The sequence below is a fragment of the Phaeobacter sp. genome (assembly GCF_022825805.1).
In the GTDB taxonomy this organism is placed as follows: Bacteria; Pseudomonadota; Alphaproteobacteria; order Rhodobacterales; family Rhodobacteraceae; genus Phaeobacter.
This window is the reverse complement of sequence record NZ_JAJDWC010000042.1, coordinates 1-56,245: the sequence shown is the minus strand read 5'-3', so window position 1 is coordinate 56,245 and position 56,245 is coordinate 1. Positions and strand designations below refer to the sequence as shown.

General features: G+C 60.7%; 53 protein-coding genes (1 of these 53 cut by a window edge). 27 read left to right on the top strand and 26 right to left on the bottom strand.

Annotated elements, in window-relative coordinates; translation table 11 throughout:
• A protein-coding gene (locus Q0C28_RS04675) for an ATP-binding protein (protein ID WP_293573488.1) crosses the window boundary here: on the bottom strand, nucleotides 1-1,652 show its 5' portion. Its footprint begins 208 nt before the window's first position; 1,652 of the gene's 1,860 nt are visible here — the first part of the coding sequence; it begins with the start codon at nucleotides 1,650-1,652; its stop codon lies off the left edge, out of view.
• 60 nt (nucleotides 1,653-1,712) lie between these two features.
• On the opposite strand from Q0C28_RS04675, the gene Q0C28_RS04670 reads away from it, so the two are divergent.
• Entirely contained in the window at nucleotides 1,713-2,897 is a 1,185-nt protein-coding gene (locus Q0C28_RS04670; RefSeq protein ID WP_293573487.1) for a cytochrome P450, read from the top strand.
• 231 nt (nucleotides 2,898-3,128) lie between these two features.
• Here the strand turns inward: Q0C28_RS04670 and Q0C28_RS04665 are convergent, their stop codons facing one another.
• Nucleotides 3,129-3,608, bottom strand: a complete 480-nt coding sequence (locus Q0C28_RS04665) for an Lrp/AsnC family transcriptional regulator (RefSeq protein ID WP_293573486.1) — start codon at nucleotides 3,606-3,608, stop codon at nucleotides 3,129-3,131.
• Between the two features lie 147 nt (nucleotides 3,609-3,755).
• Here Q0C28_RS04665 and cobA point away from each other — a divergent pair, with 147 nt between their 5' ends.
• The 6 genes from cobA to Q0C28_RS04635 all read left to right on the top strand — a co-directional run bounded on the left by cobA (nucleotide 3,756) and on the right by Q0C28_RS04635 (nucleotide 8,798).
• A complete protein-coding gene (cobA, locus tag Q0C28_RS04660) occupies nucleotides 3,756-4,580 on the top strand; it encodes a uroporphyrinogen-III C-methyltransferase (protein ID WP_293573485.1) in 825 nt (274 codons plus the stop codon).
• Nucleotides 4,580-4,888 carry a DUF2849 domain-containing protein gene (locus tag Q0C28_RS04655; RefSeq protein ID WP_293573484.1) on the top strand — a complete coding sequence of 103 codons (309 nt, stop codon included), beginning with the start codon at nucleotides 4,580-4,582 and terminating at the stop codon, nucleotides 4,886-4,888. Before cobA ends, Q0C28_RS04655 begins: the two co-directional genes overlap by 1 nt.
• Nucleotides 4,881-6,548: a nitrite/sulfite reductase gene (locus Q0C28_RS04650; RefSeq protein WP_293573483.1), complete on the top strand. Its 1,668-nt coding sequence runs from the start codon at nucleotides 4,881-4,883 to the stop codon at nucleotides 6,546-6,548. Before Q0C28_RS04655 ends, Q0C28_RS04650 begins: the two co-directional genes overlap by 8 nt.
• 3 nt (nucleotides 6,549-6,551) lie before the next feature.
• The gene (locus tag Q0C28_RS04645) at nucleotides 6,552-7,358 is read left to right on the top strand and encodes a phosphoadenylyl-sulfate reductase (RefSeq protein WP_293573482.1); all 807 of its coding nucleotides are present in this window, start codon (nucleotides 6,552-6,554) and stop codon (nucleotides 7,356-7,358) included.
• 3 nt (nucleotides 7,359-7,361) lie between these two features.
• Nucleotides 7,362-7,763 (top strand): DUF934 domain-containing protein, encoded by a 402-nt coding sequence (locus Q0C28_RS04640; RefSeq protein ID WP_293573481.1) that lies wholly within the window; start codon nucleotides 7,362-7,364, stop codon nucleotides 7,761-7,763.
• Nucleotides 7,764-7,931: 168 nt separating this feature from the next.
• Complete coding sequence (locus Q0C28_RS04635) at nucleotides 7,932-8,798, top strand: ferredoxin--NADP reductase (protein ID WP_293573480.1); 867 nt, start codon at nucleotides 7,932-7,934, stop codon at nucleotides 8,796-8,798.
• Between the two features lie 145 nt (nucleotides 8,799-8,943).
• Here the strand turns inward: Q0C28_RS04635 and Q0C28_RS04630 are convergent, their stop codons facing one another.
• The 4 genes from Q0C28_RS04630 to Q0C28_RS04615 form a co-directional block, all read right to left on the bottom strand.
• Nucleotides 8,944-9,483, bottom strand: a complete 540-nt coding sequence (locus Q0C28_RS04630; RefSeq protein ID WP_293573479.1) for an AAA family ATPase — start codon at nucleotides 9,481-9,483, stop codon at nucleotides 8,944-8,946.
• A 455-nt stretch (nucleotides 9,484-9,938) separates the two neighbouring features.
• On the bottom strand, nucleotides 9,939-10,604 hold the full coding sequence (locus Q0C28_RS04625) for a hypothetical protein (protein ID WP_293573478.1): 666 nt from the start codon (nucleotides 10,602-10,604) through the stop codon (nucleotides 9,939-9,941).
• 735 nt (nucleotides 10,605-11,339) lie between these two features.
• On the bottom strand, nucleotides 11,340-11,738 hold the full coding sequence (locus Q0C28_RS04620) for a hypothetical protein (protein ID WP_293573477.1): 399 nt from the start codon (nucleotides 11,736-11,738) through the stop codon (nucleotides 11,340-11,342).
• Between the two features lie 311 nt (nucleotides 11,739-12,049).
• On the bottom strand, nucleotides 12,050-12,826 hold the full coding sequence (locus Q0C28_RS04615; protein WP_293573476.1) for a hypothetical protein: 777 nt from the start codon (nucleotides 12,824-12,826) through the stop codon (nucleotides 12,050-12,052).
• 444 nt (nucleotides 12,827-13,270) lie between these two features.
• On the opposite strand from Q0C28_RS04615, the gene infC reads away from it, so the two are divergent.
• Together infC and Q0C28_RS04605 are read left to right on the top strand one after the other, a co-directional pair.
• Nucleotides 13,271-13,819 carry a translation initiation factor IF-3 gene (gene infC, locus Q0C28_RS04610; protein ID WP_293573497.1) on the top strand — a complete coding sequence of 183 codons (549 nt, stop codon included), beginning with the start codon at nucleotides 13,271-13,273 and terminating at the stop codon, nucleotides 13,817-13,819.
• A gap of 422 nt (nucleotides 13,820-14,241) precedes the next feature.
• The gene (locus Q0C28_RS04605) at nucleotides 14,242-14,847 is read left to right on the top strand and encodes a methyl-accepting chemotaxis protein (RefSeq protein ID WP_293573475.1); all 606 of its coding nucleotides are present in this window, start codon (nucleotides 14,242-14,244) and stop codon (nucleotides 14,845-14,847) included.
• A 173-nt stretch (nucleotides 14,848-15,020) separates the two neighbouring features.
• Here the strand turns inward: Q0C28_RS04605 and Q0C28_RS04600 are convergent, their stop codons facing one another.
• From Q0C28_RS04600 to phaC, 8 genes are all read right to left on the bottom strand, one after another.
• Nucleotides 15,021-15,812: a xanthine dehydrogenase family protein subunit M gene (locus Q0C28_RS04600; RefSeq protein ID WP_293573474.1), complete on the bottom strand. Its 792-nt coding sequence runs from the start codon at nucleotides 15,810-15,812 to the stop codon at nucleotides 15,021-15,023.
• A gap of 155 nt (nucleotides 15,813-15,967) precedes the next feature.
• Entirely contained in the window at nucleotides 15,968-18,346 is a 2,379-nt protein-coding gene (locus Q0C28_RS04595) for a xanthine dehydrogenase family protein molybdopterin-binding subunit (protein WP_293573473.1), read from the bottom strand.
• A gap of 428 nt (nucleotides 18,347-18,774) precedes the next feature.
• Nucleotides 18,775-19,263, bottom strand: coding sequence for a (2Fe-2S)-binding protein (locus Q0C28_RS04590; RefSeq protein WP_293573472.1), 489 nt, complete (start codon nucleotides 19,261-19,263; stop codon nucleotides 18,775-18,777).
• A gap of 137 nt (nucleotides 19,264-19,400) precedes the next feature.
• The gene (locus Q0C28_RS04585; protein ID WP_293573471.1) at nucleotides 19,401-20,441 is read right to left on the bottom strand and encodes a molybdopterin-binding protein; all 1,041 of its coding nucleotides are present in this window, start codon (nucleotides 20,439-20,441) and stop codon (nucleotides 19,401-19,403) included.
• Complete coding sequence (locus Q0C28_RS04580) at nucleotides 20,438-21,427, bottom strand: XdhC family protein (protein ID WP_293573470.1); 990 nt, start codon at nucleotides 21,425-21,427, stop codon at nucleotides 20,438-20,440. Before Q0C28_RS04580 ends, Q0C28_RS04585 begins: the two co-directional genes overlap by 4 nt.
• A gap of 352 nt (nucleotides 21,428-21,779) precedes the next feature.
• Nucleotides 21,780-22,337, bottom strand: a complete 558-nt coding sequence (phaR, locus tag Q0C28_RS04575; protein ID WP_293573469.1) for a polyhydroxyalkanoate synthesis repressor PhaR — start codon at nucleotides 22,335-22,337, stop codon at nucleotides 21,780-21,782.
• 448 nt (nucleotides 22,338-22,785) lie between these two features.
• On the bottom strand, nucleotides 22,786-23,229 hold the full coding sequence (locus tag Q0C28_RS04570) for a phasin family protein (RefSeq protein ID WP_293573468.1): 444 nt from the start codon (nucleotides 23,227-23,229) through the stop codon (nucleotides 22,786-22,788).
• A gap of 165 nt (nucleotides 23,230-23,394) precedes the next feature.
• Complete coding sequence (gene phaC, locus Q0C28_RS04565) at nucleotides 23,395-25,338, bottom strand: class I poly(R)-hydroxyalkanoic acid synthase (protein WP_293573467.1); 1,944 nt, start codon at nucleotides 25,336-25,338, stop codon at nucleotides 23,395-23,397.
• Between the two features lie 302 nt (nucleotides 25,339-25,640).
• On the opposite strand from phaC, the gene phaZ reads away from it, so the two are divergent.
• Together phaZ and Q0C28_RS04555 are read left to right on the top strand one after the other, a co-directional pair.
• On the top strand, nucleotides 25,641-26,921 hold the full coding sequence (gene phaZ / locus Q0C28_RS04560; RefSeq protein ID WP_293573466.1) for a polyhydroxyalkanoate depolymerase: 1,281 nt from the start codon (nucleotides 25,641-25,643) through the stop codon (nucleotides 26,919-26,921).
• A gap of 175 nt (nucleotides 26,922-27,096) precedes the next feature.
• A complete protein-coding gene (locus tag Q0C28_RS04555) occupies nucleotides 27,097-27,669 on the top strand; it encodes a DUF6151 family protein (RefSeq protein WP_293573465.1) in 573 nt (190 codons plus the stop codon).
• Between the two features lie 116 nt (nucleotides 27,670-27,785).
• On the opposite strand, the gene Q0C28_RS04550 is transcribed toward Q0C28_RS04555, so the two are convergent.
• The 3 genes from Q0C28_RS04550 to Q0C28_RS04540 all read right to left on the bottom strand — a co-directional run bounded on the left by Q0C28_RS04550 (nucleotide 27,786) and on the right by Q0C28_RS04540 (nucleotide 30,269).
• Nucleotides 27,786-28,691, bottom strand: coding sequence for an alpha/beta hydrolase (locus Q0C28_RS04550; protein WP_293573464.1), 906 nt, complete (start codon nucleotides 28,689-28,691; stop codon nucleotides 27,786-27,788).
• Nucleotides 28,681-29,112: a VOC family protein gene (locus tag Q0C28_RS04545; protein ID WP_293573496.1), complete on the bottom strand. Its 432-nt coding sequence runs from the start codon at nucleotides 29,110-29,112 to the stop codon at nucleotides 28,681-28,683. The genes Q0C28_RS04550 and Q0C28_RS04545 overlap by 11 nt, the downstream gene beginning before the upstream one ends.
• A 395-nt stretch (nucleotides 29,113-29,507) precedes the next feature.
• Nucleotides 29,508-30,269, bottom strand: a complete 762-nt coding sequence (locus tag Q0C28_RS04540; RefSeq protein ID WP_293573463.1) for an alpha/beta hydrolase — start codon at nucleotides 30,267-30,269, stop codon at nucleotides 29,508-29,510.
• A 106-nt stretch (nucleotides 30,270-30,375) separates the two neighbouring features.
• Here Q0C28_RS04540 and Q0C28_RS04535 point away from each other — a divergent pair, with 106 nt between their 5' ends.
• The 7 genes from Q0C28_RS04535 (at nucleotide 30,376) to Q0C28_RS04505 (ending at nucleotide 37,461) form a co-directional block, all read left to right on the top strand.
• Entirely contained in the window at nucleotides 30,376-31,170 is a 795-nt protein-coding gene (locus Q0C28_RS04535; protein WP_293573462.1) for a metalloregulator ArsR/SmtB family transcription factor, read from the top strand.
• Between the two features lie 321 nt (nucleotides 31,171-31,491).
• Complete coding sequence (locus Q0C28_RS04530) at nucleotides 31,492-31,899, top strand: MAPEG family protein (protein ID WP_293573461.1); 408 nt, start codon at nucleotides 31,492-31,494, stop codon at nucleotides 31,897-31,899.
• Between the two features lie 320 nt (nucleotides 31,900-32,219).
• On the top strand, nucleotides 32,220-34,166 hold the full coding sequence (gene thrS, locus Q0C28_RS04525; protein WP_293573460.1) for a threonine--tRNA ligase: 1,947 nt from the start codon (nucleotides 32,220-32,222) through the stop codon (nucleotides 34,164-34,166).
• Nucleotides 34,167-34,398: 232 nt separating this feature from the next.
• A complete protein-coding gene (locus Q0C28_RS04520; RefSeq protein WP_293573459.1) occupies nucleotides 34,399-34,704 on the top strand; it encodes a DUF2282 domain-containing protein in 306 nt (101 codons plus the stop codon).
• Between the two features lie 586 nt (nucleotides 34,705-35,290).
• Nucleotides 35,291-36,139 carry a DUF692 domain-containing protein gene (locus Q0C28_RS04515; protein ID WP_293573458.1) on the top strand — a complete coding sequence of 283 codons (849 nt, stop codon included), beginning with the start codon at nucleotides 35,291-35,293 and terminating at the stop codon, nucleotides 36,137-36,139.
• Nucleotides 36,136-36,891 (top strand): DNA-binding domain-containing protein, encoded by a 756-nt coding sequence (locus tag Q0C28_RS04510; RefSeq protein WP_293573457.1) that lies wholly within the window; start codon nucleotides 36,136-36,138, stop codon nucleotides 36,889-36,891. The genes Q0C28_RS04515 and Q0C28_RS04510 overlap by 4 nt, the downstream gene beginning before the upstream one ends.
• Before the next feature lie 3 nt (nucleotides 36,892-36,894).
• On the top strand, nucleotides 36,895-37,461 hold the full coding sequence (locus Q0C28_RS04505; RefSeq protein WP_293573456.1) for a DoxX family protein: 567 nt from the start codon (nucleotides 36,895-36,897) through the stop codon (nucleotides 37,459-37,461).
• Nucleotides 37,462-37,603: 142 nt separating this feature from the next.
• Here Q0C28_RS04505 and Q0C28_RS04500 read toward each other — a convergent pair whose 3' ends face one another.
• The gene (locus tag Q0C28_RS04500; protein WP_293573455.1) at nucleotides 37,604-37,924 is read right to left on the bottom strand and encodes an ArsC/Spx/MgsR family protein; all 321 of its coding nucleotides are present in this window, start codon (nucleotides 37,922-37,924) and stop codon (nucleotides 37,604-37,606) included.
• 216 nt (nucleotides 37,925-38,140) lie between these two features.
• Between Q0C28_RS04500 and Q0C28_RS04495 the strand changes: the two genes are divergently transcribed.
• Nucleotides 38,141-38,347, top strand: a complete 207-nt coding sequence (locus Q0C28_RS04495; RefSeq protein WP_293573454.1) for a cold-shock protein — start codon at nucleotides 38,141-38,143, stop codon at nucleotides 38,345-38,347.
• A 410-nt stretch (nucleotides 38,348-38,757) separates the two neighbouring features.
• On the opposite strand, the gene Q0C28_RS04490 is transcribed toward Q0C28_RS04495, so the two are convergent.
• Together Q0C28_RS04490 and Q0C28_RS04485 are read right to left on the bottom strand one after the other, a co-directional pair.
• A complete protein-coding gene (locus Q0C28_RS04490; RefSeq protein WP_293573453.1) occupies nucleotides 38,758-39,234 on the bottom strand; it encodes a dihydrofolate reductase in 477 nt (158 codons plus the stop codon).
• A gap of 32 nt (nucleotides 39,235-39,266) precedes the next feature.
• Nucleotides 39,267-40,100, bottom strand: coding sequence for a thymidylate synthase (locus Q0C28_RS04485; protein WP_293573452.1), 834 nt, complete (start codon nucleotides 40,098-40,100; stop codon nucleotides 39,267-39,269).
• A gap of 462 nt (nucleotides 40,101-40,562) precedes the next feature.
• On the opposite strand from Q0C28_RS04485, the gene Q0C28_RS04480 reads away from it, so the two are divergent.
• The 3 genes from Q0C28_RS04480 to Q0C28_RS04470 all read left to right on the top strand — a co-directional run bounded on the left by Q0C28_RS04480 (nucleotide 40,563) and on the right by Q0C28_RS04470 (nucleotide 43,857).
• Entirely contained in the window at nucleotides 40,563-41,504 is a 942-nt protein-coding gene (locus tag Q0C28_RS04480; RefSeq protein WP_293573451.1) for a thymidylate synthase, read from the top strand.
• Between the two features lie 333 nt (nucleotides 41,505-41,837).
• Nucleotides 41,838-43,235, top strand: coding sequence for a hypothetical protein (locus Q0C28_RS04475; RefSeq protein ID WP_293573450.1), 1,398 nt, complete (start codon nucleotides 41,838-41,840; stop codon nucleotides 43,233-43,235).
• Between the two features lie 193 nt (nucleotides 43,236-43,428).
• Complete coding sequence (locus tag Q0C28_RS04470) at nucleotides 43,429-43,857, top strand: VOC family protein (RefSeq protein ID WP_293573449.1); 429 nt, start codon at nucleotides 43,429-43,431, stop codon at nucleotides 43,855-43,857.
• Nucleotides 43,858-44,749: 892 nt separating this feature from the next.
• Here the strand turns inward: Q0C28_RS04470 and Q0C28_RS04465 are convergent.
• From Q0C28_RS04465 to Q0C28_RS04455, 3 genes are all read right to left on the bottom strand, one after another.
• Nucleotides 44,750-45,247: a winged helix DNA-binding protein gene (locus tag Q0C28_RS04465; RefSeq protein ID WP_293573448.1), complete on the bottom strand. Its 498-nt coding sequence runs from the start codon at nucleotides 45,245-45,247 to the stop codon at nucleotides 44,750-44,752.
• A gap of 79 nt (nucleotides 45,248-45,326) precedes the next feature.
• Entirely contained in the window at nucleotides 45,327-45,596 is a 270-nt protein-coding gene (locus Q0C28_RS04460) for a succinate dehydrogenase assembly factor 2 (protein ID WP_293573447.1), read from the bottom strand.
• 85 nt (nucleotides 45,597-45,681) lie between these two features.
• The gene (locus Q0C28_RS04455; RefSeq protein WP_293573446.1) at nucleotides 45,682-46,083 is read right to left on the bottom strand and encodes a helix-turn-helix transcriptional regulator; all 402 of its coding nucleotides are present in this window, start codon (nucleotides 46,081-46,083) and stop codon (nucleotides 45,682-45,684) included.
• Nucleotides 46,084-46,179: 96 nt separating this feature from the next.
• Here Q0C28_RS04455 and Q0C28_RS04450 point away from each other — a divergent pair, with 96 nt between their 5' ends.
• Nucleotides 46,180-47,382, top strand: a complete 1,203-nt coding sequence (locus Q0C28_RS04450) for a pyridoxal phosphate-dependent aminotransferase (protein ID WP_293573445.1) — start codon at nucleotides 46,180-46,182, stop codon at nucleotides 47,380-47,382.
• Between the two features lie 10 nt (nucleotides 47,383-47,392).
• A complete protein-coding gene (locus Q0C28_RS04445; RefSeq protein ID WP_293573444.1) occupies nucleotides 47,393-47,863 on the top strand; it encodes a hypothetical protein in 471 nt (156 codons plus the stop codon).
• 175 nt (nucleotides 47,864-48,038) lie between these two features.
• On the opposite strand, the gene Q0C28_RS04440 is transcribed toward Q0C28_RS04445, so the two are convergent.
• On the bottom strand, nucleotides 48,039-49,418 hold the full coding sequence (locus Q0C28_RS04440; protein ID WP_293573495.1) for an MATE family efflux transporter: 1,380 nt from the start codon (nucleotides 49,416-49,418) through the stop codon (nucleotides 48,039-48,041).
• Nucleotides 49,419-49,714: 296 nt separating this feature from the next.
• Between Q0C28_RS04440 and Q0C28_RS04435 the strand changes: the two genes are divergently transcribed.
• Nucleotides 49,715-50,491: an HAD-IA family hydrolase gene (locus Q0C28_RS04435; RefSeq protein WP_293573443.1), complete on the top strand. Its 777-nt coding sequence runs from the start codon at nucleotides 49,715-49,717 to the stop codon at nucleotides 50,489-50,491.
• Nucleotides 50,492-50,535: 44 nt separating this feature from the next.
• Here the strand turns inward: Q0C28_RS04435 and Q0C28_RS04430 are convergent, their stop codons facing one another.
• Both Q0C28_RS04430 and Q0C28_RS04425 read right to left on the bottom strand, forming a co-directional pair.
• Nucleotides 50,536-51,954, bottom strand: a complete 1,419-nt coding sequence (locus Q0C28_RS04430) for a pyridoxal-dependent decarboxylase (RefSeq protein WP_293573442.1) — start codon at nucleotides 51,952-51,954, stop codon at nucleotides 50,536-50,538.
• A 152-nt stretch (nucleotides 51,955-52,106) separates the two neighbouring features.
• The gene (locus tag Q0C28_RS04425) at nucleotides 52,107-52,556 is read right to left on the bottom strand and encodes a hypothetical protein (protein ID WP_293573441.1); all 450 of its coding nucleotides are present in this window, start codon (nucleotides 52,554-52,556) and stop codon (nucleotides 52,107-52,109) included.
• Nucleotides 52,557-52,878: 322 nt separating this feature from the next.
• On the opposite strand from Q0C28_RS04425, the gene parE reads away from it, so the two are divergent.
• Nucleotides 52,879-54,837 (top strand): DNA topoisomerase IV subunit B, encoded by a 1,959-nt coding sequence (gene parE, locus Q0C28_RS04420; protein ID WP_293573440.1) that lies wholly within the window; start codon nucleotides 52,879-52,881, stop codon nucleotides 54,835-54,837.
• Entirely contained in the window at nucleotides 54,834-55,616 is a 783-nt protein-coding gene (locus Q0C28_RS04415; RefSeq protein ID WP_293573439.1) for a hypothetical protein, read from the top strand. Before parE ends, Q0C28_RS04415 begins: the two co-directional genes overlap by 4 nt.
• Nucleotides 55,617-56,245: the final 629 nt, after the last annotated feature.

Below are 56,245 nucleotides of genomic sequence, written 5' to 3'. Positions count from 1 at the left end.
ATGCCCTCAGAGCTGCCCACCGCTTTGGTGGAATAAAACGGATCAAAAATCTTCTCCGGCTCCTGCAGCCCCGGCCCGATATCACGCAGGCTGACACAATGGCGCGGCACCGCCCCCTCGGCGGCCGGCAAAGTCTGCAGGGTGATGCGGATCTCACGCGCGCTCTGCTGCAACATCGCATCAGCGGCATTGTTGATGAGGTTTACAAACACCTGCGACAGGCGCACCTCGCCCCCCCAGGCATAAACCGGCCCCGGCGGCGGCGACCACACCAGCCGCACATCGTCCTTTTTCAATCGCAGCTCGGTCAATTCCGCCGCGCTGTTGATCACCTGCACCAGATCAACCCGGCCCATAGGCTCGCTTTCGTTGCGCACAAAGGCCCGCAGGTTCTTGATGATCCGCGCCATCCGCGCCGCCATATGGGCAATCCGGCCCAGGTTTTCACCGGCCAGATCCGGCTTGCCCCGCGCAACAAAGGCCTCGCCGTTTTCGGCAAACTGCTGGATCGCCATCAACGGCTGGTTCAGCTCATGGCTGATCCCTGCCGACATCTGCCCCAACGCCGACAGTTTGCCCGCCTGCACCAGATCCTGCTGCGCCCGTTTCAACGCCGCCTCCGCCTCCTGGCGTTCCTGCACCTCGCGGGTCAGCCGCAGATTGGTCGCAGACAGCGCCTTGGTGCGCGCCGCCACCCGGCTTTCCAGCACCATATTGGCCTCTGCCAGTGTGCGGCGACGTTCAATGGCAAGCACCAGCATCGCCCCAAAGGCCAGACAGATCCCCGCCATCGCCGCCGCCTGCAGCGCGGCCAAGCGGCGCGCGGGTGCGATATCCACCAGGATTTCACCCACCATACCGATCTGCGGCAGGTTCACCGCCTGATGCAGCGCGCGCTCCGGCAGATAGGGTGACCAGCGCAGATCCCAGATCTCGTGACGCCCGATATCCCAGGCCCGCAGGGTCACGGGGCGCCCATCGGGCGGCCGCAGGCCAGGGCCTGCATCGCTGCGCTGCCAGAACAACAGCTCGCGCCGATTGGCAATGAACACCTCGCCACCGCGATTGGTGAAAAACACCGCAGGCAGGGACCCCCGCCAGGTCTGTTCCATATCCTCGACGTCTGCGACCACCACCAACGCGCCGCGCACCTTGCCATCGACCCCGAAATCCGGCGCAGCATAGACATAGGCCCGCCGGCCCCCGGGCTCCAGCACGTCATAGCCGGTGCCAAGCGCGCCCTGCATCGCGCGCTGGAAATAATCGCTCTCGCTGACACTGCGGCCCATCACATCCGCGGCGGCGACAACGACCCGCCCGCTCTGGTCGACAAAAAACACATCCAGCGCCGCGGTTTTATCCGCCACCTCACGCAACAGCTGCTGCGCCGCCGCCTGCGCCTCGTCCCGTGCATCAGCCCGGTCCAACCGCTTCAGGGTCGGATGGCCCGCCATCAGCACCGCCAATTCCTGATAGACCTGCAGCTGTGTGGCCACCCGGTCCGAGGCCAGCGCCAGATCCGCAGCACTGCGTTCGCCCAGCGAGTCGAGCGCCTGACGATAGGCAAGCTCATAGACCGCGCTGGCAATCGCCATCACCACGGTGAGCACAAGCGCCGGGATCATCCATCGATGTTGCTGAAACTGCGTCATCGCGCCAACCTAGCAAAGCGCCCCTTGCATTGACCAGCCACCATTGCGACACCTGCTGTCATGATTACTTTGACTCAATCTCCCACCGATCCCGATTTTGTCCAGTCTCCTTATGGGTTTTATGCCAAAGCCCGCAGCGACGGGCATCTGCATTTCTGGAAAGACTACGACATGGTGGCGGCCTTTTCTCATGCCGCCGTCCATATGCTGCTGCGCGACCGCCGGTTTGGCCGCGAAATCCCGGCCGAACTGGCGGAGCCCGGCCCGGCGCATCTGGCGCCATTCCTGCAGGTCGAGGCCCATTCGCTGCTGGATGCGGAACCCCCGCGCCACACCCGACTGCGCCGCCTTGTGCTGCGGGCGTTCACCAGCCGCGAGGTGCAGGCCCTCGGCCCCGGGCTGACCCAGCTGTGCCACGACTTGATCGATGCCTTTCCCCAGGATGCACCGTTTGATCTGCTGTCTGCTTATTGCACCCAGGTGCCGGTGGTGGCGATCTGTCGTCTGTTGGGCGTGCCCACCGAAATGGCCCCGCAGCTGTTGGACTGGTCGCATAAGATGGTCGCCATGTATCAGGCCTCGCGCACCGAGGAGACAGAACATGCCGCCGCCCGCGCCAGCCAGGACTTCATCGATTTTCTCACAACTTACGTGGACAAACGCCGCCAGGAACCGGGCGAGGATCTGATCACCCGGCTCATTCAGGCCGAAGAGGACGGCGAGAGCCTGTCGACGGATGAGCTGATCGGCACCTGCATCCTGTTGCTGAACGCAGGCCATGAGGCGACGGTGCATTCGCTGGGCAATGGCGTCAAAACCATGCTGCAGCAGGGCTGGGATCCGGCCTGGCTCACCCCGGATGGGATCGAAGCACTGGTGGAGGAAATCCTGCGCTACGACCCGCCGCTGCATATGTTCACCCGCTATGCCTACGAAGAGGTGGAGATGTTTGGCCACAGCTTCCAGCGCGGCGATCAGGTGGCGCTGTTGCTGGCCGCGGCCAATCACGACCCGGAGGTGCTGTCTGATCCCGAGCGTTTTGACCCCACACGCCCACCCAAAGTGAACAAGAGCTTTGGCGGGGGTCTGCATTTCTGTGTCGGCGCGCCGCTCGCGCGGTTGGAGATGCAGATCGCCCTGCCGATCCTGTTTGAACGCTGCCCGCAGCTGCGTCTGGCGCAACCGCCAGAATACAACAACACCTACCATTTCCATGGGCTGACGCGCCTGATGGTCACGGTCTGATATCGCAGCTTGCAGGGCACAGAACGATTCCGCATGGCGCAGCCGCATTATGGGGCTGTTGCTGGGCCCTGCACAGCGCCTGAAAAAGGACGCAGGATCAGGTCCAAACTAGAGCCTGTCATCTTTCCAAAAATACTCAATAAAAAAGGGGGATATCCCCCTTTTTCACCCTTTATAGCACCCCCCGTCTGGTGGCTCTGATCCCAAAGGCCAGCCACATGGATCAGATGCTTAATCCGTGGGCACGCTTTCCAACGGCAGCAGCGTGGTGGATTTGATCTCCTCCATCGACAAGAGCGCGGTCACATTATGGACCCGCACCTCTGCAATCAGCGCCTGATAAAACTCATCATAGGCGCGCGCATTTTTGACCCGCACCTTCAGGATGTAATCGATGTCGCCCGCCAAACGGTGCGCCTCTTGCACTTCGGGGCGATCCCGCAGCGCCTTGAGGAACTTTGCCTGCCAGGTCGCCTCATGTTCCGAGGTGCGGATCAGCACGAAAAAACAGGCCTCAAACCCCAGCGCATCCGCATCCAGAACCATGGTCTGACGCCCGATCACCCCAGCCTCGCGCAGCTTGCGGATGCGATTCCAGACCGGGGTCTTGGAACTGCTCACCCGACGGGCGATTTCATCCAGCGATTGGCCCGCATCCCGCTGCAGTTCAGCCAGGATTTTCCGGTCCGTGGCATCAATCCGCACTGTCATTCCTGTTTTCTCCTTGTTTCGGGATCAACCACTCTCGATGCGCGGCAGATTGGAACGATTTTCCTTATTTCCGCGAACACGTAGCGCATAACAGGAAATATTTCCTATATCTAGGCACAAGTCAAACACACCAGCCGAGGCCCAGATATGACCGGTCCCACAGACACCATCGCCCCCACCACACCGCAGCAGCAGCAGCGGTCGGGCTGTTGTGCCCTGGTCGCGGGCGAGGTTGCTTTTGCAGGCTCCGGCCCCGGTGACCCTGATCTGCTGACCCTGAAGGTGGCGCGCGCGTTGAACGACGCGGATGTGATCCTCTTTGACCGTCTGGTCAGCGCCGAGATCCTCGCGCTGGCAGGGGCACAGGCCGTGCTCGAAGATGTCGGCAAAGAAGGCTTTGGCCCACAGATCAGCCAGGACGAAATTTGCCGCCGTCTGGTCGCCCATGCCCAGGCCGGGAAAAAAGTCCTGCGGCTGAAATCTGGCGATCCCACCCTGTTTGGCCGCCTCGACGAAGAGCTGAGCGCCTGCGAAGCGGCTGGTCTGGGTTATCAGATCATGCCGGGCATCACCGCGGCCTCTGCCGCTGTGGCGGGCATCGGCCAGAGCCTGACCCAACGGGGGCGCAATGCCTCTGTGCGGTTTTTGACCGGCCACGACATGAAAGGGTTTGCCGATCACGACTGGGCCGCTCTGGCGCGTCCCGGCGAAGTTGCGGCCATCTACATGGGCAAGAAATCCTCTCGTTTCGTGCAGGGCCGCCTGATCATGCATGGCGCCGACCGCGCCACCCCGATGACCATTATTGAAAACGCCTCGCGGGCGGATCAGCGGGTGATCGAAACCACCCTGGATCGCCTGCCCACCGACCTTGCCGCCGCCCAGCTGACGGGCCCGGCGCTGACCTTTCTTGGCCTTGCCCCGCGCGCCAGCGCCCAGGCCCTGAGCGATTTGACCATGGAGCTTGCATAATGCCCCGTCCCTTTACGCCGAAAATCATCACCGCCAACGATCTGCTCGAAGGTGACGTGATCTATTACACCGCCGCAGACACCTGGACACGCAACATGTCCGAGGCCGAGCTGATCGAAGACGAAGCGGTCTCGCAGTTGCGCCTGCTGGAGGCGCAGAAAGACGCGCTGACCGTGGTTGGCATCTACCTGACCGACGCCAAAGCGGGCGAGGCTGGCCCAGAGCCGACCCATTTCCGCGAAGACTTCCGCCGCACCGGCCCATCGAACTACCGCCACGGCAAACAGGAGGCCGCAGCAAATGTATAAGTACAACGATTTCGACACTGCCTTCCTGGAAGAGCGCAACCGTCAGTTCCGCGCGCAGGTCGAGCGCCGCATCGACGGCTCGCTGACCGAAGATGAATTCAAGCCCCTGCGCCTGATGAACGGTCTGTATCTGCAGCTGCACGCCTATATGCTGCGGGTTGCCATCCCTTATGGCACCCTGTCGGCCAACCAGATGCGCCAGCTGGCGTTGCTGGCGGAGAAGTGGGACAAGGGCTACGGCCATTTCACCACCCGTCAGAACATCCAGTACAACTGGCCCAAGCTGAAGGATGTGCCAGATATGCTGGACGCGCTGGCAGAGGTAAATCTGCACGCGATCCAGACCTCGGGCAACACCATCCGCAACGTGACAGCGGACCATTTCGCCGGTGCCGCAGCCGATGAAATCGAAGATCCCCGCCCGATCGCGGAACTGATCCGCCAGTGGTCCACCGATCACCCGGAATTCCAGTTCATGGGCCGCAAGTTCAAGATCGCTGTCTCCGCCGGTGAAAAGGACCGCGCGGTGCTGAAAGCCCATGACCTCGCGGTGCGCATCCTGCGCAATGACGCGGGCGAAATCGGCTATCAGGTGCTGGTGGGCGGCGGTCTGGGCCGCACCCCGATGATCGGCAAGGTGCTGAACGAGTTTGTCCGTCAGGACGATCTGCTGCCCTACATCGAATCCGTGGTCTCGGTCTGGAACCAGCACGGTCGCCGCGACAACAAATACAAGGCCCGTATCAAGATCACGGTCCATGAAATGGGTCTCGACAAGATCCGTGAGCTGACAGAAGAGCGGTTCGCGCTGGTGCGCCCCACCTTTGGCGGCGCCGATCTGGCCCTGTTCGAAGAGATCAAGGCACATTTCGCCAACCCCGCCTTCCGCGCAGGTGACATCGATGCTTATCAGGCGGCCTATGACAGCGATCCTGTCTTCCGCTCCTGGGCCGACACCAACCTGACCGCGCATAAGGCGGACAACCACAGCATCGTCACCATCTCGATCAAGGCCCACGGCCAGACGCCCGGCGATGCCACCGCCGAGCAGATGCGCGTGATGGCCGATCTGGCCGAAGAGTATGGCTATGGCGAGCTGCGCATCAGCCACGAGCAGAATGTGATCCTGCCGCATGTCCACAAAAACGACCTGCCCGCGATCCATGCCCGCCTGAAAGACCACGGTCTGGCCACGGCCAACATCGGTCTGATTTCGGACATCATCGCCTGCCCCGGTATGGACTATTGCGCGCTGGCCACCGCCCGCTCGATCCCGGTCGCTCAGGAAATCGCCACCCGCTTTGACGCATTGAAACTGGAGCACGACGTGGGCCACCTGCAGATCAAGATCTCGGGCTGCATCAACGCCTGTGGCCACCACCACGTCGGCCATATCGGTATTCTCGGCCTCGACCGCGCGGGTGTGGAAAACTACCAGATCACCCTGGGTGGTGATGCAACCGAAACCGCAGCCATCGGCACCCGCACCGGACCCGGCTTTGCCTATGATGAGATCGTGCCCGCGGTGGAGCGCATCGTGCTGGCCTATCTCGATATCCGCGACAGCGAGGAAGAGACCTTCCTGGAGACCTATCGCCGTGTTGGCATGGATCCCTTCAAGGCAGCGCTCTACCCCGCGGTTGAGAAAAAGGTGGCCTGAGCCATGGTGGACACCGACCAGGACCGATTGCCCTCTGGCGCACCGCCTGACCAAACAGGCCAAATCGACGAGGTAGGCCAGGCAGCCAGCACAGCGCCGGATCAGGACCTTGTCGAAAAGGTCGCAGCGCTGAACGCACGCTACAAGCATCACTCCGCAACCGCGGTGATGCAGGCGGCCCTGCAAGACGCTGGCCATGTCGCGCTGGTGTCCTCCTTTGGGGCCGAATCCGTCGTGCTCTTGCACATGGCCGCGCTGGTGGATCAGCTGACGCCGGTTCTGTTTGTCGACACCGAACTGCTGTTCACCGAAACGCTGGTCTATCAGCAAGAGGTGAGCGAGCGGCTGGGCCTGCGCAATGTGCAGGTCATTCGGGCCGATGACATCGCCGAAAAGGACCCCTATGGCGCTCTGCGGTTTTCCGACACCGACGCCTGCTGCAGCCTGCGCAAAACCGTGCCGCTGCAAAAGGCGCTGGCCGGGTTTGACGGCTGGATCACCGGGCGCAAACGGTTCCAATCCGGCACCCGTGCTGCACTTGATTTCTTTGAAATCGAGGAGGGCACCAATCGGATCAAGGTCAACCCGCTGGCCCATTGGGCGCCAGAAGATGTGCGCGCCTATATGACCGAAAACCGCCTGCCCCGTCACCCGCTGGTGGCCAAGGGCTACCCATCGATCGGCTGTGCCCCCTGCACCAGCCCGGTCGCCGAAGGCGAAGATCCCCGCGCCGGTCGCTGGCGCAACCAGACGAAGGAAGAATGCGGCATCCACGTGGTGGATGGCAAATTCATCCGCACAGGAGCATAAGAGATGACTGTCATCATCACCGATGAGGGCTTTGGCCCAGAGACCTGGGACGCGGGGTTTGAGGGCGCAAATGTGCTCGACCTGGCCTCTGACACCGATCCACGGACGCTGGATGATCAACTGGAGGGCGTGGAGATGATCCGCGTGGATTTCCCCTCCTTTGCGGATGGTCGCGGCTTTACCATCGCCCGCCACCTGCGGCTGATCGGCTACAAGGGCCGTCTGCGCGCCAAGGGTCATGTGATCTCCGACCAATACGCCATGGCGCGGCGCACCGGTTTTGACGAGGTGGAAATCTCCGACGAATTGGCGCAACGTCAGCCCGAAGACCAATGGGTGTTCCGCGCCAATTGGCAAAGCCACAACTACCAGGCCCGCATGCGCGCGACCTCCAATCACGCCTGAGCCAGCCAGACCCGAGACTGAAACTGAGCCCGGGAAAACCAGCGAAACCTGTTCCTGACACCGGTCCTGTTGCACATTGCGCAGGGCCGGTGTCACAAATCAGGGGTTTTCCTGACATGTATCAAAGACTAATCAGAGGTGCCGGCTACTCCTCCGGCAGTGCAATCGATGAATGAGATGACCTCCGTGACCGACACAGCAACCGACCAGAAGCCCGCCAAAGCCACCCCCGCGCTGCCCGATGCGCAGACGGTGACCGATGTGAAGCATTGGACCGACCGGCTGTTCTCCTTCCGCTGCACCCGCCCGGCGTCGCTGCGGTTCCGTTCGGGCGAGTTTGTGATGATCGGCCTGATGAACGATCCCGATCCAAAGACCGGCAAGCAAAAGCCGCTGTTGCGCGCCTATTCCATCGCATCGCCCTCCTGGGACGAGGAAATGGAGTTCTACTCGATCAAGGTGCCGGACGGCCCGCTGACCTCCAAGCTGCAGCACATCAAAGTGGGCGATGAAATCATCCTGCGCCCCAAACCCGTCGGCACCCTGGTGCATGACGCGCTGCTGCCGGGCAAACGCATCTGGTTCTTTGCCACCGGCACCGGCTTTGCGCCCTTTGCCTCGCTCCTGCGCGAGCCGCAGACCTATGAGGATTACGACGAGGTCATCATCACCCACACCTGCCGCGAAGCAGGCGAGCTGACCTATGGCCGCGAGTTGATCGAGAGCCTGAAAGAAGACGAGCTGCTGAACGAAGTGATCGGCGAAGGCTTCTGGAAGAAGATCAAATACTACCCGACCACCACCCGCGAAGAGAGCGCAAAGATGGGCCGCATCACCGACCTGATGCGCTCGGGCGAGGCCTTTGCCGATCTGGGCGTGCCACCGCTGAACCCCGAAAGCGACCGCGCGATGATCTGCGGCAACCTGGCCTTCAACCTCGAACTCAAAGACCTGTTCGAAAACACCTACGGTCTGGAAGAAGGCGCCAACTCCAAGCCCGCGCATTTCGTGGTGGAAAAAGCCTTCCTAGACTGACCCCCACCCAGCGCATCGGCCCTGGTGACATCAGGTCCGACATCAGGCCTGACCCCAGGTCTGTATGCATGAGTGCTGGCCAACGCCGGTTTGGCCAAGTTTGCGCAAGACGACACAAAACCCCTGCCCGATTGGCGGGGGTTTTTTACGTCGCAAACTCCGAAACCCGGGTGCCTGATCGCCAGGCATGCAGGATATCATCCACGTTTTGCGATAGCCTGTCGCCGCTGTTGTCGATTTCCAGATCGTAGCAGCGACCTGCATGCACGGTCTGATAGTCCTGTTTCGCTGATCCCAGCGGACGGTCGCCGCGCACCTGCTCCCTGCGACACAACTCATCCAGATCGCAATACACCCCCACAAACAGAACATCAAAAGGACGCAGCAAGCGTTTGAGCTCGCAACACCATCCCGGATTATCAAGAATATGCTCGACGATCACATTGTTTCCGGCCACCAGAAATGCTGGCAAAGAACGGTGGAACCCGTCAAACACCGCCATCCGCATATCCGACCAGTGAAAGCTGCCACTGGCCAATCCCGCGTCCGGCAACACCCCGGCATCGCGCAAATGGTCTATCGACAGATGAAGAAACGGCTTATCGATCCGGCTTTGCAGCGCCTTGGCCAGCGTGGATTTGCCGCTGCTGGAAGGACCATGGAGAAAGATAACGTGACCGGACATAGCACCTGCCTTGCAAATCTTCAGTTCGCACCAGCGCGCCTCGGCGTTCGACTGGCCGTTCGACTGGGCAGGCCCGCAGTATCTGACCTTCTGCGAAACAGCGCAACGAGCAGTTGCTTTTCACCCGCTAGCGATAAGGACGTCGATCAAGACGGCCAATCAGCGCGCCCGCGTTGGTGCGGCCCAAGTGGTCTGTGAAGCATAGCTCGCAGGTGACGTGAGGTGGTTGGTGTCGGGAATGGGGCCTTATCTGCCATCGCCGCTTGGCTGGATGTTGCCAGTGCATGTGGCTGTTTCCAGCCCGAAGCGGACGCAGGGCCCTTGGCATAAATTTGCAATAGCAGCCCTTCGCCGCGCGGGTTGCGAAGGGGCAAGATGCGGACCCTGCTGCCCTTGAACTTCAAACCGCCAACGGCCGCTTTTTTTGAATTAGCGGTTACAAATTCGACGTAAAATCACCTCTGGAAATCCCAGATGTAGAGCTCAAAACCATCGCACGAGTCATGCGATAGAAGCCGCATTTCGAGCAACGAAATGCCTTCATGCATCCGGTCGAAACCAGCACTTCTGCGTATTGCTGCAATATCAAAGAAATCTCGCGAAATCGCGCCAGTATGACCATCGGTAAACGCGTACTCAGAAATGCCGGGTGAAACCACCGCCGCCGCCAAGTTGACTTGTCTTAACCCACTAAAACCTGAAAAATGTTCTGCAAAAACTGCAACTCCATGAAAAGCCTCACGCCATTGAGGGACACTACCTACATCTTGTGAGTTTTCGTTTTGCCAATCTGAGAAATCCCGCAAAATGAAAGCAGTGCAATCTAGGTCTATGACATCCCCGCCCACATCCGTAGAGCGCATAATCCATGCAGAAGTAGGTTCCGCGCGGTCGCGCAAAAGCACTTCTGCTTCGAACGCGCTCATAGTTCGAACCTCTTCGTAGTTTGATTTTCCTATCCGAGTTGCCGCCAAAACATCTTGCAGGAACCAAGGTAGATTAAAATACGGAGCGTCCGCCGCCCAACCGGAACTACCGAGCGGCAATACCCACACTAACAGAAATGCGCCCGTCGATTTTCTCAATTTCGAACATCTGCTCCGAATACCATGCTTGATCATGTTGCAAACTTTACGTTCTTCCGACAACCAGTAATACACGGGAAACGCTTCAACGCAGACCTTCGCGATTGTTGCAGCATTCGTAGGAATGGGCTCAGAGTGGCTGTCGATGCTCTCCGCAGCGGGCGAACGGACCGAACCCAAAGTGCGTGATGCTGCAGAGAGCAGGAATGACAGTTGTTCTTTGCGCGCACCAACGATTGAAAAATCAGCGTGAGATCAATCTTCAGCAAGAAATGGTATTTCGGTCGAAGCGAAACTGTGTAGGGGCAGTGCAGCGGTCTAGTGCGTATGGCACTCTTCCAGTCTTAAGCGCAAATGGGTCACCCGGTAGGGCGGCCACGATAGTCCGCTGTGAAAGAGCTAGGTTTTGACACGCAAACGTACCACCCCGTTTACGCGTTACTGGGTTGTAGCTATTTGATGGGTGGCGCCAACAAATAACCTGTTGTCCAGCCACTACATCCCTTTTGTATTCTTCTGGCACGCCAAGTCTGTTGCCGGGGTACCAAAGCCATGCTTTTCCTTGAGGAGCCAAATAATTGACTTGAAATCCGTGCGCGCGAGAAAAGGACAGGTATGTCGTGTTGGATTGAGGGTAAGATGGGAAGCGGTTTTCGCGGGCATTTACCTCGGCAATTGCATTTCTAGCGTTCGAATGCGGTTGCTGATCAGAACAGCCTAAGGTCATGAAACATATGACCGCTATCGCTCCCCACCTCATAGTGTGATCAATCAGCAAGCCAAAGAAACGGACCACCCCGCAAAGCGGCCTGACACTTTGGTACGCAATTCGGCGAGGTCTGCTGTCGCAATATTTCCGCCGACGAAAGCCAGGATGCCCGGGTTGAACCTCCCATTACATCCCGTGGCTGCGCGTGATGCGGCTTCTACATCTGCGACGAAATACGCAGTGGGAGTTCCAACAAGATCAACCAGCGCTTGATTGCGTTCGGTCACATGGGCGACACGAAACGCTTTGCCATTGACGGTTACGGTCTTGGCTTCAGACAGAGCAGCGTTTGTTTGAGCGAGATTTGTCTCTCGCTGAACCCTTTGCTCTGGTGTGAGTTTCGGACCGCCGCAAGCCGACAACACCGTTGCAACAATAAGAAGAGGAAGTGTGAATCGCATGATATGACCTTAGTGCCTAGTTTCCACACTGGCACTCGATAAACCGTAGGATTGAAAGTGAAGACATTCCTAAAACCACACGTTGATATCCAACTACAACAACGACCACCATTGACACATCTTGAAGTCTAGAGCCGGCATTTGTGCAGCCGCTGCCAAATCCCGGTTTGTCTGCACCGGGAGGTTGTTTCGGCTCTCGCAGCCTCCAAAACCCACCGCGCCTTTTCATCTCGCCCAGCCCCCCTCATCTCCCGCGCCCTGGGGGTGGTGGGGCGCGGGATTGCCGGTGATATGACGGGCTCTGTCGGACCTCAGTTCAGGCCGAGCGCTTCGGCGGTGCGGGTCAGGATCTGTTCCAGCAGTGCTGGGTTGTTGCGGGTCTGATCCAGGGTGGTCAGCAGCACGGTCTTTTGCGCGGCATCCAGATCAGAGGCCTCGATCAGCGCGACCACTTTGGCAAAATCAAACCCCTCCAGGGTCAGCAGCTCGGCTGCGGCAGCGGTACCCTCTGTGGCGGTATCCTCTGTTGCTGTGGCAGCTGCGGTTGCATCGTCGGTTGCTGTGCTGTCGCCACCCGCCTGCTCGCTCGCTTGCTCAGCTGTCTGCTCTACTGTCTGCTCTGCTGTCTGATCAACCAGCTGTTCACCTGCCTCCTCAACCGCCTGCGATGCGGCCTCTTCGAGACCATCCGCCAAAGACTGCAGCGCGGAGCGCGTTTCTTCTGTGGCCTGTTCTGCAGCCCGTTCTGCGGCCTGTGTCGCCTGCTCGGCGGCGTTCTCGATCACCTGTTCAGCTGCAGAGGAAAGTGTGGACGCTGTCACATCATCTGCCCCCTGATTGGCGGCCTCTTCTGCATCTGCTGCCTCTGTGGTGCCTGTTGGTGCGGGCGTCTCGGATGCGGCGGCGCTGTCCTCCACAGGTCCTTCTTCGATGCCCGAGGTGGCGTTGACCGGGGCCGGGGTGATGATCTCTTCTTCTTCCTCAACCACGGTGACACCCGGTGCCTCCCCCTGTGGCAGGCCAGACATGTAAACATAGCCGCCCAACGCAAGGGCGCCGATCCCCAGACCAATAACAACCGGTTTCATGCTCGTTCTCCTTATTGGCAGGGCACGCAGGCCCTGCGGTTGCATGTGCCGCCGATCTGGCCCGTCGCGGCCCCGCCCACAAGGGGGAGAGATCCGGCGCGCACGTCATCGGCCAGCGCGCGCCGACCGGCCCATTTCAGTCGGCAAGAACTGGCGCGCAGCGACCTGTTTGGCTGGGAGGTCTGCACGCCCAGTGGACCGCGGGGTGGCGCGCAGATGTTCAGCGTATGCGCAACCTCAGCGTAAATCCTGCGCAAACTCAGCCAGATCCGCAGCCGCAATACCGGTTCAGGCGGGCAAAGTTGCGGCGCAGCCCCCCGCTCTGTGGCAGAAAGAACCTTGAAAACCGCGATATCGCCGTCCATACCCGCAATACGCTTGAATCACCGGCCCGAGGGCGTTAGTTTCCGGGCACTTTTCCGACGCGACAGAAGGATAGACGTCATAGCTCGCAGACCCCATAATGCGCCGCCGCAACGCGATACCGGCCCGCGCACGAACGAAAAAATCCGTGCCCCCGAAGTGCGCCTGATTGGCGCTGATGGGGATAACGTCGGTGTGGTTCATCCCGCCAAAGCCATGCAGCTGGCCGAAGAAGCCGGGCTCGATCTGGTGGAAATCTCCCCCAACGCGACCCCGCCGGTCTGCAAAATCATGGACTACGGCAAGTTCAAATATGAACAGCAGAAGCGGGAAAGCGAAGCGCGCAAGAAGCAGAAGATCATCGAAGTCAAAGAGGTCAAGTTCCGCCCGAATACGGACACCCATGACTACGAAGTGAAAATGCGCAATGTTTTCAAGTTCCTGGAAAATGGCGACAAGGTCAAAGTGACCCTGCGCTTCCGTGGCCGTGAGATGGCACACCAGAACCTGGGCCGCGACCTGCTGCTGCGCGTCGCCGAGGACATCAAGGACCTGGGCAAGGTCGAAAACATGCCCAAGATGGAAGGTCGTCAGATGATCATGATGATCGGTCCTCTGCCGCAGAAATAATCCGGCATTAGGCGGCACGGTCCACGCGGGCCGCGCCACTCCATAGAATCGCGAAAGCCGCCGCCAGGCATCAGACACACCCCCGCAGGCCATCGCCGCGGGGGTGTTTTTTGTTGCGCCCGCAGCAGGCACCACAGAGTTGTCGGTTAAGGCTGCCAGTTAACGGCCCTCGCTTTATCCCCCCGCTGGCCCCTACCCTGACAACCACACAGATCCGCTCGGCGCTCTGCTCGCTGTGCTGTTCCTCCGGGCAAAGGCTGCAGTTTACACGCAAATTCCTCTTTTGATTTGAGGCATACTTACGGTTTCTTTACGCTCACCCCCTAGCTGGGAAGGCAGAGATCGGTTGTCACCGACATAACATCCGAAAGAAGATGGAGCCTCCTTTGAAGCCTCTTGCCGACGTTCAAAACAGCGCCTTCATGGCTATCGCCCCTTGCCGTGCCGCATCGCTTGCCCTGGTCCTGCTGGCCAAGGAAGATGCGACCCATTCGGCGGAGGACGGCGTTTCCTTGCTGGAACAATCCATCAGCCGCATTTCCGCCGCCCACGACATGCTGACCAGCGGTTTGGACAAGCTGCTGAAGGAGGCTGATCATGAGCTGCCGGAGGATCTGAAAACACAGCGGCGCGAGTCGATCGCGGCACTGCAGCCTTTCGCCGATGTGATCGCAGAGGGCAGCCGCTCCAGCGTGCTGGAGCGCGTGGCATCCATGCCCTCGCTGACGGCGCAATCGCTCTATAAGGTGGAGCCGCAGGTCTCCGCCTTTCTGATCGACATGACCAAAAACATGTTCGATGTGCAAAAGGCCCGCGACAGTGCCCGCGACGAAGGCATGCGTGATGCGATCGAAAACGCCGAAACCGTTGGCCGCCATATCCAGCTGATCGCCTTCAACGCCTCGATCGAAGCCGCCCGCATCGGCGACCAGGGCAAGGGGTTTGCAGTGATCGCCACGGAGATCCGCAATCTGTCCGGGCGCACCCAGACGCTGCTGGATACGATGTCGGACTACCTGCGGACCTGACCCGACCTGATCTGACCTGACCCGAACAACAGCGCTCATCAATCGTCCCCATCAAAGGCGCCAAAGGCCAGCAGCGCAGCTGTGGTCGCGCTCTGCGACCTCAGCCCACTTACACTCCTCTCATAGGACAGCGCCGATGACCCACTGCTCAGATCAGATCAAAGCAGATCAGATCAGGCCGCAGCCGCTTGCACCGCCCGTTTGGTGATCACCTGCACCAGATGGGCGCGATAGGCTTTGCTGCCATGCAGATCCGCAATCATCCCGTCAGGGTCCACGCTCAGCCCCGCAATCGCATCGGCTGAAAACGACTGGCTGAGCGCCGCTTCGGCCTCTTCCCAGCGGAAAACACCCTCCTCGGAGGCGCCTGTCACGGCCACACGCACACCATCTTCGAACCGCGCAACAAACACCCCAACCAGGGCAAAGCGCGATGCCGGCTGGACAAATTTCTCATAAGCCGCCGCCTGCGGCACCGGCATCCGCACATGGGTGATGATTTCATCCTCTTCCAGCGCGGTGGAGAACAGACCCTCGAAATACTCATCCGCCGCGATCTCACGGCGGTGGGTGACGATGGTTGCACCGCTCGCCAAAGCCGCTGCCGGATAACAGGCGGATGGGTCATTGTTGGCCAGTGAACCGCCAATTGTGCCGCGGTTGCGCACCGCCGGATCGCCAATCTGACCCGCCAGCGCTGCCAAAGCCGGATAGCTGTCAGCGGTCGCACGTTCCACGTCGGCGTGGGTGGTCGCTGCGCCGATGGCCAGCGCCTCGCCATCCGGGCAGACCCCTTGCAACTCGTCAATCCCGGTCAGGCTGACCAATGCCTCTGGCATCGCAAGACGCTGCTTCATGGTTGGCAGCAATGTCTGCCCCCCGCCCAGGGCCTGGGCCTCGTCTGCGGCGAGCGCCTGCACCGCCTCTGCGATGGTTGCAGGTCTTACAAAATCGAATTCATACATTTTCGTTTCCTTTCCGACCACCGGAGCGCCGGCTGTCATCTTTCCGAAAATACTCCGGGGGTTTGGGGGGCCCCCCCCCCCATGACCCTCATGAGAATATCCAGACCCGGTCTGCAGCAACCGGATCTGGCGGCCGCTCTGCGATGTGCCTCCCCTTATGGGTTCATCGCCGCCCAGACCCGCGCCGGGCTCAGCGGCATATCGATGTGGGTCACCGGTTTGCCTGCGGACTGCAGCGCATCAATGACCGCGTTGACCACCGCAGGCGGGGTGCCGATGGCGCCAGCTTCGCCGCAGCCCTTCACCCCCAGCGGATTGTGGGTGCAAGGGGTCTGGCAGGAATGATCCACCTCATAAAAGGGCAGATCATCGGCCCGCGGCATCGCATAATCCATGAAAGAGGCTGACAGCAACTGGCCATTGTCATCATAGATGCAGCCTTCCATCAACGCTTGCCCGATGCCCTGACCAATGCCGCCATGCACCTGACCATCGACGATCATCGGGTTGACGATATTGCCAAAATCATCCGCCGCGGCAAAGCGTTCGATGCTGACTTTGCCAGTATCCGGATCGACCTCCACCTCGCAGGCATAGGCCCCGGAGGGATAGGTGAAATTGGCCGGATCGTAGAACGCGGTCTCCTCCAGGCCGGGTTCGATGTCCTCCAGCGGATAGTTGTGCGGCACATAGGCTGCCAGGGTCACATCCCCCCAGGCCAGGGATTTGTCTGTGCCCGCAACGCTGAACTGGCCATCCTTCAGCTCGATATCCGCGTCCGAGGCCTCGAGGATATGGGCGGCGATCTTCTTGGCCTTGGCGATGATCTTTTCCGTGGCGCGCACCATGGCAGAGCCCCCCACCGCCAGCGAGCGGGAGCCATAGGTGCCCATGCCCATCGGGGTGTTGGCAGTGTCGCCATGTTCGATCTCCACCATCTCTTCGGGGATGCCGATCATCTCGGCGATCACCTGCGGGAAGGCGGTTTCATGGCCCTGGCCATGGCTGTGGCTGCCGGTCATCACCACAATGCCGCCGGTGGCGTTGACCCGCACCGTAGCACTTTCATAAAGCCCGGCGCGCGCACCCAGCTGCCCCACCAGATTGGAGGGCGCGATGCCGCAGGCTTCGATGTAGCAATTGACGCCCAGCCCGCGCAGCTTGCCCTTGGCCTCGCTGGCGGCACGACGGGCGGCAAACCCACCAAGATCGGCGATCTCTTCGAGCTTGTCGACAGTGGCGTGGTAGTCGCCGGTGTCATATTCAACCGCCACGGGGGTGGCATAGGGGAATTCGGTGATGAAATTCTGCCGCCGCAGCGCCAGCGGATCAACACCCAGCTCGCGCGCCGCTTTGTCGATGACGCGCTCCAGCTGATAGGTGGCTTCGGGCCGACCCGCGCCGCGATAGGCATCCACCGCCACCGTATTGGTGAACACCGCCTTGACGTTCACATAGATCAGCGGCGTCTTGTAGTTGCCCGCCATCAGCGTGCCATGGAGCCAGGTCGGCACAGAGGGCGCAAAGGTCGACAGATACGCGCCCATATTGGCGTAGGTTTCGGTGCGCAGCGCGGTGAAGTTGTTGTCCGCATCCAGCGCCAGTTCGATCTTGGTGACATGATCGCGACCATGGGCATCCGAGATGAAGGCCTCCGAGCGTGACGATGTCCATTTCACCGCCCGGTTCAGCGCCTTGGCAGCGAAGGTACAAAAGGCCTCTTCCGCGTAGTGGAAGATCTTGGAGCCGAAGCCGCCGCCCACATCAGGCGCCACCACGCGCAATTTATGTTCCGGAATGCCGAGCACGAAGGCGCCCATCAACAGACGGATCACATGGGGGTTCTGCGAGGTGGTGTAGAGCGTGCTTTCCCCCGTGGCGCGATTGAAATCGCCGACCGCGACACGCGGCTCCATCGGGTTGGCCACCAGCCGGTTGTTCACCAGTTCCAGCGTGGTGACATGGGCGGCATTTTGAATGGCCTGATCGACCGCGTCGCGGTTTTCCTCCACAAAACCCCAATCATAACAGAGATTTGAGGTCAGATCGTCATGCACTTTGGTGGCCCCGTCCTGGACCGCCTCTTTCATGTTGATGACCGCTGGCAGCGCCTCGATGTCGACCACGATCGCCTCGGCCGCATCACGGGCCTGTTCTGCGCTATCGGCCACCACGGCTGCAATCGGATCGCCCACATGGCGCACTTTGCCCTGCGCCAAGACCGGGTGGGCGGGCTCTTGCATGACCTCGCCAAAGCGGTCTGTCACCTGCCAGCCGCAGGGCAGACCGCCGACGCCTTCGAAATCGGCGCCGGTGAAGATCCGCACAACGCCGGGCATGGCTGCGGCGGCGGCAGTGTCGACCGACAACAGTCGGCCATGGGCCACATCTGAACGCAGGAAGTGCACATAGGCCTGCCCGTTCAGATTGATGTCATCAGTGTAATTGCCGGTTCCGGTGAGAAACCTGATGTCTTCGCGACGTTTGGTGCTGGCACCGATGCCAGTGAATTTTCCGTCATGATCCTTGGGCATTGTCCAAATCTCCTCCCTGGACGGTCTGCGCGGTGGCGGACCTCTTGGTCATGCTTTGGTTCTAAGCTGAGGCCCGGTCTGCGATGATCCCGTTTTTTGATCCCGGTCTGTGATGGTCCCGTTATGTAGTGGCCCCAAGTATGTGACCCTCATGTTGGTGGGCATGGGCCATGGCATTGGCCTCTGGTGCGCCCTATTCTGCGGGTCCTGTTCTTGTGGCCCGAGTTTGGTGGGCTCTGGTCTGTTGGGATCAGGTCTGGTGGGCTGGCCCCTGTAGGCCTGTCAGCAGCTCTCTCTATTCTCTTTCTGTGTTCGTTAGTTATCGTGGTCCGGCATGGTCTGCCGGTGTCCTTCTGGGGTCCTGCCGGTGTCGTACCCGTGTCGTCCTTCGCTACCGGGTGGCGCGCAAACGATTTACCGTGGACGACCTATTCGGCGGCCAGCGGGGTTTCCGTAGGTTGACCGGAGGCTGCCAGGATCGCCTTGACGATATTGTGGTAGCCGGTGCAGCGACACAGGTTGCCCTCGAGATACTCGCGGATTTCCTGCTCGCTGGGTTCGGGGTTGTCCTGCAGCAAAGCCGCCGCCGACATCACCATGCCCGGTGTGCAAAAGCCGCATTGCAGACCGTGATGATCCTGAAACGCCTGCTGGATCCGGTTCAGCGTGCCATCCGCGGCCGCCTGGCCCTCGATGGTGCCAACCTCGGCCCCGTCTGCTTCCAACGCCAGCATGGTGCAGGATTTCACCGCTTTGCCGTTGACGTGCACCACGCAGGCGCCGCATTGGCTGGTGTCGCATCCGATATGGGTGCCGGTCAGCCCCAGATTGTCGCGCAGAAAACCGGACAGCAACGTGCGCCCCTCGACTTCTCCGCTGGCCGTCTGACCGTTGACGGTCATTGTGACATTCACCATGTCCTCCTCCTTTGGCTGGCAAACACTCGCTCACAAAAGTTAAACACGAGCCGCTGGCCCACGCGAACCCCAAATCGCGCGGCTTGGACTAAAGTCGCAAAACCCCGCTGATTGGCCGCAATTGGCAGCTGGTCGCTTTAGGTGCCGTCCTGATGGCGCGGACGCGGCCGTGTGGGGATCTCTTTCAGCAGGCCGCCAACCCCCAGACCTGCGATATCCTCGGAGCGCACCTCCAGTCCGCAGACAAGCCGCTCCAGCACCCAATCCGCGCCATTGAGCGCGATGGAGCGCGCACACCCCGGTAGGCCCAGAACCGGGCGTCCCGCCAACTGGCCCAGAAACAACAGATTTCCCGGATCCACCGGCATCCCGAAACGGACCATCTGCCCGCCCGCTGCACGCAGGGCACTGGGCGCGACATCCTGCGCATCGGAGGTGGCAGAGCCGGTCAGCACCATGATCAGATCACAGCCGGGCTGATCGTCCACAGAAGCATTCACAGGAGCACTCACGGCGGCGGTCATGGCGGCGGCGAGATCGGGGACGCGGTGCGCCACCACCTGTCGCGGGGCCAGAGCCATGGCGAAACGGTCCAATCGGCCCACAATCGCGGCCCGCCCCTTGTCTGAGGGGATATCATCGGTGACGCGGGTTTCGATCAGCACCGCACGGCGCAGGGTCACGGGCGCAAGCCGGATGGCCCCGGCCACATCGCGGGTGGCGCGCTGCAATGCCGCCTCGGGCACCGCGTAGGAAATGATCTTGGCGGTGGCGACCATGCTGCCAGCATCAGCGCGGTGAAAATCGGGCACCGTGGCGAGCGTGATCATCGGATTGACCGCATTGAGCGCGTTGATGCGGTCCGCCTGCACCCGCACCACACCGGGACCCAGCGCATGCAGGTTGACCCGCCCGGCCCCTGCCCCGGAGATGCGCAACCCGTAGGCCGCCGGATCGGGCAGCAGCGCCTGCGCCAGTCGGCGGGCGGCGTCGTCTTCGTGCAGATCGCCGGGTTCAAGCCGCGCAACCGTCAGGTCCTGATGTCCCGCAGCCGCCAGATCGGCGAGCTCTGCCGCGCCCAGTTCGGTGCCTTTGGCGATGCGCCCATTGGCCCCCTGCAGGGAATGGGCGAGGTAACAGCCCTCGGCCTGCGCAATCGGAACCGTGGCAAAGATCATGGCTGGCGTCCCCGCAACACAGCCGTCATCTCCGCCATGATGGCGACCGCAATCTCTGCAGGGCCACTGGCGCCGATGTTCAGCCCGATGGGACCGTGGATCCGGTCCAGCACCGCGCCGTCAAACCCTGCCGCCTGCATCCGGCTGCGCCGTTTGTCATGGGTGCGGCTGGAGCCGAGGGCCCCGATATAAAAACACTCAGACCGCAGGGCCGCCTCCAGCGCCGGATCATCGATCTTGGGATCATGGGTCAGCAGCACAATCGCGGTGCGCGCGTCCAGACCGATGGCAGCCACCGCTTCGTCCGGCCAATCGTCGCGCAGCTCGGCGTCGGGGAACCGTTCGGGCGTGGCAAAGGCGGCTCTGGGGTCGATGATCACGGGATCATAGCCCGCGATCCGGGCCATCGGGATCAGCGCCTGGGTGATATGCACCGCGCCCACTGCGATCAGGCGCAGGGGTGGCGTGTGGACGGCCACAAAGGAGGTGCCATCCGGTTCCACCCCGGATCGGTCCATGCGGATGCGCTCATCATGGCCGCTGCGCTCCAACCGCCCTGCGCCGGTGTCGAGATCGACCACGTAACAGACGGCTTCGCGGTTCGCGCGTGCGGCAACGAGATCGGCCAGCAGCGCCTCTGGCAGGGAGCCGCCCACCGGTTCGACCAGAATGCGGATAGTGCCGCCGCAGGCCAGACCGACCGCAAAGGCATCATCGTCGCTGACGCCGAATTCCAACAGCTGGTGCTTCCCATCTGCGATGGCCTCTTGCGCGGCGAGGATCACTGCCCCTTCGACACAGCCGCCGGACACCGACCCTTCGATGCGGCCATCACCGGCGACCACCAGCTGCGATCCGATGCGCCGCGGCGCGGAGCCCCAGGTTTCCACAACTGTGGCAAGCGCAGCCCCTGCACCAGCGCGGTGCCAGTTCAGCGCCTGTTCGGGGATGGCATCAAAACGATCAAACAGCGGGGGTTGGGTCATCGGCATCCTCGATTTTGGTGGCTGTCACAGAGATAAGGCTGATTGGGTCCTGCGAAAAGGTGGCGGATGTGCAAACCCTTGAAAACCGGACTTTGGTCGCAGAGCCGCGAGACACAATGAGGCCTGCGACAGGGCGCGCAATGGATCACGCGAGCGCGGCGATGTGTCGGTGGTCTCGCCCCCGTGCTGCCAACAGCGGCGCACCGCGCAAGCCCCAAACGCTGCGCTCTTGTCGGCCCGTCAGATTGCATGGCTCTGGGGATGGCATGGCTATGGGGCAGACAGGTGATCCGTCATCTGCCCCAGTGGAACCTTCAGCAGTACGATCTGAGCCGGGTCAGAGCGGGGCTGATCAGTTCAGCTTGGACAGTTTTTCCTGCAACTCCGCCAGCTGCTGTTTGATCGCGTCCAGATCGTCGCTGGTTTTTTCCGGCTGATCCGGCGGCGGTGTGGATCCGCCGGTCCATCCGCTGGACAGCCCGCCGGTCATCGCCTTCAGGAAAGCCTGTTGCTGCGCCTGAATGGCCTCGAACCCCGGGATCTGCGCCATCGGGTTCATCGCGTTCATGTTCTTGACCATCTTATCCTGGCTTTCGCGCAGCATTTCAAAGGAGCTTTGCAAGAACTGCGGCATCACCCCGCCACCGGGCACCATGTAGCTGCGCACCAGATCGTTCAGCACCGTCACCGGCAGGATGTTTTCCCCGCGGCTTTCGTGTTCGGCAATGATCTGCAGCAGATATTGGCGGGTCAGGTCATCGCCGGATTTCAGATCGACAATCTGCACTTCGCGCCCTTCGCGGATGAAACCGGCGATGTCTTCGAGCGTGACGTAATCGCTGGTCTCGGTGTTGTAGAGCCGCCGACTGGCATATCGCTTGATCAACAACGGTTTTTCCTGCTCCGACATCGCGCCTCTCCCCGGTAATGATGCGTTGCAGCAAAGCCTATGCGAGCGCAAAACAAAAGGGAAGCATTTGCCCGACAGGCGCAAGATTTGATCACCCGATCCAAAGACGCCGCAGCCGGCCGGACATAGCCCCGCTTGCGCTCACTCCCGCGGTCTTAATGACCCGCACTCAAAATGCTGCATCTGCAGCATGATCCGCCGAGGTCTTGCAAGACCTGCGCAACATGCGCCGCCTGACCGGACGGCACGGGCCAAGTGATGCTGGCAAGTGATACGGCCACCGCAGCGCTGCCGGGGATGGCACAGAGGAGGCACAGGCACAAAAAAGGGGCACGTACGAAAAAGGGGCAGGCAAGAAAAAGGGGCAGACCTTTCGGACTGCCCCGCCTTCTGCAAGGAGACAAAAGAGGGAGGAGGAGTAATTGCCCCCTTGCGGTCGTCGCGTGGATTACTTCGCTGCGGCTTTCTTCGCGGCGGCGGTCACGTCGTTGGTGGCTTTCTTCACTGCGGCAGTGGCCTCTTCGGACATGTTTTTGCCCGCGGACATCATCAGCTCGACGGTGTCCATCTGCACTTTCTTTGCCACTTCGGCGAAGGCTGCCATGTTCTCAGCGGCCACTTCGGCAGAGGCGGACGCGAAATCGGTTGCGGCTTTGGCGTAGTCAGCAGGCTCGGATTTGGCTTTGGACATGTCGCCCATCTTTGCCAGGGTTTCTTTGGCCCAGCTGTTGGAGATCTCAGCGGATTTTTCAGCCGCTTCCAGCGCAACGCTGGAGAGTTTTTCGTTCAGAGCTGCGGTGTTCTTGAACGCATCTTCCATCGCGGAGGTGTCCACCGGGAACGCGCCCAGCATGTCTTTCATCACAGCGGTAAAATCTTGGGTCTTCGCCATTGTACTCGTTCCTTTGGTTCCGCGGCTGAGCCACTCTGCCGCCTTAGCATGACCCGAATATGCATTCTGCGTCGCAGCATTTCAAGGTTTTTTTGCTGCAATGCAGAAAAAACTGCGCAAGCCACTGTTTCTGCGAGGAATGCTGCACCTGCACAATGGCCAATCTCAGGCGTCAGTCCTTGCGCCCGCCTGAGCGCCCGCCTGAGTGTCTGACTGGCTATTTGTCTGGGTATCTGCCCCGATATCCGCCTCAATATCAGCCTGCGCCTTCACGCGGACATAGCTGCCGGGCGCTGATGCGAGGGAGGGATAACCCGAATCACCGGGGATGCGCGCGGGCACCTGTTTGCCGGAGCGTTTCTTCAGCCAGCTTTCCCAGCGCGGCCACCAGGAGCCCTCTTGGAATGTTGCCGCCTCGCGCCAACTGTCGGCGTCACCTTTCAGATCTTTGTTGGTGTAATGGCCGTATTTGTTGCGGCTGGGCGGATTGACGATGCCCGCGATATGGCCGGATTGCGCGACCACGAAGGTTTTGGAGCGCGAGCCCATCTGCTGCACGCCGCGATAGCAGTCTTTCCAATTGGCGATGTGATCTGTTTCGCAGGTGATCGCCATCAGCGGCACCGTCACCTCGCGCAGAGACAGGCGATGACCCATCAGTTCGAACCCGCCGTCGGCGAATTCATTGCGCTGGCACAGCCCCCGCAAATACTGCATTGCCATCCGGCCCGGCAGGTTGGCGCCATCGCCATTCCAATAGAGCAAATCAAAGGCGGGCGGGGTCTCTCCCATCATGTAGCTGCGGATCGCAGGGCCATAGACCAGATCATTGGCGCGCAGAAACGAGAAGGTGCGGGCCATGATATAAGAGCGCAGCAGGCCGCGATTGTTGATCTCTTCTTCGATGCCATCAATGAAATCGTTTTGCAGAAACGGCGTGAACTCCCCCTGGTCGGAAAAATCCGTAAGCGCCGTGAAGAGCGTCGCCGATTTGACGGAGGTGTCGCCGCGCTGCTTCAACAGGGCCAGCGTCAGGCTGAGCGTGGTGCCCGCGATGCAATAGCCCACGGCGTTCACCTGTTTTACCTTGCAGATCGACTTGGCCACCTCAATCGCGGTCAGATAGCCCTGTTCGATGTAATCCTCGAGCCCCAGATCCGCGTCAGCCTCTGTCGGGTTCAGCCAGGAGACCACGAACAGAGTGTAGCCCTGTTCGGTGACCCATTTGATCAGGCTGTTCTGCGCCTTCAGATCGAGAATGTAGTATTTGTTGATCCACGGCGGGAACAGCACAATCGGCGTTTCATGCACGGTTTTGGTGGTCGGGTGATATTGGATCAGCTCCATCATCCGGTTGCGATACACCACCTCGCCGGGGGTTGTGGCGATGTTGCGGCCGATTTCAAACGCGCTTTCATCGGCCAGGCGCACCACCAGTTCGCCTTTGTTTGCCTCTAGATCCGCGACCAGGTTTTCCAGCCCCTGGATCAGCGATTGCCCATCGGTTTCCACCGCTTTTTCCAGCGCATCGGGGTTGGTGGCGAGAAAATTGGTCGGTGCCATCATCTGCACGATCTGATCGGCGAAATAGCGGATGCGCTTGCGGTCGATGTCTTCGAGCGTGTCGATCTCGCTGACGGCATCGCGGATCATCTGGGCGTTGGTGAGATATTGTTGCTTGATGTAGTGAAAATAAGGGTGGCTGTCCCACATCGGATTGGCGAAGCGGCGATCTTTGGGGCCAGCGCTGCAGGGGGCGGTTTTGGCAGGCGCCTGATCGGAAGCCTCATCAGAAGACCCAGATGTCGGATCCAATTGTTTGGCAAGAAGGCTCTGGGCTTCGGCGAAATTCACCACCGCTTGGCCCCAATAGGCCACTTGATGCTCCAGCAATTTGCCCGGATTTTCCACCATTTCCGCCCAATAGGCCGTTGCTGCACGCGCAAACAACTCCTGATTCGGGCCGTCCAAAGAACTGGGGTGTGGTTTCTTCTGGGCCAGGATTTCAATCAGACGCTTGGACAGCTGCTCCACACGGCCCATATTTTCCTTAATACGTTCAAGGTGTTCCGATGAGATCTCTGTCCCGGCGCTGTCACTTGTTGTCATCTTAATAAATCCCCCCTACCCTTTCTGCTGTGCAGAATAACGTCGCACCATCATACGACAAACAGACAACACGTCAGGTGCAATGTGACACAACCGCACGATGAGCCCCACCGGGCGCAGGTCACAGGTCGGATTCAGAGACAGGTCCGCCCGCTGACCCACAGGCGTGCGCAGCGGTGGTGATCGCGGGACGAGGCCCCGCAGGAACAGCTGGCCAGACGGGGTGACCGTGGGTTGGCAATATGGCCCGCCGGGGCCGCTGCAACCATGGCCCGGCCGGGCCGCTGCAACGGAGAGCAGTGATGCGTTACATGATGTCCTATGATCTGATGGAAACCATGCGCAATACCAACCAATGGTTGGGTGCAACAGCGCTGTCCATCGCCTCTGCACCTGCTTTTGCCGCTTGGCCCAATCCCGGACTGAACTGGATGGCCGCCTGGGGCGAAGTCACCGAACGCAGTTTTCAGAGAATGGTGGCCAAACCCGATTGGGGCATCCGCACCTTCACCTGCGAGGATGGCAAGGATCATCTGGTCGATATCACCACGGTGGTCGAACGCCCGTTTGGCGATCTGGTCCATTTCCGCGTCAACGGACGTCCTGAACAGCCGCGCAAGGTGCTGCTCGTCGCGCCGATGTCCGGCCACTACGCGACCCTGCTGCGCTCCACCGTGAAGAGCCTGATCGTGAATTGCGAGGTCTATGTCACCGATTGGCATAATGCCCGCGATATTCCGGTGTCGGCGGGCAAGTTCGACATCGAAGACTACACGCTCTATCTGGTTGATTTCATGCGTGAACTGGGGCCGGACACCCATGTTATTGCGGTCTGCCAGCCCGCGCCGCTGACGCTCGCGGCCACGGCCTATCTGGCGGAACAGGACCCCGAGGCGCAGCCCTCCTCGCTGACGCTGATTGGCGGGCCGGTCGACCCGGATGCCACCCCCACCGATGTGACCGATTTTGGCCGCCGCGTGACCATGGGCCAGCTGGAAGAAACCATGATCCAGCAGGTTGGGTTCAAATACAAGGGCGTCGGGCGCAAGGTGTATCCCGGGCTGCTGCAGTTGAGTTCGTTCATGTCGATGAATGCCGAACGCCACACCAAGGCGTTTATGGATCAGATCCTGCGGGTCAGCCGCAGCGAGGCCTCCGACCATGATTCCCACAACCGGTTTTACGACGAATATCTGGCGGTGATGGATATGACGGCGGAGTTTTACCTCTCCACCGTGGAGCGTATCTTCAAGGACCGTGAAATTGCACGCAATGCCTTTGTGGTGAACGGCCATCAGGTCGATATCGGCGCGATCACCGATGTGGCCGTCAAAACGGTCGAAGGCGCCAATGACGACATTTCCGCCCCTGGCCAATGTATCGCGGCGCTGGATCTGTGCACCGGCCTGCCAGAGACGAAAAAGGCGAGCCATGTGGAACCCGGTGCTGGCCACTACGGCATTTTTGCCGGGCGCAGCTGGCGCGACAATATCCGCCCGCTGGTGATCGATTTCATGAACGCCAACACCCGCAGCGCTGCGAAGGCCAAAACCCGCACCAAACGGAGCAAAGCCGCCAAGTGATCCTGTCGGCCTGCAACGTCTAACCGCGATCAACGTCTTGATCCGGGTCGTGGAGACCGGGGCAGTGGCGATCACAGCGGCTTGGCTGGGATAGGCAGGATCAGAACTGGGCGGATCAGGATAGCGCGGCGCGGTGCGAACTGTTACAGAGGGGCTGGATCAAGGGAGCCCCGACATGGCCAACGCTTTGGAATTTTCCTGTAATTGTGGCGATCTTTGCGGTCATTTGACGCCAGAGGCGCAACGTGCGGGCACCCGGATCGAGTGTTTCTGCCCGGATTGCAGAGCGGCCGAGCTGCATTTCCAACAACCTGATCCCGCGCCCGGTGCTGTTGATCTGTTCCAAACCACCCCCGATGGCATTCACATCACCAAAGGTGCGGAGAATCTGCGTCTGATGCGGCTCAGCCCGCGGGGATTGATGCGCTGGTATGCGGGCTGTTGCGGCGCGCCCATTGCCAATACGCTGGCAAAACCGGGGCTGCCTTTTGTCGGGCTGCGCAGCGACCGCTTTGCCGATCCTGCTGCCTTGGGCAAGATCAAGGCCCGTGCCTTTGTGCCGCAACCGGGCAAGGCCCCGCGCACCTATGGCGGCGCGCGCATGGCGTTGGCGCTGCTCAGCCGGATGATCACGGTCCGCATGTCAGGACGTTGGAGAGAGACACCGTTTTTCGATGTCGAGACCGGCACCCCCGTGGCCGAGGCTGAGGTGATCAGCAAAGAGGCCCGCGCCGCGTTGTTGCCATAACGGCGGGAGCTTGCTGAGCTGTGGGCTGAGGCATTCCCAGCAATCCACCCATGGGCCTACAAGCATGGGCCCACAAGACAGCCAGGAGCGGCGCCCAGCGCATCTTTACCGCGTGATTATAACGGGTTGGTCAGGGTGAGCGGCGGCAATGGCTTGCCCTTCTCCGCAGTTTCTGTGGGCTCCGTTGGCTCTGTGGTATCTGCTGTTTCCGCAGGTCCCTCAGCCACTGCCGCTTGGTTGGGCTGTTGCACCTCTTGGGGCGCCTCACTCTCGCGCGGGCTCTCAGCGGGATCGACCGTGTCCTGTGCCAACCATTCGGCCAGAACGGTGATCACCTCCTGCGGTTTTTCCAGCGTCGGCACATGCCCAGCGCCCTGCACCACATGCAAACGGGCGTTTGGCATCAGGGTTGCCATGAATTCGTGGCGTTTCACCGGCGTGATCGGATCCGCATCGCCGCAGATCACCAGGGTCGCACCTCTAAACCGCCGCAGGCTGCCCTGTTGGTCGGTGCGCCGCTGCATGGCCCGCGCGCGAGCGACAAAAAACGCCTCCCCCAGCATCAGCGCCTGCGTGTGCAGCTGACCCAAAATCTCCATCCGCTGCGGCGACGGCGCCAGCGCCTCGGGCGGCAGTGCCGTGGCCAGCACATCCTCAAGCCGTCCGGTGCGCGCCCGTATGATCAGCGGTTCGCGCGCAGCCGCCTGATCCGGTGTGTCCGGCAGGGGCGTGGTGGACATCAGGCAAAGCCGGGTGATCCGCTCAGGGGCGCGGCGACACAGCTCCATCGCGACGACACCGCCCAGACCGTGGCCCAGCAAGGCAAACCGCGCGGGCAACTGATCCAACAGGTGGCGCGCGATCACCTCGATTCGGTCCCCGCCGGCGGGCGGCGCCACCATCACCGGCAATACGCCCGATAGCGCACGCAGCTGCGGTTCGAACAACACGGCATCGCCAATCAGCCCCGGGATCATCACCAGAGGCTCGACAATCGGGGGGGAGGCCGCCTTATCCGTCATGGCCGTTCCACCGGAATGCACCATTTTCAGCCAGAGGCGAAAACGGGTTGTGGGCAATTTCCCAGATATGTCCGTCTGGTGCGCGGAAATATCCGATGGTGCCACCCCAGAAGACCTCTCCCGCAGGGCGCAGGACAGTGGCCCCCGCAGCCTCTGCCGCAGCCATCAACTGCGCGACCTCAGCAACGGTGCGGGTGTTGTGGCTGAGCGTCATGGCCCCATGGCCGAGCTGTTCAACCGGCAGGCCAATATCCTCTGCCAGTGCCGCAAGCGGGTAAAGGCCAAGCGTCTGCGAGATCAGATCAAAGGCCACCACCCCATCGGGGCTGTCGCAGCGCTGCCAGCCCAGCTGTTCATAAAACGCGGCTGCGACCTCCATATCCGGCACGCCGAGGGTGATCAGGCTGACCCGCTGCTCCATCCTGCGTGTTTCTGTGCTGTTGTCCTGCATCTCTGCCCTCTGCTCGACAGTTGCTCTGCCCGTTTTCTGATCCGGTTTGGCCCGGTTCTTTCCTGCGCGGCCCCATTTCTGCGACCCCAGTTCCGCAGCCTCCAGTTCTGCGGCCTTAGCAAAGGCGACCACCAGAGCACCGCTGTTTTTGCCCGTCACAGCCCAGAGGCTATGACGTCACATACAACCCTGCCCTGCAAATCAGGGGCAGGATACAGTCAGCCTATGCCAAATTGCGGGCTTGTCCTAGCCCCCGGTTGCAGCCCCCTGCCCACAGGCTGTCAACATCAGGCTACCAAAAGAGTGCCACCGGTACACGGGTCGCCCACACTAGTCGCCCATACGGGTCGCCCAGATCGGTCAGGCTAGGCTGCCAGCGCCAGCACCTCCTCCAGCGCCTGCTCGATCAAGGCCAAACAGCGTGGATCGGAAAAGCGGTGATCGGCGTCTTTCACCAGGGTCAGCCGCATGTCGTCACATTGCGCATGATCCAGCAGCCGCAGCGCGGTTTCGGTGCTGACCGCGCTGTCATCCGTGCCCTGCAAACAGCGCACCGGAAACGGCAACGCCAGCTCCGAGCGCAGCACGAGGTTTTCGCGACCGTTCTCCACCATGCGCTGGGTCACCACATAGGGCTCCATATAATCGCTGGGCAGCTCCACCCGGCCTTTGGTCTGCAACTCCGCCTTTTGCGCATCCGTGAAGTTTGCCCAATAGCCGTCTTCAGTGAAATCCGGCGCGGCAGCGATGGTCACCATCCCGGCGATGCGCGCGGGCAAGGCGCGACCCAACAACAGCGCCTGCCAGCCCCCCATGGACGAGCCCACCGGAATGATCGCCCCCGTGGTCAGCGCCTGCACCGCCGCCACCGTGTCCTCATGCCAATCACCGATGCAGCCCTCTTCGAACTGGCCGGAGCTTTCGCCATGACCGGAGTAATCAAACCGCAGAAACGCCCGGCCCTGCGCCTTGGCCCAGGCTTCCAAATGCACGGCCTTGGTGCCTTCCATGTCGGATTTGAGCCCGCTCAGAAACACCACCGTCGGCCCGGCCCCTTCGGTCTTGTGATAAGCGATTCGCCGGCCCTGCGGCGTCTCCAGATAGGTGGCGGGGGGAACAGCGGACATCCGGCAACTCCTTTGGGTTTTCACGGTTCCCTCTGAAATGCCACGTTTTTTGCCCACATGCAAAAGCCAAACCGCGCCACAGCTTTCACGCAATTAGGTGACTCATTTGACACGTGACTATATACTCACCTATTGTGAAATCATGGACATGATCTTCAAAGCCCTGAACGACCCGGCGCGCCGCGCCATCCTGGACAGCTTGCGGGCGCAGGACGGTCAAACCCTCTCGGATCTGGAACCCCAGTTCGAGATGACCCGGTTTGGGGTGATGAAACATCTCGGCCTTCTGGAGGAGGCCGGGCTGATCACGACCAAGAAACAGGGCCGATTCAAATATCACTACCTCAACGCTGTGCCGCTGCAGGAAGTGATTGATCGCTGGATCGAACCCCTGTTGGCCGCACCGCTCGCCCGCGGCCTGATCGATCTCAAATCGCACCTGGAGGAAAAACAGACCATGCTCGATACGCAAAAACCCGACTTCATCTATCAGACCATCATCCGCTGCTCGCAAGACGTGTTGTGGGATGCGCTGACCCGCGCCGATCAGGTCGCAGCCCATCATTTCGCCTGCCACCGCGTCGAAGGCGATGCCGCAGCCGTTGGCGATGCCATGGTGATGCTGCGCAAGGACGGCTCCACCATGCTCAGCCAGCGGGTCATCAAGATCGAGCCAAAGTCGCGCATCGAAATGAGCTTTGAGCCGAATTTCGGCGACGGCGACAAGACGATCAGCCATATGGCCTTTCTGATCGAGCCCGAAGGCGACAGCTGTAAGCTGACCTGCGAGCATTATGACATCCCCGCCGCCCACAGCGGCGTTCGGGACGGCTGGGCACGCTATGTGGCCTCGATGAAGTCCTGGATCGAAACCGGCAGCCCCATCAAGCTGCCCGACTGATCCAGATGCCCGATTGATCCAAGTGTCCGATTGATCCAAGTACCTGCGGCCGCGGCCTGATCACACCACCTGTCCGGCACTGCGGGCAGGTTGACGACCCTGCCAGAGGGCACCCGCCCAACAGAGGGACCGCGCTGCCACGCGGTCCAGTACGGGTCAGTTCAGTTCAGAGCAGTTCGGTACGGGTCAGTACAGAGCCATCACGGGAGAGGCACCGGATCCGGTAGCACCCTTTGCAACCAAAGGCTGCCGCCCCCAGCCACTCCCCCCTCACCCGCCACTCATCCGCCATTCACCCGGCTCTCATAAGGAGACATTACAATGACCACAGAACTGTTCTATCTCTTGCTCACCGCGCTGCTGGCAGGATCGCTCTGGATCCCCTTCATCATCGGCGTCACCACGGAAACAGCCGATTTCACCGATTTCTCACGCCCGCCGGATCACTTCCGCATGCGACCCTGGGTGCATCGCGCGTTCCGGGCTCATCAGAACCTGCTGGAAACCACCATTCCTTTTGCCATTGTGGTGCTTGTCGCGCATGTCGCCGGGATTTCGACCGCGATCACGATCACCGCTGCCATCGCCTTTTTCTGGATCCGGGTGCTGCATGCGGTTGGCATGATCTCCGGGCTGGCGATCTTCCCGATCCGCCCGGTGATTTTCACTGCCAGCTATGCCTGCACGCTGGCGATTGCGCTGGTGCTGCTGCTGAGCCCTGGCGGCTGATGCGGCGCTGATCGGCCAGATGCTGCGCCTGTCAGCTGGCCGATCACACGCCACCGTCGGTCGCACCCCCCTGCCAAACGCGCGACACGTCCAAACGCGTACCACTCATAATCGCGCAACGCGGCCCCTCACGCACCAAAGAGGTGCTGGCTGGAAAACCCCGTGATATCTTCCTCTTGCCAGAAATATCCCGGGGAGCGCGAGGGGTTGGCCCCTCGCCCGCTTGACAGGCTCGCACACCCCTGCCAAATGGGCGGCACACACATATAACCCGCAACCGGGCGTTCAGTGGGCGCCAAACCGACGAGGAGCCGCCAGCCATGGCCCAGATCTCTCTCACCCTTCCTGATGGCAATGCACGATCCTATGACGCTGGGATCACTCCGGCCGAGGTCGCCGCATCCATCTCCACCTCTCTTGGCAAAAAAGCGATCTCCGCGACCGTGAACGGTCAGCATTGGGATCTGCAATGGCCGATCACCGAAGATGCCTCCATCGCCCTGCACACCCTGAAGGACGAAGAGCAGGCAAACGAACTGATCCGCCACGACCTCGCCCATATCATGGCCCGCGCCGTGCAGGAAATCTGGCCCGACACCAAGGTCACCATCGGCCCGGTGATCGACAACGGCTGGTATTATGACTTCGACCGCGCCGAGCCCTTTACGCCCGAAGATCTGGGCACCATCGAAAAGAAGATGAAAGAAATCATCAACAAGCGTGATGCTGTGCGGACCGAAGTCTGGGACCGTCAGCGCGCGATTGATTTCTACACCGAAAACAATGAGCCGTATAAGGTCGAGCTGCTCGACGCCATCCCAGGTGATGAGCCACTGCGCATGTACTGGCACGGCGACTGGCAGGATCTGTGCCGCGGCCCACACCTGCAGCACACTGGCCAGGTGCCAGGCGATGCCTTCAAACTGATGTCGATTGCCGGCGCCTATTGGCGTGGTGACAGCGACCGCGCCATGCTGCAGCGGATCTATGGCGTTGCCTTCACCGGCAAGGAAAAGCTGAAGGCCCATCTGACCATGCTGGAAGAGGCCGCCAAACGCGACCACCGCAAGCTGGGCAAGGAAATGGGTCTCTTCCACATGCAGGAAGAAGCCCCCGGTCAGGTGTTCTGGCACCCCAACGGCTGGCGCATCTACACTCAGCTGCAGGACTATATGCGCCGCATGCAGGACCGTGACGGCTATGTCGAGGTCAACACCCCGCAGGTGGTGGACCGCAAGCTGTGGGAAAAATCCGGCCACTGGGACAAATACCAGGAAAATATGTTCATCGTCGAAGTGGACGAGGATCACGCCCGCGAAAAAGCGGTGAACGCGCTGAAGCCGATGAACTGCCCCTGCCATGTGCAGGTGTTCAACCAAGGTCTGAAATCCTACCGCGATCTGCCGCTGCGCATGGCGGAATTCGGCTCTTGCGCCCGTTACGAACCGTCGGGCGCGCTGCATGGCATCATGCGGGTGCGCGGCTTTACCCAGGACGATGGTCACATCTTCTGTGCCGACGATCAGATCACCTCAGAGACCGCGAAATTCATCGCCTTCCTGTCCAAAGTCTATGCTGACCTCGGCTTCCACAACTGGACCATCAAGCTCTCGACCCGTCCCGAAAAACGGATCGGCTCGGATGAGACCTGGGATCAGATGGAACAGGCGCTTGGCGATGCCTGCAAAGCGGCGGGTTATGATTTCGAGATCCTCGAAGGCGAAGGTGCCTTTTACGGACCCAAACTGGAGTTCACCCTGACCGACGCCATCGGGCGCAACTGGCAGTGTGGCACGCTGCAGGTGGATTCCAACCTGCCCGAACGTCTGGATGCGACCTTTGTGGGTCAGGACGGCAGCAAGCACCGCCCGGTCATGCTGCACCGCGCCTGCCTCGGCTCGTTTGAACGCTTCATCGGGATCCTGATCGAAGAACACGCAGGCAAGCTGCCGTTCTGGCTGGCCCCGCGTCAGGTGGTTGTCGCCTCCATCACATCGGATGCAGATGACTATGTGAACGAGGTCGTCGAACAGCTGCGCGCCGCGGGCGTGCGGGCCGAAGCCGACATTCGCAACGAAAAGATCAACTACAAGGTCCGCGAACACTCGGTTGGCAAGGTTCCGGTCATTTTGGCCGTTGGTCACCGCGAAGTCGAAGAGCGCACGGTCTCTGTGCGCAGGCTCGGGGAAAAGCAGACCAAGGTCGAAAGCCTCGAAACTGTAACAAATGCGCTGTCGCGCGAGGCAACGCCCCCAGATCTTTTGTAACATTTCAGCGGCGTTTAGCTGTTATTAACGCACAAACCGGCCTCCTCTTGCGGGGCCGGTTTCTTTTTGGTCATGTTTTGATGGGAAAACTGGCGTTCCAAATGAAACACTCTGTCACAGAAGCTGACGCGCCCGTGAGACACGGCCTCGTGAATTCAATGCTCTGGCTCACTGGGCTAATGTCATCTTCATAGACACGCCATCGCAACTACTTGAGAAAAGGAAGATACCGATGTCCAACACTGCAAAATCCCTCGCCGTCGCTGGTGCTGTTGCTGCTGCGCTGACCTCCGCTGTTGTCACCCCAGCCGCCGCCCAGTCCAAAGAAAAGTGCTATGGCGTCTCTCTGGCAGGTCAAAATGACTGCGCCGCAGGCCCCGGCACCACCTGCGCAGGCACATCCACTGTTGATTACCAAGGCAACGCCTGGACCCTGGTCGACGCAGGCACCTGCGACAGCATGGACCTGCCCGCAATGGCAGACGGCACTGCACGCCAAGGCTCGCTGGAGCCGCTGGAGCGCGACCTGCCGGCATAAGCCGACTGCAGCCACGGCGCTGTAGATCGACCTCCGGGTCCGTGGTGCTGATCCGAGTGTTCGGGCCGCATCTGCCCCAGAGGCCAGATCCACAGGATCGATACACCAGTTGGTCGCTTGGGACCCAAGCCTGAGGCGGCCGATCTCCCGGCAGGACAGATTTCTGCCCTGCCGGTCTGCATTTAAAACACCACCGCGCGGCAGCCACAAAGGGTCGTCAACACGGGATCATCAACACGAAATCATCATCACGGGATCGACAACACTGCTGGGACAGAACGGGAAAGGGAAAACGGGTAAACTGACACGGTTGCAGCTGAGGCCGGAGCCATACAGCGGGACGCAAGCCGCAGACGGCTAGAGCAGGTCCAACGCAGGCTTGATAGCGACCCGACAAGGGCTCGACACCTGCCAAGCCGATAGCACAGACCGTTTCCTTCGCAGACCTGTTGCAATCCCGCTACCTGTTTCGACCGCAACCTGTTTCGACCGATGAACCAAAACCCGCAGGCCCGCGCCCGACCCACCCTTCGCGCAGATCCGCTGCGCCACGACACAAGTTTCCACGCCATTCGGGATCATTGATATGCTGGACGCGACCCACACTCTCCCCGCTGCTGCCGGTGTCGGCTACAAACCGCAGCATTTTGCGGATATTCTGAACGACGCAGGAGAGGTGCGCTGGCTGGAGATCCACGCCGAAAACTACATGGGGGATGGTGGCCGTCCGCTGGCGCAGCTGCGCCACCTGGCTGATCAGTTTGCCATTTCCGTTCATGGGGTTGGCCTGTCCATCGGCGGCGAAGGCGCGCTCGACAGCGATCACCTTGCCCGGCTGAAACATCTGGTCGGTTGGCTGAACCCTGCCAGCTTCTCCGAGCATCTCGCCTGGTCGACCCACGACAGCCATTTCTACAACGATCTGCTGCCTCTGCCCTATACCAACGCCACGCTGACGCGGGTCTGTGAGCATATCGACCAGCTGCAGGACACCATCGGGCGGCGGATGCTGCTGGAAAACCCCTCCAGCTATCTTGCTTTTGCCGAAAGCACCTGGTCCGAACCTGATTTTCTGCGTGAAATCACCCGCCGCACCGGCTGCGGCCTGCTTTTGGATGTGAACAACGTCTTTGTCTCTGCCACCAATCTGGGGTTCTCTCCGCAGGGCTACATCGATGCCTTTGCGCTGGATCAGGTTGGCGAAATTCATCTCGGCGGCCACGACGAGGATGAAGACGACCATGGCCAGCCGCTGCTGATTGACAGCCACGGCGCCGAAGTGGTCGATCCCGTCTGGGCGTTGCTGGATCACACATTGGCGCAGTCCGGCCCGCGGCCCACGCTGGTCGAATGGGACACCGATGTGCCCGATTGGGCCACCCTTGCCGCCGAAGCCAGCCGCGCCGCTGCCGCGCTGGAGCGGGTTCGCACATGAGCGTCAGCCAATCGCAATTCACCCGCGCCATGATGGACGCAGGCCAGGCAGTGCCCGACGGGCTGTTGGATGGCACCGGCGCACCGGCCGGGCGCCGTTTCAGCGTCTATCGCAACAATATCGCGGTGTCGCTGACCGAGGCGATGCACAGCGGCTTTCCCCTGATTGCCAAACTGCTGGGCGCGCAGAACATGGACGGGCTGGCCGGGGTTTTCCTGCGCGCTCATCCCCCGACATCGCCGCTGATGATGCATTATGGCGAGGAGTTCCCCGCCTTCCTTGCATCGCTCGATCAGCTGAAACATCTCGGCTATCTCGCGGATGCGGCGCGGCTCGACCTGGCACAGCGCCGGGCCTACCACGCTGCCGACGCCACAGCGGTGGACCCGGCGCATCTGGGCAGCCTTGCGCCCGAGCAGTTGATGGCCACATCGTTGCAGCTGGCGCCTGCCCTGCAGGTTCTGCGTTCGCCCTGGCCGCTGTTTGACATCTGGCGATTCAACACGCAGCCCGACGCGCCAAAACCGCGCCACGAAGCACAGGATGTGCTGATCACCCGCCCCGAATTTGACCCGGTGATCCAGCACCTGCCCGCCGGTGGCGCAGATTGGATTGATGCGATCCGCGATGGCCACACGCTGGAAAGCGCCCTGGCGCAGGTCCATGAGACGCATCCCGAATTTGACCTATCACACACTCTCGCCCTGTTGCTGCAAGGCGGGGCCATTACAGATCTCGACTGCAAAGGATAAGCTATGCACGCGCTTGTTATGCTCCATGATAAATTCTTCGACCTGATTGAGCGGATGGGCAACTGGCTGTTGCCGCTGGGCGCACGCTTTGTCTTTGCCGCGACACTGCTGCTCTACTACTGGAATTCCGGCCTGACCAAACTGGGCGATGGGTTCTTTGGCCTGTTCAGCCCCTCGATCGGTGCCTACAGCCAGATTTTCCCCAAACAGTTGGAGGCCGTCGGCTATGATGTGTCTCAGTTCGGCCTGTTCCAATGGGCCGTTGTGATGGCTGGCACCTATGCCGAATTCATCCTGCCGCTGCTGATCGTGATTGGCCTGTTCACCCGTCTCGCATCGCTTGGCATGATCGGCTTTGTGGTGGTGCAGTCGCTGACCGATGTTTACGGACATGGTGCAACCGACACCAAAACCCTGGGCGCCTGGTTTGACCGTTTTGCCGATGGGGTGATTCTGGATCAGCGTCTGTTCTGGGTGTTTGTGCTGGCGCTGCTGGTGGTCAAAGGTGCCGGCGCACTGTCGGTGGATGCGCTGCTGCGCAACCGTCGCGCCCAGCCTGCCATGGCCTGAGCCGGGCAAAAAACCCATCACACCCGCGCCGATACCGCGGGTGTTGTGCGAAAACGCAGGCGGATCCGCCTGCGTTTTTTTGTCAACGTCCCCTGTGGCGCAGACAGAATATGGCTGAGTTTCGGCCCAGTTCAGGTTGGGATCACCCCGCAACCCCAAGTGCGGCCTGGGTTTTCTTGTCCCAGCCCAAAAACAATTCACCAGATGCATCGATCAGCGGTCGCTTCATCAGCGTCGGATGTGCGCTGATCAGGTCCAGGGGCGCACCTGCCCGCTCCTCTTCGCTCAAACCGCGCCAGGTGGTCGAACGCGTGTTCAACAGCTTGTCGCCAAACTGCTGCAGTGCCTGTTCAAGCAGCACTTGGGGCACGCCCTGTGCGCGCACATCCACAAACTCTGCGTCTGGCAGTGATTTCAGCGCCTTACGGCAAGTATCGCAGGTTTTAAGTCCGTATAGATGCACCAATTCATCCCTTCTGTTTCGCAAACTACGCACAATTTATGGTAGAAATGCTCTGTTTCGCTTGATTTTTACATGCCCCGTGCAAGACTTAAAGGTAGGGCGGTAGAAATTGGCCGCCTCGCTCTGTCAGCACTCTGCGGCGGAGCAGATCAAATCGATCTCAGGCACCTCGAAACGGGCGTCGGTCGATAGTTAATGAGAAGGAGACACGGGAACATGGCTAGTGGCACCGTGAAATGGTTCAACACAACCAAAGGCTACGGCTTTATCGAGCCCGAAGGCGGCGGCAAGGACGTATTTGTCCATATTTCGCAGGTCGAACGGTCCGGCCTGACCGGCCTGGCAGACAACCAGAAGGTCGATTTCGAAATGGTCGAAGGTCGTGATGGACGCCAGATGGCAGCGGATATTCGCCCCCTTTAAGGTCATGATTTGATCCCTCAGCTGCGGCGGTTTTCGGCGCAGCTTACGACCCCGGCAGGCCAGCCCAGCGCCGCGATCACCCAATCTCCGCCCCCTATCCGACCTGAACCAGATCGCGTTTTTCGCGCCCAAACAGGTGATTAGGCAATTTGGAGTGATTCTGAGTTCTCGCCTTTTGCGACCCTTGGCCTTTTGCGCTGGCTTTGCGCAACGCCGCGACACACCGTAAAAGCACGGCCAGAAAAATCCTAGCCAAAATATCACGGCCAAAAAAGCACGACCAAGAAATCAAAAGCAGAAAACCATCAGGGCCCGGCTAAATCACGGCGCACGCGCGGCGCGGAGCCCCAGCACAACACCCTGTAGACACCCAGTGACGAAGGGCAAAGCCCTCGAACTGAGCCGCTCAGTCAGCGCCGCAGATATTCCACCAGACGGCAGGCTGGCGCTGCATCGCGCAGCTGGTGCTCGGCAATCGGCTGCCAGACGCTCGGATCGATCTGCGGGAAATGGGTATCCGCGCCCTCAACCTCGGTCGCCACTTCGGTGATCATCAGCCGGTCAGCCATCTCCATCATCCCGCGATAAATCCCCGCGCCACCAATGCCATAGATCCGCAGATATCCTTGCGCGCGCGCCTCTGCGATGGCGGCATCAAGGCTTGGCCGCACCAGATCAGCCGCATCAGGACGAGAAGACACAACGATATTCAACCGGTTCTTCAACGGCTTGAACGGCAGGCTGTCCCAGGTGTTGCGCCCCATGATGATCGCCCCACCCAGCGTTTCACGCTGAAAGGCCTTCAGATCTTCGGGCGCATGCCAGGGAATGGTGTTGTCCTTGCCAATCGCCCCGTTCCGGTCGCGCGCCACAATCAATGTGATCATCTCTACTGTCTCCTGCCACCACAGCCGCCGGTTCAGACGGCGACAGGCGCCTTGATGACCGGATCAGGCGCGTAGTTCAACACCTCAAAATCGTCGTAGACAAAATCAAAGATCGAGCCAACCTCGCGGGTGATGCGCAGCTCTGGCAGGGGTTTGGGCGTGCGGCTGAGCTGCAGTTCCACCTGCTCCATATGGTTGGAATAGATATGCGCATCACCAATGGTGTGGATGAAATCACCCGCCTCATAGCCGGTGACATGGGCCAGCATTTTCAGCAGCAGCGCATAGGACGCGATGTTGAACGGCACCCCCAGGAACATATCCGCCGAGCGTTGATAGAGCTGCAGATGCATCCGGCGTCCCTGCACGCGAACCTGCCAGAGCGTGTGACAGGGCGGCAGCGCCATATCGGGCACATCGGCCGGATTCCAGGCAGACACCAGCAGTCGACGACTGTCCGGCGCGGTTTCGATCATACGCACCAAATCGGCGATCTGATCAACAGAACCTGCGCGATAAAGCGGCTCGTCCCCGGTGGTGCCCGCTATCGGCTCCAGCCGGGGAAAGCGGCGCCACTGATGGCCGTAAACCGGGCCAAGATCGCCATTTTCATCCGCCCATTCGTCCCAGATGGAGACGCCATGCTCCTTCAGATACCGAATGTTGGTATCGCCGGACAGAAACCACAGCAGTTCGTGGATGATGGATTTCAGATGCAATTTCTTGGTGGTCACAAGCGGGAAGCCATCGGCCAGCGGATAGCGGGTCTGCATGCCGAAATAGGATATGGTGCCGGTGCCGGTGCGGTCGCTGCTTTTTTCGCCGTGGCGCAGAACCTGCTGCAATGCCTCGTGATATTGGCGCATGATGCGTCTCTCCCCTGTGTTCTTCTACGGCCCCGGCCCACGCGATCTGTTCGCGGTGCCAGTTCGCGACACCTGCCGCGCCTTGCGGTCTCCTGTAGCCCCGTTTGACCTCGGTTTGCGGCCCCAGTGTGCGGCCCCGATTTGCTGGTCCCGGTTTGCTGGCCTGGGCGCAGGCCCGCAACGCGGATCGCGATGCACCGCAGGCAGGCAGGCCATCGGCGCCTGGCCTTTGTCTCCACTCTTACCGGATGGATCGACCCAAACCAAGGGCCGCAAACCGGGAGGCACAAACAAAGGACCACAAACAAACGACCAGACACCGCCCGTCAGGCCCACCACACCCGGGGTCGCAAACAGGACACGGTTGCTGCCGGAGGGCCCGCAGACCCGGCAATTCAATTGACTTTCCCTCCGCACGGCCAGATTGTGGCGGCAACAAAAAGATATTTGAGGGCAGTTCAGATGAAACGGGTCATTCTAGGATGCGTTGCAGCAGCCGCAGTGTCCGGCTGCGGTGGCGGCACCAACCCTTTTAACACCGACGATGGTGGCACGGGCGGCACCGATGATGGGGCCATCACCATCCCCGAGAATCTTGCTTCTGATGTCGAAAGCGTCGCCTATGACGCGAGCGCTGGCACCTTGGTGATCACCGGGCTGAGCCTGGATGACACGCCCTTTTCCGCCAGCTATCAGCGGCGCCCAGCGCTGGATCGGAACGGCTACCTGGCCTATACCGCGCAGGACAGTTCGCTTGACCGGCACGTGACAGCCTATGTGCGCGAGATCGAGGATGGCGCCTTTGCCGTGGCGGTCGCCACCGGCGGGCAGTTCTCCTACTTCTTCAGCGGCACCAACTACGGCCGTCGCGGTGGCTATTCCGCCCCGACCGGAGATGTGAATTCAGGCGGCATTGTCAGCTATGCGGGCACCTATGTCGGGCTGTTGAATATCGCAGGTGACGGCGGCGATCTGCTGCCCGTCACCCCAGGCACGCCGGATGACATCCGCCCCGAGCAGGTCGCCGAAGTGACGGGGGATGCCTTTATCAACGCGGATTTCACCGACAATGTGGTCAATGGCACGATCTATAACCGCCAGATCGAACCGCTAGCGGATGGCGCCGCAGCGACCGATGTGCAGACCTTGGACCTGGCCCCCGGCACGCTGGAGGCCAATGGCACGTTCACCGGCACGGTCTCGATCACAAACAACGGCGCGATCACGCCGGTGGGGGAATACGGCGGCATCTTTGCAGGCACTGATGCCACCTCTGTTGCGGGTTCCCTGACCGCAGAAGGCCATATCGAAAACGCCCCAGATATCGAGGAATACGGCATCTTTGTGCTGGGTCAGTGTGGCACCGCAGAGAGCTCCGACGTCTGCAACCAACCCGTGCCCTGATCCATGTTGGGGCGGCGCATCGCAGCCGCGGCACTGACGTCTGTGGCAATAACACCGCGGGCACTGAGTTCGGGGGCTGTGAGTTCAGGGGCTGTGAGTTCGGGTGCTTGGACGCCAGAGGCGATCGTTCATTGGGCGATCCCTCATAGCGCGTTCGCTCGTGGCGCGGTGATGTCTCGGCAGGTCATGTCTCGGTTGGTAATGTCTCGGCAGATCATATCTGGGGTGATGCTGGCAGGTTCCGTGATAAGGCGATCCGCCATATCAGGCGCTTTGGCATCCGCTTTTCTGTTGTCCGCAAGCTGCCTGTCCGGGACCGCGCAGGCCGAACCAGTGCAAGCTGATTCAGCGCAGCCAGAACCCGCAGCTGCCGCCCCCCGCACCGAGCAGCATCTCAGCCTTGATCAGGCGCGGCTGCTGGCCGCCCATGCCCTGGACACCGGCAGACCTGCCCTGGCCGTGGATGTGACCCAGGGCCTGCTGGCCGCCAATAGCAAGGATTCCATGGCCTGGTATCTGCAGGCCGCCGCGCAGGCGCAACTGCGCAGCCCCGATGCGGCCCGGCGTGCGGCGGCGCGCTCCTATCGCACGGCAGCGGATCAGGCGGGCAAATTTCGTGCCGCTCAGCTGGCCGCGCAGCAGGCCCTGGCGGCAGAGCGGCCGACCCTCGCCCAGATCTGGCTGCGCCGCACCGCCATCCACGCCCCCAGCGCCCAAAGCGAGATCCGGATCGCCGAGGACTATGACCGGCTGCGCCAGATCAACCCCTGGCGGTTTCGCCTGCGCAGTGAACTGCGCCCCTCCAACAACGTCAACAATGGCGCCGACAGCACGCTGGAAGTGATCGACGGCGTGCCCACACTGGGCCGGTTTGGCCCGCGCTCCGTGGCGCTGGCGGGGATTGTCGGCGTGATCGACACCACGCTGACCCGCCGTTTGCAGCAATCTGCGCGCAGACTGACAACACTCAGCGGGCGGGCCTATGTGCAGCGCGTCGCGCTCTCCTCTTCGGCGCAGGCCGAGGCCGCTGCCCTTGCCGAGCAGAGCAACACCAGCGTGCCGCGCAACAGCGAATTTGGCTCCACCTATGGCGATCTCACGCTCAACCATGCCTTTGCCGTGGGCCCAGCCGAGCGCCGTGGCAGCGCCGCCGTCGGCCTGACCCTTGGCACCGCCTGGTATGGCGGCGAAAAAAGCTACGATCTCGTCCGGGTATCGGCGCGGCGCAGTTGGCAGCTGTCCTCGCAGCTCGGGCTGACCATCAGCGGCAGCGCCGAAGAACGGCTGGACCCGCGCAGCAGCAGCCAGGATGGGCAGGTGTTTGGATTGGGGCTGCATCTGCGCCGTGATCTCAACAATGGCAACCAGATGGACATCAGCCTGGCCCTGCGCGATGCCCAGGCCGGTCATGTCAACGGCACCAGCACCACCACCACGCTGCAGCTGACCTATCAGTTCAGCGAGCGGATTGGCCCGGCGCGCATCAGCACCGGTCTGATCCTGGGCCAAGCCGATTATCCGCAGTATATCGCAGGGTTTCCCGCCCGTTTCCTTGCCGATGGGCGCAAGGATCAATCGATCTACGCCGATATCAACCTGTTGTTCGAGGCCTATGATTATGCCGGGTTCGCCCCCAATCTGCGGCTGCGTGCGGGCAAGCGGGACAGCAATCACAACCGGTTTGAATCCCGCGATATTTCCCTGTCGCTGGGGATTGAGTCGACGTTTTGACCGCAAAGAAACCTCATGCAACCGGGGTATCACCGACGGCCCGCGCAAGTGGCGGCACTGCCATCACACAGCGGCGCAGCCAAGACAGACAGGCGCGAAAACGACGACGCGCGCGATGACTTCCCCTTGAAACACATGCCTGGCAGACGCATGTCGCAGGCAAGAGCGATTGACCCGACAATAGGAGGCCACAATGCCACTCAAATATCTGCACACCATGGTCCGCGTGAAAGATCTGGAAAAATCCATGGCATTTTATGAATTGCTCGGCTTGAAGGAAACCAAGCGCTATGACAGCGAACAGGGCCGGTTTTCGCTGATCTTCATGGCTGCCGAGGGGCAGGAAGACACCCCGATCGAGCTGACCTACAACTGGGATGGCGATGACACGCTGCCCAGCGACAGCCGCCATTTTGGCCATCTCGCCTATGCGGTGGATGACATTTATGCCACCTGCCAGACCCTGATGGACAATGGCATCACCATCAACCGCCCGCCGCGGGACGGCCATATGGCCTTTGTGCGCTCGCCTGACAATATCTCTATCGAGCTGCTGCAACACGGCGAGTCCCTGCCCCCCGCCGAACCCTGGGCCAGCATGGAAAACACCGGCCACTGGTAAATTGGTCGCCGGGAAACTGGACACTGGTAAACTGGACACAGGTAAACTGGAGACGGGTAAGGCCGGACTTTGGCAAGGCTGGTTCTCGGCCCTGCCAACCGTGGCGCAGACCGACGCATCGGTCTGATGACACCATGACCCATCATGCAGATGGTCAGGCTGAGGTCCCGCCGAGCCACCCTATTTGCGAAAATACATCAGGCGTGGGTCCTGCCTTCGGCTGGTGATATCGTTTGCAGAGCGCGAAGCTCAATCGTAGGACAGCAAGCTACAGCTCGGTCACGATTTGACCGTTGTTTGGGATAGTTAGGGCACGCGAGAATTAGCCCAGACTGTGCTCGAGTGCGCAACTCGCAACGATGATACGACTGTCCCGCAACTTGACTGGCTCGGAAGCTGACTGGCCCATAACTTGACTGGCCCATAACTTAACCTGCCCCGACTTAACCGGCCCAGCACTTAACCGACCACTGCAAACCAATGCGCGGTCTAAACCGGATCTGGGAACCAAACTGGATCTGGAGAAAATGCGCCAGGGGGAACGCCAGAGTAACTGCGCCAGGGTAGCTGCGCCATGGCAAAGCGAGGGGGAAAGTGGCGGGAAAGTGTACTGGGGGGGGAGACTGGCTGGATCTTCGACATTCTGCCGGTGATCCCAGTCCGTAGCTCCTGTTTCCAGCGCGTCCGCCCAATCTGTCCAAAACCTGCATTCTGCAGCTGCGGACCTGGGGGTGTTCCTGGTTTCTGCCCTTGGTTCTTCCGACGGGCCGATCAGGAGATCTTGCTCAAGCGGTAACCGCTTGTCCTGTGCCCTGTGTTACACAAGGTTGTCTTTGGTCATTGTGCCAGTCCCGCAAAGGCGGATCCTGCAAGGGGCCAAACGGCCCGAACATCAGTAAATATATCGGATCTGATCCGACCAGTAACGTTCCACACGCTTCAGCGAGGCTGTGATGTCTGCGATACCTTCGCTGCTGATCACATCTTTGCCTTCCAGACCCTCGGCATGGCGCGAAAACAGTGCTGCAACGATATCACGGATCTCACGACCCCGATCTGTCAGGCGCACCCGCACCGAGCGACGGTCGATTTCACAGCGCTGGTGGTGCATGTAACCCATTTCGACCAGCTTCTTCAGGTTGTAGCTGACGTTGCTGCCCTGGTAATAGCCACGGGTTTTCAATTCGCCTGCTGTCACTTCGTTATTGCCGATATTGAACAGCAACAACGCCTGCACCGCGTTGATTTCAAGCACGCCAACGCGCTCAAACTCATCCTTGATGACATCCAGCAGCAGCCGGTGGAGGCGCTCAACCAAGGCAAGCGCCTCAAGGTAACCAGTCATGAACCCCTTCTGGTCCAGCTGGCCAATTGGCATTTCCATACTCATCCGCTTCTCCGACTCGAAGTTAACTGCGAGCCATACTGCGGAAAATTCCCGAAAAATCCGTTAAGCTGCGATTTTAGATTTATTGGTTGGTTTGCGCCACATGGGCGACCAGCTCTGCCAGATGCTCTGGCGCAGGGGCCTGGCCGGTGACCCATTGGTACAGATCCTGATCGTTTTCCAGCAGCAACTGATCATAGAGCGCCAGCTGCGCATCGGTCATATCCGCAAGATAGCGATCCGCATAGGCCATCAGCAGAATGTCCATTTCCTTGATACCGCGCCGGATGGAGCGCATGTAAAGACGCTTGATGCGATGCTCGCGAGGTTCGACAGTGTCGGTCTGGGCCATGGCGGTTCCTGCTGTTCAGCTGTGGTCAAAGCAAATGGTGCCGCCGACCCGGACACCGGGTCGGACGCATTGGGAGTAATATGGATCAGGACGCGGTGGCGTCCATAGCCTGACGCAGGCGTTTTTCCAATCGTGCCGCGCGGTTTGCATTGCTGCGCAGATCCTCACGCAGCTGGCGCAGCTCTGTCAGGATCGCGCTCAGATCCTGTGGCAGCTGCTCGCTCTCACCGGCGGGGGCATCCATGCCCTCGCCTTCGCCTGTCAGCAGCCAGCCCATGGAAACATTCAGCAACCCGGCCATCATCGTCAGCTTGTTGGCGCGTGGCTCCGACAGATCCTGTTCCCAGGCCAACAATGTGGCCTTTTTGACCCCCAGACGCCGGGCCAGTTGCGCTTGTGTCATGGTCGCGGCCTCACGCGCAGCGGCAACGCGATCACCAAAGGTTGCGGCCTCCGGGCCATACCAGTTCATGTCGTCCGTGCTCATTTCTTGCCCTCTTGTCCATTCTCGTCAAACGCGCTTGATCGCCCGCTGGGCGCACCCTATGACAGTTCCCAGAGATATACAAATCGGGGTCTTTTCATGCCGTTTCTGTCCGATAGCCTGTCCCGGATCAAACCCTCGCCGTCGATCGCCATCACCACACTCGCCGGAGAGTTGCGGGCCGCGGGACGCGATGTCATTGGGCTCAGCGCCGGTGAGCCGGATTTCGACACCCCCGACACGATCAAGGCCGCCGCGGTGCAGGCCATCGCAGATGGCAAGACCAAATACACCGCCCCCGACGGCATCATCGAATTGAAACGCGCAATCTGCGACAAGTTCCAGCGCGACAATGGTCTGCAGTATGCACCCGACCAGGTCTCGGTCGGAACCGGCGGCAAGCAGATCCTCTATAATGCTCTGATGGCCACGCTGAACCCCGGCGATGAGGTGGTGATCCCCGCCCCCTATTGGGTGTCCTACCCCGATATGGTGCGGCTCGCAGGTGGCACGCCGGTCATCGTCGAGGCGCAGCTGGAAACCGATTTCAAGATCACCGCTGAACAACTGGAACAGGCGATCACACCGCGCACCAAATGGCTGATCTTCAACTCCCCCTCCAACCCCACTGGGGCGGGCTATCGCAAGGAAGAGCTGAAGGCGCTGACCGATGTGTTGCTGCGCCATCCCCACGTCTGGGTGATGACCGATGACATGTATGAACATCTGGTGTTTGGCGATTTCACCTTCTGCACCCCGGCAGAGGTCGAACCGCGCCTCTATGATCGCACGCTCACCTGCAATGGCGTCTCCAAGGCCTATGCGATGACCGGCTGGCGCATCGGCTATGCCGCTGGTCCCAAAGAGCTGATCGCCGCCATGCGCAAGGTGCAGTCGCAATCCACCTCCAACCCCTGTTCGATCAGCCAATGGGCGACGGTGGAGGCGCTGGAAGGTCCGCAGGATTACATCGAAACCAGCAACGCCGCATTCCTGCGTCGCCGGGATCTGGTGGTGGCAGAGCTCAACGCGATTGACGGCGTGACCTGCCCGGTGCCTGATGGGGCATTTTATGTCTACCCCTCGATCCAGGGCCTGATCGGGCGGCGCAGCCCGGCGGGCGTGACCATAAGCGATGATGAAACCTTTGCCAAAGCGCTGCTGGAAGAGGCCGATGTCGCGGTGGTGCATGGGGCGGCCTTTGGCCTGTCGCCGAACTTCCGCGTCAGCTACGCCGCATCGGATGACACGCTGCGCGAAGCCTGCAGCCGGATCCAGCGCTTTTGCAACAGTCTGAGCTGAGGCCACCGAGATGACACCCACCCTGCCAGAGCACTATTTTCGCATCCGCGACAACGGCGCGCTGGTGTTTCGGGTGGATGGTGAAAATCGCCAGCGGCGGCTGGAACTGCATCAGATCGCCGTGGTGAAGCTGCGCAGCGGCGAGATCAAACCCCACGGCGATCATGAACTGAGCGCTGCGGATACGGCCGCGATCCAGCAGTGGATGGCCGAGCGTCAGGCGCTGTTGGCGCAGCGCGATATGGATGACATCCGCCGCACCATCGATCATCTGAACCTTACTGCCCAATGGGCGCAGAGCCGGGCAGCGGATGATCAACTGGCCGCCGTCAGCGACGATCTGTTGCTGGCGATGCATGATCTGCGCAGCGTGCTGATCCGCAAAACCGCCGACCGGCTGACCCGCCAAAACCAACAGGACCAACAAAATGGCGGCAGCGCTGCGGCGCCAACTGATCCGAGTGTTTCCTCTGAGCCATAACGCTTAGATACGGATCTCAGATCCCGGCGACACCGCACCCGAGACCTCTGCATCCATTCACTCAGATGGTAACATCAGATGCTGACAACAGCGGCCCGCAGACAAGCGCTCCGCCTTCAGCGATCCCTGTCTGCGGCAGCAATATCTGCACCGCTGTCAGCAGCAAACCTGTCCGCTATTTCACCGCAACAGTCTTGATCGAGCGCAGCCAGAACCGCAGCATCAGGCAGAGGCCCGCCGCCGTCAGACCGATCACCAGCCCAGACCAGACGCCGATCCCGCCCCACTCCAGCACGAAGCCCAGCACGTAAGAGGCCGGTATCCCAACCACCCAGTAGCTGAGCACCGCAAGCACCATGGGCCAGGCCGTGTCCTGCACCCCCCGCAACAGCCCCAATGCGATCACCTGCATGCCGTCCATCAACTGAAACAGGGCCGCCGCCGCCAGCAACCCGACACCCATCGCCAGGATCTGCGGCTTTTGCGGATCCTCTGCGTCCAGGAACAGGGAAATCAACGGTTCCGGAAACACGAGCATCAGCGCAACGCCCACAGCCGCCATGGCCAGCGACATCGCCATCACCACCTGCGCCCCTCGCGCCAAATGGTTGCGATCCCCCCGGCCATAGGCGTTGCCAACCCGAATGGTCGCCGCATTCGACAGACCCAGATGCACCATAAAGGTCAGCCCTGCCAGCGACAGCGCAATCCCATGCGCCGCCAAGGCCACAGTGCCAATCCAACCCATCATCATCGCGGAGGCTGCAAACAGGCTGGTTTCCGCCACCAGCGTCAACCCGGTGGGCGTGCCAATGCGCAGCACCCGCCGCATCATCTCCCAATCGGGGCGCAGCGCGTTCTTCAGCAGCTCATGTTCCGGCAACACCCGCAGCGCATAGACCAAGACCAGAACAAAAGAGACGAAATTGGTCGCCAAAGAGGCAATCGCCGCTCCCGTCACCCCCAGTTCAGGCGCGCCCCAATGGCCAAAGATCAACGCATAGTTCACCAGCGCGTTGACAAGCGCGGCCAGCACCGAAAACCACAGCACGGCTTGGGTACGCTCCAGCCCCGCGAGATAGGATTTCAACACCATATACAGCAGCGCAGGAAACAGCGCCCAGCCCGCGATGCGCAGATATTCCGATGCGCCATGCGCGACTTCGCTGTTCTGCCCCAACAGCAGCAAAATCGGCTCGGACCACCACAGCAGCGGCATCGCCAAAACGCCATAGATCAACGACAGCCACAGCCCCATCCGGGTCGAACGGCGGATCTGGCGGCCCTCGCCTGCGCCATCCGCAGCCGCCACCATCGGCATCACCGCAAAGGCAAAACCCGATCCTAGCAGGAAGATCGAGAAGAAATAACTCGACCCAAGCGTCACCGCAGCCAGCTCCGCCACCCCATACCAGCCGAGCATCACCGTATCGGTCAGGCCGATGGAAAACTGCGCCACATGGCCACCGATCAGCGGCAGGCCAAGGATCAAAATCGCCCGCGAGTGGCCCAATATAGTGTTCGGAGACGGCGGCCGCCCCCCGGTCGACGCCATGGCGTCTTGCTGTGAAATCGAAGTATCCGTCATGCCCCAGCCTTAGGCAGCAAAACGCAATCCGGCAAGCCCGTTTCCACCCTCCGTTGCACGACAGGTTTCCATTCTACCAGTCGACATCAATAGCTGACAGCCCGAACCACCCCCGCAGGCTGAACACCGCCACCTGGCCTAGAGGCCATTTCTGTCCTAGGGTGCTCACAGTCTTTGCCACCGCAGGAAGCGTACTTCAGCGGCCCGATTTTCAACAAATGCCGTATTTGACCAAAGCCACATTCATTTGACAGACCAGCGCCATGCCCACAGCCACCGATACCAGCAACAAGATTTGCACCGACACCGTCCGTGACAGCACACATCAGACCGCCCCGAACCGTCAGATCTCACGGCGCAGAGCGATGACGACCAAACCGCCCGGGCTCGTGATCTTCGATTGCGACGGTGTGCTGGTCAATTCAGAGCCGATCTTTAACCGGGTCCTGTTTGACCACCTGCAATCCTTCGGAGCGACCCTTTCCTTTGAGGACTGCTGCCGCCGCTTCACCGGCACCAGCCGCCACGCGGTCGACCACTACCTGCAGCAAGAGGGTCTGGCTGCCCCCAAGGGATGGATAGACGCCTTCTACCGGGACGCGCTGGCGGCCCTGCAAACCCAGACAGAGGCCATCCCGGGCGCGGTTGACGCCGTTGCCGCGCTGACGGACGCAGGGCTGATCTGCTGCGTTGCCTCCAACGGGTTGCAACAGAAAATGGAGATCACGCTGGAACGCACGGGCCTGCGGGACGCGTTCGGAGACAGGTTGTATTCGGCCTATGATCTCGGAGCCAGCAAACCGGCGCCAGATGTGTTTTTGCACGCCGCCGCAGCCAATGGGATACCACCAGCGGCCTGTGTCGTGATCGAAGACAGCCCCAGCGGATGGTTGGCCGCAGCGCGCGCAGCGATGGCCTGCCTGGCCTATGTTCCGGCCGGGGCCACACACGCACCTGATGCCCCGCCGACCGATGAGACGCTACAGGGCGCGCCGCGGTTTGACGACATGAGTGATCTGCCTGCATTGTTGGGGTGCTGACAGCTGCGCGCAGGCGCATTGCGGCAGGTGGTCAGTGCCCGCCCTTATACGGCGGCCTCGCGGGCGACGGCTTGCAGGGCGGCGGTGATGTCGGCGGGTTGGGTGCGGTGATTGGTGATCGCGGCGCGCAGCAACACCACATCATTGACCCGTGTGGTGGAAAACACCGCTTCGCCCTGTTCCTGCAACACTTGTGCGATGCGCGCGTTGGTCTGTGATTGCGCCGCCTCCGGCAGGTCGCGACGCGCGGTGAAGACACAGACATTGGACACCACGGGCTCTGCCAGAGCCATCTGCTGATGGTGCGCGACCTCCTCGCCCATCTGCTTGGCCAGTTGACAGTTCAGCGTGATGGCCTCGGAAAACGCAGCATCGCCATAGGTTTGCAGCGCGGTCCAGACCTTCAGCGCGCGGTTGCCACGCGACAGATCGATGCCATAGTCGCAAAACCACGGCTCGCCCCCGGCCAATCCGCGGTCCGCCCCCTCCAGGTATGAGGGCCGCGCGGCAAAGGCCGCCCGATGTTCGGTCTCATGGCGCAGCAGCGCCACCCCGCAGTCATAGCCGACATACATCCATTTGTGGAAATCCAGCGCGATGCTGTCCGCCCGGCCAATGCCATCCGACAACGCCCGATAAGGCTCTGCCGCGATCCGGGTCCAGGCCCCAAAAGCCCCGTCCACATGCAGCCAAAGCCCCAGATCCGCCGCTGCATCCGCCAGGGCGTTCAGATCATCGAACTGACCCAGATCCACCGAACCGGCAGTGCCCACCACCAGAAACGGCGTGGCCCCGGCGGCGCGATCTTCAGCCACCATCCGGCGCAGGGCCGCGGTGTCCAACTGACCCTCTGTCAGCGGCACTTTGCGCAGATTGTCAGCCCCGATGCCCAGCACCTCCACCGCCTTGCGGGCCGCATTATGCACACCCGCCCCGGCATAAGCAGTCAGTCGCACCCCGGCCTGACCGATGTTGCGCAGATCGGGACAGACCCGCAGGCGCGCCGCCTGAAACGCGATCACCGTGGCCTGGGAGGTGCCAGTCACCAACAAACCGCTGGCGCTGTCGGGCAGGCCCATCTGGCGGCGGGTCCAATCCACCACCGCGCGTTCCATGTAGTTGGCGCCATGATCGCGCCCGCCCATATTGGCGTTGACGCAGGCCGCCGCGATGGATGCGACGATATCGCTGGGCAGGCCCGAGCCCTGCACCCAGCCCCAGAACCGTGGATGGGTATTGCCGCCGTGATAGGGCAGCACGTCGCGCAGGATCTGATCCACCGCTGCCTCGGCGCCGCGTGGTGTGCCGTCCAGCGCATAGCGTTCAGAGATATCCTCGGGCACTGGCTGCCAGGGATGATCCGCCGCCTGCTCCATCTGCGTCAGCGCCGCATCCAGCATCCGCTGCGCCTGCGCTCGAAAGGTGGCCCAATCGGATGTTTTTATCCCCTGCTCTTGCATCATGCTTACTCCCCTGTCGTTGCCACAGATCTATCGTGCCAAGCGCCTGAGAGCACGGAAATAGTTCGATGCCGCTATCAGCGCATATATCCGCAAGCACCATAGATCGGCCCTGCAATGCGTAGCGAAACCGTTGGCTGCCAAGCAAACTCCATTCAACCAGGTACAAGACTCAGGACCACACCGACAGCCCCTAGCACCAGAGACAGCAGAGCAATTCGCGAAGGCAAATGTATTGCCGGATCTCGCGCACGGATGTACCAGCAATAGCGCCCCATCCAACCAAGACGTTCGATCGAAAGCTCATAGGATCTACCGGTCTTTGTTATGCCAAGTGCCTCCCGGTCATGGTAGTCCAGTCGTACAATATTGCGCTCATCTGCGGACTGGCCAATCACCACAACATCTATTGCTTTTTGATTGTGACGAACCCGAACCACATCAAACCGTTCGGCAACCCCTCTGTGGTCTTTGTGAATCAAAATGCGCTGACGCCCCATATGCGCCCTGTAGGCTTCCTTTACAGTGAGTTCTACCAATTCATCTTCTTTCCAAATATATCCGCGACACACAGCCCGCTCGCGGACGGTAATCTCGTGCTTCATTTTTCAAAGTCTCTTTTTCAATCATCCGCTGCACTTTAGGTTCAGGTTCGAAGAAAACCATCCTTTCTCTCGTGAAACGTCCAGCCCGGCCCCGCCGGGCAGCCCCCGACCGCCCCCATGGGCGGGGGCTTCACCCCCACCCGCGGTCGGGAACTCCCCTCAGTGACCTGCGAAACTCTCTCAGCCAAAGCCTTAGGCATCCCCCGTCAAAGCCAAGAGCCCCAGCCAGCTTATCCACAGCCCCTTGCGTCCCTCTTCCCCCCATCCCCAACACCTGCCATAATGACACCCAATCAACACCAAGGAAGAGCAGCTCCCGCACATGGCCGACGACCTCCTCAGCACGCCCGCAACTGAGACCTATGACGCCTCCTCGATCGAGGTTCTGGAAGGACTGGAACCGGTCCGCCAACGCCCCGGCATGTATATCGGCGGCACCGACGAGCGGGCGCTGCACCATATGGTGGCGGAAATCCTCGACAACTCGATGGACGAGGCCGTCGCAGGCCACGCCAACCGCATCGAGGTGGAGCTGCACGCCGATTACGCCGTCACCATCCGCGACAACGGCCGCGGCATCCCGATCGACCCGCACCCAAAGTTCCCGGACAAATCCGCGCTGGAGGTGATCCTGTGTACGCTGCACGCAGGCGGCAAATTCTCTGGCAAAGCCTATCAGACCTCGGGCGGTCTGCATGGGGTTGGCTCTTCTGTGGTGAACGCGCTCTCTGATTCCATGGTGGTGCAGGTCGCCAAGAACAAAGAGCTGTTCGAACAGCGTTTCTCCCGCGGCCTGCCGCTGGGCGGCGTGGAAAAGGTCGGCGCAGCCCCCAACCGGCGTGGCACCTCGGTGACCTTTCACGCTGACGAGCAGATCTTCGGCTCCCATCGCTTCAAACCCGCGCGCCTGTTCAAACTGGTCCGCTCCAAGGCCTACCTGTTCTCTGGCGTCGAAATCCGCTGGAAAAGCCACATCGACGATGGCGAAACCCCGACCGAGGCCACCTTCCACTTCCCCGGCGGTCTGCGCGATTACCTGACCGAAGTTCTGGGCAAATCCTCTGTCTACGCAGACGTGCCCTTTGCGGGCAAAGTGGAATTCCGCGAGAAATTTGGCGAACCCGGCTACGTCGAATGGGCGATCAACTGGACCCCGTCCCGCGACGGCTTCACCCAATCCTACTGTAACACTGTCCCCACCCCCGAAGGCGGCACCCATGTGGCGGGTTTCTGGGCCGCGATCCTCAAGGGGATCAAGGCTTACGGCGAATTGGTGGGCAACAAAAAGGCCGCGCAGATCACCCGCGACGACCTGATGACAGGCGGCTGCGCGCTGGTCTCCTGTTTCATCGCCGACCCCGCGTTTGTCGGCCAGACCAAGGACCGCCTCTCCACCGAGGCCGCCAACAAGATGGTGGAAAACTCGGTCCGTGACCATTTCGACAACTGGCTGGCCGCTGACACCAAATCCGCCGGCGCCATTCTCGACTTCCTGATCCTGCGCGCCGAGGAACGGTTGCGCCGCAAACAGGAAAAAGAAACCCAGCGCAAATCCGCCACCAAAAAGCTGCGCCTGCCCGGCAAGCTGACCGACTGCACATCGAAGGACCGTGCGGGCACCGAATTGTTCATCGTCGAGGGCGACTCGGCCGGCGGCTCCGGCAAGGGCGCGCGCAACCGGGTGAACCAGGCGCTCCTGCCTCTGAAGGGTAAGATCCTGAACGTGCTGGGCGCGGCCTCGGGCAAACTCGGCTCCAACGCGGAGATCAACGACCTCTGCGAGGCGCTGGGCGTTGGGCTCGGCACCAAATTCAACCTCGACGATCTGCGCTATGACAAGATCATCATCATGACCGATGCGGACGTCGACGGCGCCCATATCGCATCGCTGCTGATGACCTTTTTCTTCACCCAGATGCGCCCGCTGATCGACGGCGGCCACCTATACCTCGCCTGCCCGCCCCTGTTCCGCCTGACCCAAGGCGCCAAGCGCGTCTATTGCCTGGACGAGGCCGAACGCGACGAATGGCTGGAAAAAGGTCTGGGCGGCAAAGGCAAAATTGACGTCAGCCGCTTCAAGGGTCTGGGCGAAATGGACGCCAAGGATCTGAAAGAGACCACCATGGACCCCGCCACCCGGAAATTGATCCGGGTCACCATCGACGAGGACGAACCCGGTGAAACCGGCGATCTGGTCGAGCGTCTGATGGGCAAAAAACCCGAGCTGCGTTTCCAATATATTCAGGAAAACGCCAAGTTCGCCGAGGAGCTGGATGTTTGACGCATATGGCCAATAAATGGATTTCAATAAAGAAGTTAAAGGCTCACGAGTTTCACACGACGCTTCGCCGCCTGCACAAGAAGGAGAATACATGGGCACGCAGGTTTGAAATTCTGAGCGAGCTGGAGACAAATGCAATCCAGCATTTCATTAAGCTCTGCTCGCAAATTTTGCTTTCCTACCTTGTTTTGACTTCATTACGTGAAGGAAACTTTCTTAAGGTCAGCGTTCAAAATTTTGAAGCATCGGTTCCAGCAGCCTACTTTCTCGCGACTAGTAGCTTCTTGTACTTGATGTCAGCGGTTTCATTCTGCCACCTTTCCGTCGCTGTTTCGTTGAAAGCCAACGAATGTGGAAAGATGCTTTTGCCAGGATTTTCCACCAGCATTTTTGGTTTATTACGAGGGAAGAAAGATGACATTTCGCTCGGACTAACAATGTATTCAAACTCCTTCCTCCGAGAAAAACTCCCAACATCGTCCTTCTTAAGCTTTGCTATGTTATTAGGCATATTCGCTATGCTCATTCCCGTGGGCGCTTTCGGGTACCTACTACTAACGCAGCAGATCGAAATTATGCTCGACGCGACAGTTCCAATCGTTGAGCGGATTGCTGTTCTTGCGGGTTCTGCCCTTGCCGCCCTGAGCTTCGCCTATGTTTTCTTGTTCCATCTACCACTTCCGACAAAAAAGCATGTAAATGGTATTCGTTGGAATTTCCTCTACTATCTGCCCAATGGGCGACATCCGCGAATAGACCATTGGATAGGGCGAAACTGAAACCGTTAGTGCTTTCCTGCAACCCTCCCGCATCACAAGGCCCGTGCCGGACCTTGGGGAAGCGTGAAGCGCCTTCGCCCTGCTGAAAGCATGCCTCCGGCATGACGGGAAGGTCAGGCACGGGCCGTGCGGCTCGCGCGCCCCGTCCCAAGGGACATCCCGCCAGCGCCGCGCATTGAATTACCCGGTCCAATGCGAAGGGCTCCGCCCGTCGCCGCCCAATCAGAAATACATCACGCGCACCCACCACTATCGCTGACAAGATGCGCCCACCTCACACACGCTAGTCATGCAACACAGCGTCCACAGCCCCGTCGGCTCCATGGGCCACGCCGCCCCCGCTTCACCTTTCCAAAAATACTCATTTCCCCTACCCAGCGGATCCGCCAGCCGGCAGCACGGGCCACAAACCAATCCGCCTACACCATTTCCGCACCAGCCGTATCTGCTCCCACCGAGGCCGCACACACACATGCAGCACACAGTCAGATGTAAATGCCGTTTCAAAAATCCCCAAAAGTGGCGAAGTAAAATTCCCCACTTTCTGGTCTCGGTGATCAGCCGGTTGTTGCGATCAGTTTCTCCTTTTTTGGTGGTCGGCCGCGTCGCTTTGGTGCGGGCGGTGGTGT

What these genes read in the sequence shown, in the direction of transcription:
- Q0C28_RS04670 (WP_293573487.1), top strand. Translation starts at nt 1,713, where the DNA reads ATGATTACTTTGACTCAATCTCCCACCGATCCCGATTTTGTCCAGTCT.
- Q0C28_RS04665 (WP_293573486.1), bottom strand. Translation starts at nt 3,608, where the DNA reads ATGACAGTGCGGATTGATGCCACGGACCGGAAAATCCTGGCTGAACTG.
- cobA (WP_293573485.1), top strand. Translation starts at nt 3,756, where the DNA reads ATGACCGGTCCCACAGACACCATCGCCCCCACCACACCGCAGCAGCAG.
- Q0C28_RS04655 (WP_293573484.1), top strand. Translation starts at nt 4,580, where the DNA reads ATGCCCCGTCCCTTTACGCCGAAAATCATCACCGCCAACGATCTGCTC.
- Q0C28_RS04650 (WP_293573483.1), top strand. Translation starts at nt 4,881, where the DNA reads ATGTATAAGTACAACGATTTCGACACTGCCTTCCTGGAAGAGCGCAAC.
- Q0C28_RS04645 (WP_293573482.1), top strand. Translation starts at nt 6,552, where the DNA reads ATGGTGGACACCGACCAGGACCGATTGCCCTCTGGCGCACCGCCTGAC.
- Q0C28_RS04640 (WP_293573481.1), top strand. Translation starts at nt 7,362, where the DNA reads ATGACTGTCATCATCACCGATGAGGGCTTTGGCCCAGAGACCTGGGAC.
- Q0C28_RS04635 (WP_293573480.1), top strand. Translation starts at nt 7,932, where the DNA reads ATGAATGAGATGACCTCCGTGACCGACACAGCAACCGACCAGAAGCCC.
- Q0C28_RS04630 (WP_293573479.1), bottom strand. Translation starts at nt 9,483, where the DNA reads ATGTCCGGTCACGTTATCTTTCTCCATGGTCCTTCCAGCAGCGGCAAA.
- Q0C28_RS04625 (WP_293573478.1), bottom strand. Translation starts at nt 10,604, where the DNA reads ATGATCAAGCATGGTATTCGGAGCAGATGTTCGAAATTGAGAAAATCG.
- Q0C28_RS04620 (WP_293573477.1), bottom strand. Translation starts at nt 11,738, where the DNA reads ATGCGATTCACACTTCCTCTTCTTATTGTTGCAACGGTGTTGTCGGCT.
- Q0C28_RS04615 (WP_293573476.1), bottom strand. Translation starts at nt 12,826, where the DNA reads ATGAAACCGGTTGTTATTGGTCTGGGGATCGGCGCCCTTGCGTTGGGC.
- Q0C28_RS04605 (WP_293573475.1), top strand. Translation starts at nt 14,242, where the DNA reads ATGGCTATCGCCCCTTGCCGTGCCGCATCGCTTGCCCTGGTCCTGCTG.
- Q0C28_RS04600 (WP_293573474.1), bottom strand. Translation starts at nt 15,812, where the DNA reads ATGTATGAATTCGATTTTGTAAGACCTGCAACCATCGCAGAGGCGGTG.
- Q0C28_RS04595 (WP_293573473.1), bottom strand. Translation starts at nt 18,346, where the DNA reads ATGCCCAAGGATCATGACGGAAAATTCACTGGCATCGGTGCCAGCACC.
- Q0C28_RS04590 (WP_293573472.1), bottom strand. Translation starts at nt 19,263, where the DNA reads ATGGTGAATGTCACAATGACCGTCAACGGTCAGACGGCCAGCGGAGAA.
- Q0C28_RS04585 (WP_293573471.1), bottom strand. Translation starts at nt 20,441, where the DNA reads ATGATCTTTGCCACGGTTCCGATTGCGCAGGCCGAGGGCTGTTACCTC.
- Q0C28_RS04580 (WP_293573470.1), bottom strand. Translation starts at nt 21,427, where the DNA reads ATGACCCAACCCCCGCTGTTTGATCGTTTTGATGCCATCCCCGAACAG.
- phaR (WP_293573469.1), bottom strand. Translation starts at nt 22,337, where the DNA reads ATGTCGGAGCAGGAAAAACCGTTGTTGATCAAGCGATATGCCAGTCGG.
- Q0C28_RS04570 (WP_293573468.1), bottom strand. Translation starts at nt 23,229, where the DNA reads ATGGCGAAGACCCAAGATTTTACCGCTGTGATGAAAGACATGCTGGGC.
- phaC (WP_293573467.1), bottom strand. Translation starts at nt 25,338, where the DNA reads ATGACAACAAGTGACAGCGCCGGGACAGAGATCTCATCGGAACACCTT.
- phaZ (WP_293573466.1), top strand. Translation starts at nt 25,641, where the DNA reads ATGCGTTACATGATGTCCTATGATCTGATGGAAACCATGCGCAATACC.
- Q0C28_RS04555 (WP_293573465.1), top strand. Translation starts at nt 27,097, where the DNA reads ATGGCCAACGCTTTGGAATTTTCCTGTAATTGTGGCGATCTTTGCGGT.
- Q0C28_RS04550 (WP_293573464.1), bottom strand. Translation starts at nt 28,691, where the DNA reads ATGACGGATAAGGCGGCCTCCCCCCCGATTGTCGAGCCTCTGGTGATG.
- Q0C28_RS04545 (WP_293573496.1), bottom strand. Translation starts at nt 29,112, where the DNA reads ATGGAGCAGCGGGTCAGCCTGATCACCCTCGGCGTGCCGGATATGGAG.
- Q0C28_RS04540 (WP_293573463.1), bottom strand. Translation starts at nt 30,269, where the DNA reads ATGTCCGCTGTTCCCCCCGCCACCTATCTGGAGACGCCGCAGGGCCGG.
- Q0C28_RS04530 (WP_293573461.1), top strand. Translation starts at nt 31,492, where the DNA reads ATGACCACAGAACTGTTCTATCTCTTGCTCACCGCGCTGCTGGCAGGA.
- thrS (WP_293573460.1), top strand. Translation starts at nt 32,220, where the DNA reads ATGGCCCAGATCTCTCTCACCCTTCCTGATGGCAATGCACGATCCTAT.
- Q0C28_RS04520 (WP_293573459.1), top strand. Translation starts at nt 34,399, where the DNA reads ATGTCCAACACTGCAAAATCCCTCGCCGTCGCTGGTGCTGTTGCTGCT.
- Q0C28_RS04515 (WP_293573458.1), top strand. Translation starts at nt 35,291, where the DNA reads ATGCTGGACGCGACCCACACTCTCCCCGCTGCTGCCGGTGTCGGCTAC.
- Q0C28_RS04510 (WP_293573457.1), top strand. Translation starts at nt 36,136, where the DNA reads ATGAGCGTCAGCCAATCGCAATTCACCCGCGCCATGATGGACGCAGGC.
- Q0C28_RS04505 (WP_293573456.1), top strand. Translation starts at nt 36,895, where the DNA reads ATGCACGCGCTTGTTATGCTCCATGATAAATTCTTCGACCTGATTGAG.
- Q0C28_RS04495 (WP_293573454.1), top strand. Translation starts at nt 38,141, where the DNA reads ATGGCTAGTGGCACCGTGAAATGGTTCAACACAACCAAAGGCTACGGC.
- Q0C28_RS04490 (WP_293573453.1), bottom strand. Translation starts at nt 39,234, where the DNA reads ATGATCACATTGATTGTGGCGCGCGACCGGAACGGGGCGATTGGCAAG.
- Q0C28_RS04485 (WP_293573452.1), bottom strand. Translation starts at nt 40,100, where the DNA reads ATGCGCCAATATCACGAGGCATTGCAGCAGGTTCTGCGCCACGGCGAA.
- Q0C28_RS04480 (WP_293573451.1), top strand. Translation starts at nt 40,563, where the DNA reads ATGAAACGGGTCATTCTAGGATGCGTTGCAGCAGCCGCAGTGTCCGGC.
- Q0C28_RS04470 (WP_293573449.1), top strand. Translation starts at nt 43,429, where the DNA reads ATGCCACTCAAATATCTGCACACCATGGTCCGCGTGAAAGATCTGGAA.
- Q0C28_RS04465 (WP_293573448.1), bottom strand. Translation starts at nt 45,247, where the DNA reads ATGAGTATGGAAATGCCAATTGGCCAGCTGGACCAGAAGGGGTTCATG.
- Q0C28_RS04460 (WP_293573447.1), bottom strand. Translation starts at nt 45,596, where the DNA reads ATGGCCCAGACCGACACTGTCGAACCTCGCGAGCATCGCATCAAGCGT.
- Q0C28_RS04455 (WP_293573446.1), bottom strand. Translation starts at nt 46,083, where the DNA reads ATGAGCACGGACGACATGAACTGGTATGGCCCGGAGGCCGCAACCTTT.
- Q0C28_RS04450 (WP_293573445.1), top strand. Translation starts at nt 46,180, where the DNA reads ATGCCGTTTCTGTCCGATAGCCTGTCCCGGATCAAACCCTCGCCGTCG.
- Q0C28_RS04445 (WP_293573444.1), top strand. Translation starts at nt 47,393, where the DNA reads ATGACACCCACCCTGCCAGAGCACTATTTTCGCATCCGCGACAACGGC.
- Q0C28_RS04440 (WP_293573495.1), bottom strand. Translation starts at nt 49,418, where the DNA reads ATGGCGTCGACCGGGGGGCGGCCGCCGTCTCCGAACACTATATTGGGC.
- Q0C28_RS04435 (WP_293573443.1), top strand. Translation starts at nt 49,715, where the DNA reads ATGCCCACAGCCACCGATACCAGCAACAAGATTTGCACCGACACCGTC.
- Q0C28_RS04430 (WP_293573442.1), bottom strand. Translation starts at nt 51,954, where the DNA reads ATGATGCAAGAGCAGGGGATAAAAACATCCGATTGGGCCACCTTTCGA.
- Q0C28_RS04425 (WP_293573441.1), bottom strand. Translation starts at nt 52,556, where the DNA reads ATGAAGCACGAGATTACCGTCCGCGAGCGGGCTGTGTGTCGCGGATAT.
- parE (WP_293573440.1), top strand. Translation starts at nt 52,879, where the DNA reads ATGGCCGACGACCTCCTCAGCACGCCCGCAACTGAGACCTATGACGCC.